This window comes from Candidatus Poribacteria bacterium, from assembly GCA_026702755.1.
Taxonomy (GTDB): Bacteria; Poribacteria; WGA-4E; order WGA-4E; family WGA-3G; genus WGA-3G.
Genome location: JAPPBX010000010.1, coordinates 1 through 57671, shown reverse-complemented (window position 1 = coordinate 57671; position 57671 = coordinate 1). Strand labels below are relative to the sequence as shown.

The following is a 57671-nucleotide window of genomic DNA, read 5'->3' as shown; positions in this document are numbered from 1 at the left end:
CCTTATTGAACGTCTCAAGTCGGGCATGATACAAGACCTGCAAGGGTATCAGGTGCTATTTGACATATTCAAGACGGTAGAGCGATACGAGGATCTTCTTGCGTTTTTTCAGGTAGCTGAGCAGCAGTATCCAGACGATAAATTCATCTTCTATAAGCTTGCCGATATTCATAGGCAGTTAGGCAATACTGAACTCGCTGAGGTGTATGAGCGCAAGTCTAATCCGAGATACGAATTGGTTGGAAAACCTGTCCCTGACTTTTCTGTGATCGACCTTGATGGGAATCCGATTTCGCTTCGGGAGTATCGTGGGAAAGTCGTCTTGCTTCACTTTTGGATGGTCTGGAGGGATTTTGGCACGGCGGAAACGTCAGATATCAAGAAAGTTTACGATACTTATAAAGATGCGGGATTCGATATTATCGGGGTCTGCCTTGATAGCGAAGCAGCGATAATGTCTGGTTTGCGTAACTACATTAAAGTAAATGGTATTCAGTGGCGACAAATTTTCGACGCGGCAGCATATTCACTTTTACAACAGTATGATGTTGCTGGTACTCCCGAACTGTGGCTCATTGATAGGGAAGGCAGGTTGATTACACACAAAGCGAAAGCGGAAAATTTAGAGATGCTCGTTGCAGAAGCAGTAAAGGCACACTCCCAAAACTAAGCCGCTTGCTTTCCTCACCACCAACCGGAGACTTTTAAATGTCCCCCATCTGGATAATTGCGAAAAGAGAATTCACAGAGAACATCCTCTCCCTCCGTCTACTCATTGGGTTAGTCGTCTGCCTCGCGCTTTTCGTCGCCAGCACGTATGTCCTGATGGAGGACTACGAGAAACGACTCAGTGTCCACAATGCCGCAGAAATCGAACACCGGAACACCCTTGAGGCGGTGAAGGTGTATTCGGACCTGAGGGTAGACATCGCAAAACCGCCTGAACCCTTAAGTGTTATCTGCTTAGGGATGGAGCGGCAGCTCGGTAGCACGGTAAAGGTTTCCTACGAAGATGTCCCCACAGAAGCGAAAATCCTCGGCGGCGGCAATCCACTCCTGAACGTCTTTTCTGCCGTTGACGCGGTACTCATGGTGCAGATAGCGTTCAGCCTGTTCGTGATTTCCATCGCTTACAATGTCATCTGCGGCGAGCGTGAAAGCGGAACACTTGCACTTATTGCATCAAACCCGGTCTCGAAATACCACATCCTGATCGGGAAATACCTCGGCGGCATGGCAAGTCTCCTTATGCCACTCGCCATCGGCTGGATAGCCGCGGCACTATTGATAAACGTCCACCCAATGATAGAATTCCATACCGCTGAATGGAGTCGGTTCGCCGGACTCTTCGCGGCTTTGGCGTTATACCTCTCCGTCTTTTTCCTGCTTTCGATGCTGGTTTCAGCCATCACCCGGCGGTCGGCGCGGGCACTCGTCTGGTTGCTATTCCTCTGGATTGTGATTGTGTTCATCGTCCCAAACGGGGCGGTGTATATCGCAAAGCAGGTGCGACCGATACCTTCCAAATCGGTGGTCAACACAGAGCGCGCGGCGATAGAGACAGCGTTTAAGGAGAAAATCAGAGATTACGGCAGAAAGCATCAAAGCAGCTCCTACTTTACATCGGGACGCAGTGTGATCAGTGGTCATTATCCATTTGCCTTCCACGTGCTAACAGGATCCAGAGAAGCGATGCTCTGGTATCTCGACGGTGCCCAATTTTACATCCCACACCGCATTGAATACGCAGAGCAGATAGGAAACCTCCATCGGGGATACTACCGTTCGCTGAAAAGACAGACCGCTTTGGCTGAAAACCTTTCCAGACTTTCGCCGGCATGGGTCTACTACAATATCTCCGCGGGTCTATCCGGCACGGATTTGCGGCGGCATGAGCGGTTCATCCAGCAAGCACAGGGTTACCGAGAGACATTGATGGCATACATGCAGGAACAGGGGGCTTTCTCAAGTATCAGCTGGTTCACGTCCGTCAATCTCAACGATATGCCCTCACAAGCCGGACTCACGGAATCAGACGAAGAAACGTTTTTTGAAAACGTCACACCGAAAAGTTGGGATGACGTGGAACGGCTTGACTTAAGCGGTATGCCTGCCTTTAGCAGTGGACCGGTGTGGGGAAACGTTGTGCTTGGCGGTGTTCTTCCGGGTTTAGTCTACCTGATGATCCTAAACATTCTGCTGTTTCTGATCACCGGCGCGATGTTCCTAAAAAGCGAGGTAAGGTGAAAAAATGCTACGTGAAATTATCTGGCGAGAACTTTTAGATCATCTACAGAGTCTCCGTTTCGCCCTGACGTTGCTGCTGGTCATCGTCTTAATGTTGACCGGAAGCGTGCTATATATCCACGACTACCGCCAACAGGTCGCGGATTACCGTGAAAATGTCAGCGAAAACTTGCGACTTCTGGAAGACAAAACGAAGAGAGGCTTACACAGTGTGGTCAGTCGCTACCAGTTGATATATCGTGCACCGAGTCCATTGGGATTCATCGCTGAAGGGCATGAAAAAGACCTGCCGAATGCCTTTTCAGTGGACGCGTTTGAACTGGTCGGTCCCCAAACGATCCTGCGCAGGAACTACACGCTCCAGCGGTTTGACGCATTGGATTGGGTGTTTACCGTCGGCGTTATCCTGAGTTTCGCAGCGTTCGCGATGACCTATGACAGCATCTCAGGCGAGGCAGAAACTGGCACGCTCCGCCTCTGTCTCTCGAATGCGCTCCCGCGCGCAACCCTGCTTTTCGGGAAATACATCGGCACAATCATCAGCCTCTCGATTCCGTTGATCATCGGGATTTGCATGAACACCCTCATCATCTCGCTTTTCGGCGTGCTGCCTTTTGAACCGACTTATTGGCTACAGATTGGCGGGGTCGTTCTGTTTTCAGTCCTCTATATCTCTGTGTTCGCGACGCTTGGGCTGTTCATCTCCTGCCTCACGAGAACCTCATCCGTCAGCCTCGTCCTACTCCTTCTGGTGTGGGTGTGTTTTGTGGTGTTTATCCCGCGGACAGGTGGATTGCTCGCAAGTCGATTGGGGGAACTCCCCGATGAGAAAACGGTCACCAGACAGGCAAACGATGCGACGCGCGATATCCTTAATCGATACGGCAGGGATAGATTTAGCGCACACTGGTCGCCGGGCGAACCGCTGACCCGTGCCGCCAAAATCGGCGATGCCCAGCAAGCGATCTACAATGAATACCGCCAACAACAACTCTATCAGGCGAAACTCGCCCAGAATATATCCCGTATCTCCCCAACGGCGATCTATCAGATCGGCTGTGAGGCGTTGGTCGGCACCGGCATCAAACACTACGAGCGGTTTTTCAAGAAGGCGATCGAATATCGGCGTAGTCTCCTGCAGTTCACTTACGAGGAATACCCGTTCAATCCCAACTTCTTTCTCGAAGATGCGGACAGGCAGCAATTACGAGAGACGCAAATAAGTTTGGATAAGATTCCCAAATTCGATGATACTCCGTCCGATTTCTCCACCACATTTACCGAAGCGAGTTTGGACATCCTACTGCTGTTCTTATTCAATATGGTCTTCTTTATGGGGGCGTTCCTCGCCTTCACCCGCTATGATGTGTGAGTAATTTGAAGACTCTTAGGAAACACTCCTATTCACTGTCCAGGTAGTTTTCGTTAATATAGCGCGTAATTATCCCAATCTCTTTTTCTTCGAGATAAAGCCCTGTTTCTATCATCCGGGCAATGACCTCGGTTGTCTCCTCTTTAGAGCGAGGGGGATAGTCTTCAACATCGGTGAGCGGATGACATTGCGAGCATTTATCCTCAAAGAGTGCTTTCGCTTCTACTTCATCATAGGTATCGGTTTCCGTTGTTGTGTCAGTTTCTACTTCTGCTTCCATTTCTGCTTCCATAACGAAAGTTACGATTTGGGCAGCCGCCTTCGCTTCATCCGCGCGCATCTGTGCTTGCCGTTGCTGCCGAACTGAGGTTTGAATGTCAGGGGTAATCGCGATGAGATACGCTGAGACGCTCCACTCTTCTTCTTGGTGGATCGGTTCACCGATCATAGGCTTTATCGCCATCCGATTGACAAGACGTACCCAGTCAGTCGGGGTGCGCGGCTTCACGAGAATGGTGCGTAAATCGTGGCAGACGACGCACTTACGCTGTAAAACGTGCTGTCCCTCTCGCAATTTTCGCTTCGACGCGAGTTGATCAAGCGGTGCTTCCTCTGGGAATCCAGCGTTTTCAAGTAACCTGCGTGTTCGGGTGATCCCCTCCTCGCTGAATGCCATTGTCTGTGTTCGCAACGCCGCTTCGCGGAATGTGAACGGCACCGACAACCCGATCAACAGGTAGGTACAAATTAGCAGTGTTGTACCAATATACGGCATTGCTTCCTCAAAATGTCGAAAAAATCGAAGGATGGCGATCTTGACAAGAATCAACACACCGATAGTAATCCCGAGCATTAGATGTGCTACGGTGCGCGGTGGCAACTCGACTTGGTAGTTCCACAGGCGCGGCACCATGTGCCACATCATGAAGACATAGAGGATCGCATACGCATAACCGATGAACCGATGGAGCAGCATCAAAGAAGGCGGTGCTTCACTCTTATGTGTTTCTTTGTCAAATGGGTATCCCCATAACTTAAACATCAAGAAAACAGAGGCGTTCGCGAGGCCCAAGAAAATTAACCCAAGAATCGCGCTCGTTGAAGTAGACATGTTAACTATTTCTTCCTACGTCTCCAATACGGGACGATTTAATCGAGAGTGATAGGGAGGCTCCATAACAGCACGCTGACGTTCATTTGCCCATTCCGGTATGTCATACGCTGGAACATACGCCATATTGCCTGCGGTATAGCGCGTTAAGATGGAACGGCGCGGATGGTCTGCTGTCCATGGGAGGGTGCCGTGCGTCACCGCCTCCGTGAAAATTATCACATCCCCCGCATTACAGACGAGCGGCCGGATGTGCTCTTGGTGTTTCTGGTAAAGTCGCATCTCTTGCGGACACGGGTAGTTGCTTTTATGGCTTCCCGGGATAACGATTAACCCACCCGCGCCTTCGGGGACATCCGTCAACTGGAAGGTGACAACAGTCAAACCGTTGTGCATGCGTCCATCACGGAAGATATAATACTGGTTCGGATCGAAGCTGGGACCAGAAGATCCATGAAAGATAAAGCCTTCCGCGCCCTTGTCCATTGAAAGCAGGAACATGTGGTGATCCATGCGGAAGCCCTTGCCGAGTATCTCGTTGAGGTATGGGACAAGTGTCGGATGCGCGAGCATGTGTCGGAAGGGATTACACCACGGTTCTTCCCAGCCAAGCATACCGCCGAGTTCGCCTCTTCCCTGTTCACCTCTCAGCTCTTCAGAACCTCCATCAAGGGACTGCTCACGCGGACGTAGACGTGCCTGATCATCATGTTTGTCAATTGCTTCGTTCGCGAGGGCTACCTCTTCAGGTGTTAGCACATTTTTGATAATAAGGTAACCGTTGAGATCGAATAGATATTTTTCGTCAGCATTCATTTTTTAACTTTCCTTACGGTTAAACACCGTGAGATTGGGCTTTCACGTGCCTTTCTCACATCCCTACGTTTCCAAGGTGGGACGATTTAATCGAGAATGATAAGGTGGTTCCATGACAGCACGCTGGCGCTCATTCGCCCATTCCGGTATTTCATAAGCTGGGACATACGCCATGTTGCCTGCGGTATAACGGGTTAGAATGGAGCGTCTCGGATGGTCTGCTGTCCACGGAAGTGTTCCGTGCGTCACCGCCTCCGTGAAGATTGCCACATCGCCAGCGTTGCAGACGACCTGTCGGATATGCTCTTGGTGTTCCTGGTAGAGCCGCATCTTCTTCGGGCACGGGTAGTTGCTCTTATGGCTTCCCGGAATAACGATTAACCCACCGACTCCGGGTGGCACATCCGTCAATTGGAATGCGACGACAGTCAAGCCGTTGTGCATGCGTCCGTCACGGAAAATATAGTATTGGTTCGGATCGAAGCCAGGACCGGAGGAGCCATGGAACGTATGCCCCTCTGCCCCCTTGTCCATTGAAAGTAGGAACATCTGATGATCCATTCGGAAGCCTTTTCCGAGTATCTCGTTGAGATATGGAACAAGCGTCGGATGGGCGAGCATGTGCCGGAACGGGTTACACCACGGTTCTTCCCAGCTGAGCATACCGCCGAGTTCCCCTCTCCCCTGGTCCCCTTTTAAGTCCGGGGAGCCGCCATCGAGTGCCTGTTCGCGTGGACGGATGCGTCCGTGATCACTATGTTTATCAATCGCTTCATTCGCTATTGCCACCTCTTCCGGTGTTAGCACGTTCTTGACAACGAGGTAACCGTTCAGATCAAATAGATACTTTTCGTCAGCATTCATGTTCGATGTCCTCCACCCCTTTATTGACTATCGGCCTTCAGAGGTCAGCGGTCAAAAAGGGTATCTCACTTCACCAAAAACCTCTTGTCTGATAGCCGACTGCTGATGGATGACTGCTGTTATACCGCGTAAGCGACGGAGCCGTCTTCACGCAGCGGTGTCGTACCAGTGTTCATCGGTTGAAAAGGGTTCTGCTCGATTAAACTATCGTCCAGTTCAATACCCAAACCCGGAGCATCGGGGATCGGGATGTATCCGCCCTCTCGTTGATACGCGACTTTGTATACGGCAAAGTCTTCGGATTCATCGCCTTTCGTATACTCTTGTGTAATGAAGTTCGGAATACTCGTGTCTAAGTGGAGCGATGCGGCAGTAATGAGCGGTCCAAGGAAGTTATGTGTGACAACCGCGCTGTGATACGCCTCAGCAAGTGCCGCGATTTTCTTGCAGTGTGTTATACCACCGGCGAGACCAACGTCCGGGCGCACGTATTGCGGTCCGCCTGCTTCAAGGATTTCACGGAATTCCCAGATGCTTACATTGCGTTCACCGATAGCGAGAGGGGTTGTCATCCGCTTCGCTAATTCCCCCTGCGTTGTGATGGTATCTATCTGGATCGGGTCTTCAATGAAATAGAGATTAAACGGTGCTAAAGCGGATTCCAGCACAATACTGTTCATGGGTGTCAGTTTACGGTGCACCTCAACAATCAGATCAAGGTCCGGCCCACCGCCTTCTCGCGCCGCTGCGACAATATCACGGGCGGTCTTGACAAGTCGATCGACTGCCATGTCTTGGAAGTTTCCGACCACCGGGTCGAACTTGAGTGCTGTGAAACCTTCTTCGACAGCGGCTTTCGCCGCTTCATACATCGTTTCTGGAGTGCTTCCGCCGCCGAGGAGGTGCAATCGGATTTTATCACGGCAGTTCCCACCTAACAGTTCCCAGATCGGTACGCCGAAATGTTTACCTTTGATGTCCCACAACGCAATGTCTATCGCACTGATTGCACCGCTCAACGCAGTCCCACGAAACGGACCCATGCGGTAGAGGTATTGCCAGTGATGCTCAATCCGCAACGGATTTTGACCAATGAGATGTTTCTTAAATGTGTTGATGATGCTATCAACGGCTTCTGGGTAGCCCCAGCAGGCGGTTTGTCCCACACCGCTGATACCTGTGTCCGTATGAATCCGAATCACGTAGCCGTTCCGAATGAAAAATGACTCGATCTTATCAATCTTCATGTAACCCCTCCTATAGAAGGTTATTTTATCTGGATGCGTTGTATTGTATCACAAGCGCGGGAATTTAACAACAAGGTGTGTAAATATTTTGACATTCAGATTAGGGTGAACGGAATAAAAAAACACCTATGAAACCAGAAAACGCATTGAAACCAATCAAAAATCAGTAAAACCCAACTTAATAACTAAATTTATTTTAACTTTACAAACGTCAATGTATAGGCTATAATATATACCATTTCTGAATAAACGCTTCTCATTAACGAAATGTCGGTTCGTAGTCGCGCAATTCATTGCGCACTTACACGCAGAAACTTTTAATCCCTTTCAAAACCACTGAAATGTAAATTTATAGTAAAACCCGAAAATAAGAGGGCACTTTGGAAAACACAAAACACCTCACCACCGCTGGCGAGGTTTGTAACCTCGCCCTTCTCCAATGTCTAATTAATTGTAGGTTTTACTATATTTCTCAGATTTGGTATAAACTTCTATAGCCGTTATGCCCAACGCTTCAAAACATCTAAAGAGATAAAAAATGAAAACGCTGAAAACTTCAAAAAACGACAAAGAAGGGTTCGCGCAACCCCGCGGCGAGACGCTCATAAAAGGCTTCACAGGCAATATCTCTATCTGCCTTGACGATCCTTTTTATCAATCAACTCGGCACAGAAACAACGATTTAGGAGCAGAAAGGAGAAGAATTTTCGATTATCTCAAAATTGACGACAAATCAGTCGCCATGAGGTCCGAGCGCGATCGTAAAGGTTTTTGCCAGAGCAGAAAATTCTTCTCCCGATCCGAGATGCTTTGATATATTTCATAAGCCCCATCAACGGACGAATCGCTGCCAAAATATTTACATACTCTATTATAATTCAATGGGTTGACACAAATTTATCGGCATGCTAATATAATGGCAAATTTCGGAAACCTGCAAGCTCCACGCTTCAACGAGGAGGCACATTATGGGGATGTATCGAACTGGGATCGTTGGCGGAAGGCGAGGTGTACACCATGCCCGACGTTATGAAGGCATCGAAAATATGAAGGTAATTGCCATCTGCGAAATCGACGAGGAACGCCTAAAAGCAGCGGTGGAAGAACTGAACATCCCGGGGTACACAGATTACGTCGAGATGTTAGAAAAGGAGAAACCTGATATTGTTCATGCTGTCACAGAACCGACAGTACCACGACATATCTGGGTAGAACCTGCCGCTGAAGCGGGTGTTAAGGCATTGGTGATAGAGAAACCACTTGCGCTCAGACCCAGCGAAGCAGAGGCACTCGCCGCTGCATACGAGAAAACTGGACTGAAAATTATCGTCAATCATCAACGGCGTTATCTGCCCTTCGCTGAGAAGCTTCTGAAGTTCTTTGCCGACGATAGTCTCGGTGATATACACTTCATTCGTGCCTGCACCGAAGGCGACATTACCGATATGGATACCCACCTGATGGATGTCGTGTTATTTGCTCTTAAAGACATTCCGATTACACACGTGTGGGGTGCCGTTCAGGGTGCTGAAATCTATGACGTTCCGCACCGACAATGCCCCGAAGATTTGATGGCGATTTATACCTTCGAGAACGGCGCACGTGTCTTTTTTGAGTCCGCTCGGACAGCGTTCGGTACCATTGATTTCCCCGGCAGTAACCCGCGATGCAACCTCGATTTTTGGGGGACGAAAGGCAGAATGTGGTGGCGAGAAAACGGTTCATGGGGCTATCAGTTTGACGGTATGGCAGAGCATTTTGTTGAGAAAACGCACTTCGGCGAAGATGATAGATTCGGACAGCGCGACTTTACGCAAGCGATTGCTACATGGTTGGATGACGAGAATCAACCACATCGGAACAGGTTAGAATACGCGCTACTCGGTTTTGATCTGATTATGGCGGCGTATCGTTCTGCGCTTATTGGCGAGCGGATTGCGTGGCCCCCGAAACTCAGCGATGAGGAGTGGGTGGAACTCAAAAATAGGATAACTGGCGGTTAAAGAGATAATTGATGTTATAGGAGGCAATAGGCATGCTCAGCCAAACACAGGTTGACACCTTTCGCGAAAAAGGCTTTCTCCTCGGAAACCGGGTTCTCAGCGATGAACAGGTTGACGAATTGCGGTCAGAATTGGCACGCGTCATTGATAATTACGAAAAACCTGAGGTTCCGCAGCCGGTGCGTATCGCCAACCTCGGTGGTAAAGAGGAAAGTCCGGTGTGGCAGATCGTTAATATTTGGGAAGCGAGTTCTGCCTACCATCGACTCGTTCACAATCCGGTCATTGTAGAAGAGATTGGACAGCTTATGTCGGCAACAGAGTTGCGGGTCTGGCACGACCAGATCCAATACAAACCACCCAAAGTCGGTGGTGTCAATCGCTGGCATCAGGATTCGCCGTTGTGGGGGATTCTCATGCCGAAAACGAGTCAGGTAAGTGCCTGGGTTGCGTTGGACGACGTTGATGAAAGCAACGGGTGTATGCGCATGGTTCGCGGCTCCTATCATTGGGGCAGCCAGATGCCGTTTCTGCGCGATATCCCGGACATCCATACAATGCCGGATCGCTTTGAAGATAACGAATTAGAGGTGGAACTCTGCCCTGTTCCGAAAGGTCATGTCCATTACCATCACGCCTTGACATGGCACGGGTCGCATGACAATACCAGTGAAGGTCCGCGTCGTGCGATTGCGGTGCATTATATGACAAGCGAAACTATCTATGATGAGAGTGGGAACCACATCATGAAACGTTTTGTTACCGTCAATGGCGGTAATAAATTGGCAGGTCACCATTTCCCGCTTGTGATGGATGAAGGGAAACCGACAAAAGCAAATATATAAATCTTTTTAGTCTACAGGAGACAGATATGCTCAACCAAACCCAGGTTGACACATTTCGTGAGAAAGGTTTTCTCCTCGGAAACCGTGTTTTAAGTGATGAACAGGTTGAGGAATTGCGTTCGGAATTGGCACGCGTTATTGATGACTACGAGAAAGCCGATGTTGCACAGCCAGTGCATATCGCCAACCTCGGTGGCAGAGAGGAGAGTCCCGTCTGGCAAGTCGTTAATATTTGGGAGGCAAGTTCTGCCTACCACCGACTCGTTTACAACCCGATTATTGTAGAAGAGATTGGACAACTGATGTCAGCGACGGAGTTGCGCGTCTGGCACGACCAGATTCAGTATAAACCGCCACAAGTGGGTGGTGTCAACATGTGGCATCAGGATTCACCCTATTGGCCCATTCTTACGCCAAAAACGAGTCAGGTAAGTGCGTGGGTTGCGTTGGATGATGTTGATGAGAGTAATGGATGTATGCGTATGGTCCGCGGTTCTCATCATTGGGGCAATCAGATCCCATTCTTGCATTCTATTAAGGACATTCATTCTATGCCGGATCGCTTTGAGGAGTATGAATTGGAGGTGGAGTTTTGTCCTGTTCCGAAAGGACATGTCCATTACCATCACTCCTTAACGTGGCATGGGTCGCATGATAACGCCAGTGAAGGTCCTCGGCGTGCGATTGCGGTGCATTACATGACAAGCAAAACCCTTTACGATGCCAGCGGAAACCATGTTATGAAACCCTTCGTCACTGTCAATGATGGCGATAAATTGGAAGGCGATAGCTTTCCGCTTGTGATGGATGCTGGGAAACCAACGAATCCCAGTGTATAAGTGTTTTTTATTAGATGCAAAAACCAAAGACATAGTCCGTAATGTAATGGAGGACGGATATACGGAGAGGCACTTGAAAATACTAACCCGCCTCACCGAACCGCAAGGAAAATTAAAAATATGAAAGTTGTTGATGCAATTGCAAAAGTCCTTAAAGCGGAAGGCGTCGAATACCTATTTGCGTATCCCGTTAACCATATAATTGAGGCAGCGGCGAAATTAGACATCCGTCCGATTATCGTCAGACAGGAGCGGATTGGACTTCACATGGCGGATGCGATGAGCCGAATTACCTCTGGAGAAAAGATCGGTGTGTTCTGTATGCAGAGCGGTCCCGGTTCCGAAAACGCCTTCGGTGGTGTCGCCCAAGCGTATGGGGATTCCGCACCGATTGTGGTTTTGCCAGGTGGCTATTCCCGAAACATAACGCAAATCCAACCGAACTTCAATTCTGCTTTGAACTATCGGCACGTAACAAAGTCGTGTGAGCAGGTTACAATGCCTGAAGCTGTCCCGGAAGCGATGCGGCGCGCCTTTACGCAAGTCCGGAACGGTAGACCGCGCCCTGCACTCGTTGAGTTCCCGTCGGATCTGTTTAATGAGGAGATTTCCGACGACTTTGATCCGACACCTGTCCCCACCGTGCGCTATGGACCTGATAGTGCATCGATTGAAGCCGCTGCAGCGGCACTACTTGATGCTGAGTGTCCTATTATCTATGCAGGACAAGGTGTACATTACGCCCAAGCGTGGGATTCTTTGAAAGAATTGGCGGAGCTGCTCGCTGCACCTGTAACAACGAGTTTGGGTGGTAAGAGTGCTTTTCCAGAAGATCATCCGTTAGCACTCGGTTCTGGTGGGCGTGCGATCCCGAAACCGGTGCATCATTATCTCCAGAAAGCTGACCTGATTTTCGGTATCGGGTGCAGCTTCACGCGAACAGGCTTCGGTGTTAAGATTCCCGACGGAAAACGCGTTATTCACGCGACGTTAGATCCTGCTGACATCAACAAGGACGTTCCGGTTGAAACTGCCCTCGTTGGCGATGCAGGTTTAATTTTAGATGGCTTGGTGGAAGCGGTCCGCGACCGTTCCGATGGTGCCTCCGAAGATCGTACAGCTGCTGTCACTGGAGAAGTTAGTGCTGTTAAATCGGAATGGCTCGAAGAATGGAAACCGAAACTCACTTCTGATGAGGTGCCGATGACACCGTATCGTGTTATCTGGGATCTGCTCCATACTGTTGATGTCAAAAATACGATTATCACGCACGATGCGGGGAGTCCACGCGACCAAATGTCCCCATTCTGGCAGTCTGTCGCACCGCTTACCTATATCGGTTGGGGCAAAACGACGCAGCTTGGTTACGGTCTCGGTCTCGCAATGGGTGCCAAACTCGCCAGACCGGATGCACTCTGTGTTAACGTTTGGGGTGATGCCGCCATCGGCTTTACCGGTATGGACTTTGAGACCGCTGTGCGTGAGAGGATACCGATTCTCTCTGTGTTATTCAATAATTTTTCTATGGCAATTGAGATTCCGATTATGCCCGTGTCTACCGAAAAATTCCGTAGTACAGACATCTCTGGACACTACGCTGACATGGCGAAGGCGTTCGGTGGTTATGGAGAGCGTGTTGAAACACCTGATCAGATTATTCCGGCTATTCAACGCGGCATCCAGAAAACGCAGGAAGGCACTCCTGCGCTTCTTGAGTTTATCACAGCGAAGGAAATTCAGATTTCTTCCTTCTAAATAGTTTACGGCTTACGCAGCTTCCTTTGCTGACGAGGGTTGAAATCTTATAAACCTAACTATTGGACCACTTTACAAATTTTGCCTACATCTCAGCAAGGATTTTAGCGAAAAAGCGAACTTTCTTCGTATAGGTTTGACTAAATAATCAGTTAAGGGCTGATTGTGGTGGACACAACTTATGTGACTGCCACACGTATGACCGACAACTGAAAGATTTGCGGAGCAAATCGTACTAACAACCGAGAACTATCGGAAAGGAGCTCACTGTTATGAAACCGATTATCACGGTTTTTTCCATCATTGCCTTAAGTTTTAGTGTGAGTGCGTGGGCGTTAAACGATGACGATGCGCTTATGTTGTACTTCACCTTTGACGAAGACGAGGGTGGCAAAGTTACAGACGTGAGCGGGAATAGCATTGAAGGCACTTTTGAAGGGGCAGTCTGGTCGAAAGATGGCAAATTCGGAGGTGCTGTCTACCTTGAAGACTCCCAAAAATTTGTAGAAGTTGACGCAGTCCCCGAACTCGACATCACCGATGAACTCACGATTCAAGCTTGGTTTTTCCCTGAAGAATCCCAAGGTGACTCTAACTTGATGGGACGTAGGAGCGGGGCGAATGTTGGCGGCTATTGTCTCCAATGGAGCGCGCAGTTTACCGGTGCCCCACAGATTGAGACATGGATTAACATCGGTGGGTGGCAAGGTTCCCGAAATAAACAGACCATTAAGCCCGATTTAGAGGAGTGGCACCATGTCTCTTCTACCTACGATGGTGATATGATTCGCCAATATATTGATGGCAAATTGGATGTAGAATTCGCACCACCAAAGGGTAAAATTAACAGCATTGAAGTTGTTTTTCGTATCGGTAAAGCGCAAACGGGACTGAACGGTATGATCGGCTTAGTTGATGAGGTAGCCATCTATGACCGTGCACTCACAGTTGAGGAAATTAACCAAGATATGGAAAACGGCGTTTACTTTGCTGTGTCTCCGAAAGACAAACTTGCCACGACGTGGGGTAAGTTAAAGAGGTAAAATAGATAACTTTTCTCTATTGTAGCAGCAGTGCCACAACGCCTGCCTGTTTCTAAGTTTTCTACCGAAGGGCGGGTTTTGCACCCGCCCTTCTTTTCATTCTATGAGGAGGAATCACAGATGAGAATCCGAATGCTTGTGATGCTATGCGTTTTTCTAAATCTATTTCTCTGCTTTGTAGGTTACGCTGCAGGCGGAAAAGGGAACGTGAAACAACTCGGTAAACAACTGTATGTCTGGCATTTCGACGAAGGTAATGGGAAACAGAGTAAAGAGGATACTGCTGGTTTAGTCGGAGAATTTACTGGGAATATTAAGTGGACCGAGGGTATCCTCGGCAAAGCCGTGCAGATGGCTGGCAAAGTTGGGAAAGCCGATTTTATAGAAGTCAAGCACTCCGATGAGATTGATATAGACGAAGCGATTACGATGATGGCGTGGGTTTATCCTGATGAACTACCAGCGGGTGATCAGGCAAACAAATTCACCATCTTTTACAAGAACACCTATTATCTGCAAATTGAACCCGGTGAAGGGAAACTTGCTTACTATTTCTACGAGACGAGTAGTCCGGGTTACCATATCTCTGATGGTAAGATAAAGGCGAAAGAGTGGAGCCATGTTGCCGTTGTGTGGGATGGAAAAGAAGCCGGTTTCTATATCAATGGCGAATCTGATGGCACTGCTATCGCACAGAAGGGACCTGGGCTAAGCAGAGTGGATAAACCTTTACGGTTCGGCGGTGAGAATAACGGATGCTGTCCGCGTTTCTTTCAGGGACGTATTGATGAATTGATGTTAGCTAACTATGCGCTTTCTGAAGTTGAACTCCAGCAGATCGTCAAGGACACCCTTGATGTTTCTGCCCGCGGTAAATTGGCGACAATCTGGGGCAATTTGAAGAGATAGTGCTGCCTGTTTGAACGGAGATGGGCGGGATTTATTCTCGCCCATTTTTGTTGCAAATAGGCAGGAATAGGCGTATAATTGATTTAAAACCTTTGCTAATAGGAAAACGTAATGCCTGATACCAAGAGTTTATCAAAGCATCCAGATGTCCAAATTGCTGTTGAAAATTTTGGACCCATAGAGAAAGCGGAGATAGATTTGCGTCCGCTAACTGTGTTTGTTGGTGAGAGTAACACCGGTAAGACCTATCTCTCCGCGCTCATTTATGCATTACACCGTACTTTTTATGGAATCTCACGCGTTCCTTGGTCGCCTCATCGTATTCTCGAATTAGCTAGTGTTCACTACTCGCGACATCCCATCGGCTCGACTCAAGCATTATCAACAGAAACGCGAGAGGTGCTTGAAAAATTAAATGTGTCTGGACAGCCATTCAAATTTTCTGATTCACCGCAGTGGTTACGAGACCGGTTGCAATCAGATTTGGTGAATTCTGAAAGGTTTAAAGATGAACTTAGACGGTGTTTCGATCTTGAGTCCGCTTCAGAACTCATAAGATTTACGGACAGTCGGCATGATGCAATGAAGATCTTATTGGAAGTTCGCGAGGAAAACCAGATCCTCTGGTCATTTGGCATCTATAACTCTGGCACCGAAGTTACTACAGATGGTTCTATAAGTGAAGATACAGTCCTGCGTCCCGACGATAGGACCGCGTTGCGAGAGGCACTTGACACTAGAGATTGGAGGCAAGAACCCGTGCGCGGTTTTAGTTGGATTGCGCCTACAAAATCTTATTACCTTCCTGCTGCCCGGAGCGGTATCATGCAAAGCCACGGTATGATTGCCAGTTCACTTGTAGACCGTGCTACCCGTGTCGGGTTGGAACAGTTCTCTGAAATTCCTGTATTTTCGGGGATGATAGCGGATTTTCTGAAGCAAATCATTAATTACGATGAACGTCGCTGGTTTTCAGATGAGATGAGTGGAATTGTCAAAGTTCTGGAAGACGAGGTCCTACGTGGAGAGATAGAAGTTAGACGACCTGCGACAGGATATCCGGAATTTCGCTATCGCCCACAAAAATCGGAACAGACGCTACGTATGAACCGATCTTCATCAATGGTATCTGAGCTCGCGCCGCTCGTGTTGTTCCTACACGGTGTTGTTCAAGTGGGTGATACGCTCATCATTGAAGAGCCTGAAGCCCATCTGCATCCCGCTGCCCAAACTAAGGTTGCTCTGACCCTCGCCCGCTTAGTGCGCGCTGGTGTTCGCGTGATTATAACAACACATAGCAACTGGCTCCTTGAGCAAATTAGCAATTTGGTTCGCGAAGGTGAAGTAATGAAAATAGAGGAAAATCAGACTGAATCGGAGACTTGGTTGACAAAAGAAGAGGTTGGCGCGTGGTGGTTCCGTACAGACAAACCAGTAGAGGAGATCTCGTTCGAGCATATCGCAGGGATAGAGCCAGAGGAGTATGGAGAAGTAGCTGAGGAACTCTACAATCGTTCGGTAGACCTCCGAGGTCAACTTGCGGAGACAGCAGGAGGCACCGAGGTTGAACAGGAGTGAAATTCTTGAAGGTATCCGAGATCGGATAGGTAAAGAAAATCTTTTTAGCGGAAACTCGTTTAGACGGGGTCGATGCAGCGTAAACTTAACTGGTGTATCAGAAAGCAATCGAGTTGTGGTGGATTTAGACAAAGTATTTCCGAGTGGACAAGAAGGGGAAAATCAATGTGAGTGTGTTCTCTTCTACTTCGACGACGTAGGAAACTTTGTAGTTATTCCGATGGAACTCAAAGGAGGCAGTAATGTTGACGCGTCACAAGCAGCAAGACAATTAAAAAGTGGTGCTGCTTTTGCTATTGATTACACACCGAGGGGTGTTAAAAACATCTGCCGCCCAATCCTATTTTGTAGGAGTATTAGTACAGCGGAAGTTGAACGACTCAAAAAGCCTCAGTCACAAGTACCTTTCGGTGGGAAATCATTTGAAATTAAGACGGCGCGCTGTGGTAGAAAGTTGGCAGATGTATTGTAAAGTACTTGGAATTCAGGGCAATTCAGGCACAATTCCTTTAAGTACCTCCTCTTGTTGTGCAAGCGTTTTGAGTTCTGGGTTGAGACTTACTGCTTGTGTGAGCGAGTCTATCGCTTTTTGAGATTTATCCTCTAACGCGTAAGCGCACGCGAGGTTATAGTGGAGTCGGGCAGTCTTTGGGAAGGTTTGCAGGGCATGTAGGCACGCCTCACGCGCTTCTGCAGCTAAGTTTTGCCGGAGATAGGCGATTGTCAGATGCACATATCCTCTTGCTACATCTGGTGCCATCTCAATCGCTTTTTTAAAGTTCTCAACGGCGGGGGCATATTCTCCAGCATATAAATATGCTTGTCCAAGATTATTGTAAACCGAGGGTTCTTTCGTAAAGAAAATTGTGCGCTTTTTATTTTTGATCGCCTTCTGATACGCGTCAATGGCTTGCTTTGCTTCGCCGCTGCCCATCAATAGAAAATTTCCCTTCCGGTAGTGGTCGTTGAACTGGGTTCGGTGATGCCAGACCCAAAGAAACAGTACCGTTACTGCAAGGCAGAAGGTCATACAGACAATTCTAAAAACCTTATTGCCAAGCGTCTGTTCCTCTTCCTCTGTAGTTGGATTTTCTGTAATTGGATTCTCGTTAGAAATCATAATTTTTTTAAACTCACAAATTTTCGTTTTCACAAAAGGAATACACGAAATATGAAAACTTACGGATTTGGTATTATTGGGTGCGGAATGATTTCCGATTTCCACTCCGCCGCAATTTCTGAATTAGAACACGGGCAATTGGTCGCAGTCAGTTCACGAAACGCTGAGAACGCCAAACGGCTCACTGATCGATACAACGTTGACAGCTACCCCGATTATATGGAGATGCTCAAACGAGACGACCTTGATATCGTGTGCGTCTGTACGCCGAGCGGTGCACACTTGGAACCCGCCGTCGCCGCAGCACAAGCCGGTAAGCACGTCATCGTTGAAAAACCGTTGGAGATTACGCTACAACGGTGCGATCAGATTATTGAAGCGTGTGATGCAGCCGCTGTTCGACTCTGTGCTATCTTCAATTCCCGTTTCACCGAAAGTACACAACTCGTTAAATCCACGATTGAGAGCGGACGATTCGGCAAACTAACTTTAGGCGATGCCTATATCAAATGGTACCGTTCTCAAGAGTATTACGACAGTGGCGGCTGGCGAGGTACATGGGATCTTGACGGCGGTGGCGCACTCATGAACCAATCTATCCATGCCATCGATCTACTGCAGTATTTTATGGGACCTGTCAAATCTGTGCAAGCGTTTACCGATACTTTAGCGCACGAGCGGATAGAGGTTGAGGATGCCGCTGTCGCCGCGCTCCGATTTGAAAACGGTGCACTGGGTGTAATTGAGGGCACAACCGCTGCTTACCCCGGCATGCTTAAGAAAACCGAAATCTCCGGTACACACGGGACTGTTGTCTTAGCCGAAGAAGACATCGTTACATGGGAATTCGATCCTGAACTTCCTGAAGATGCGGAAATCCGAGAGAAATTCGCCCAAAAGACAGATACCGGTGGCGGCGCATCTGACCCGCGTGCGATTAACCATGCAAATCACAGACGGCAGATGGAAAACCTGATCAACGGACTTGAAAAAGATGCTTCGCATCTCGTCGATGGACGTGAGGGGCGCAAAGCCGTTGAGATTATTCTTGCCATCTACCAATCAAGTCGTGAAGGTCGTCCGGTTGAATTGCCATTGTAGATGGTTATCGGTCTTCGGTTATCTGCTCTCGGTTAAGAGTCTATCTGTAACAATTCACCACTCTCTGGAATACTCCAAGTTGGGAAGGATTGTTGCAAACTGATCTTACCGACAACTGACAACTGACAACTACTCATAGTCAAAGACTATCTTAATCGCTTCATCTTTCTTGTTTAGTGCCATTTCAAATCCGAGTTGTGCCTCTGTAAAAGGCAGATGATGTGTAATAATCGGAGACACGTCAATACGTCCTTGGGAAATCATATCCATTGCCAGAGGGAAATCGTTCGGAACATCCGGTCCAACCGAGCCGATGAATTTAATATTTTTACGGAAAAAATCTGCGAAGTGGAAATCGTAAATCTGGTCGTCCGGTACGCCAAAGGCGAGGAGCGTCCCTTCGCGTTTTAGCAGTTCGAGACACTGATTGATGGTTTCTGTTTGGTGTCCAACAACCTCAATGACCAGATCTGCCATTCTGCCTTCTGTAATTTCCTCAACGATAGCGACAGGGTCTTCCTCCGCAGCGTTAATCGTATGGGTGGCATGCATCTTCTTGGAAACTGAGAGTCGGAAATCGACTAAATCGGTCGTAATCACCGTCCGCGCGCCAAGATTGCTCAATATATGCGTAAAGAGAAGTCCCATCGGTCCCTGTCCGACAACAACAGTATCGAGGTTAAGTAGGTTCGGCAGCTTCCGACACGCCCAAACGACGGTTCCAAGCGGTTGGGACATCAGGATACAGTCCTTCCGTGGATAATCCGTCAACAGCAATGTGGCGTTTTCATCCGATAAAAAGTATTCTGAAAGTCCACCGACGTGGCGTGGCAGGGCGAGAACCTCGTTCCCTACTCTGAACTTGTCTGATTTACTGTCCGTTACAACACCAATTGCCTCGTGGATCGAGAGTCCCGGTCCGAGCGGATAACTTTCGGCTGGATGTTCAAGGACGAACGATGGCATATCGGTTCCACAGATGGCACTGTGGAGCGTTTTTATCATCACCGTTCCGTCCGGATGATCGGCGAGATTTGGTTGTTCTATGTCAACAATTTCAATCTGACGGGGTGCAACAATTTGCCCAACTTTCATTTTTTATTTATGACCTCTTGCTACGATCTGACCGATGGGCAGATCATAGTTTTGTGATGAAACTTGTACTTTATCGCGTCAGAGTACAGGTTTCTTATAGTGAAGTAGAAAAATACCAGGGTACTTTTTAGCACGACGTGCGATAAATCGCAGGACTACAAACGCCCCTCAAACTCGTGGATAGGATTTCTATCCCCACGCATCCAGCGTTGGGTCCTGTCCTCACCCGTAGAAAGGTGTTAGCGAATCTACGAGCAGTACTTCGTTTAACATATCGAATAAATGAGAGGATTCTCCGTTTCTCATGTCCATCGGACGTTGAACAGTAGCGATTGTGAGATGGAGATAAACCTTCATCACAACTCCAGTGCGGCTTCGTCATCCGTCGCCATCGCAATAGCCAAACGGACGGCGCGCATCTGGACTTGACGTACATAAGACGAAAGCTTACCACGGCTGCTATGCAACATCTCTAACGCTGCGCCGATATAATTGCCTGCCGCAAGATGTTGCCACATCAACGAAAATTTGTCGATCCCGCCAAACCCCATATTGAAGATCATATTGACGATGATCTCTTGACGTAGGTCGCTGAGTTCGTTGTAATCTACACCTTTGTCTTCACAGAATTCAATTACATTGCCGATGATACGCTCTAATTCCTCATTAAATGCCGCTTCTATTTCAGCATCCGTCAAACCGTCAGGGTAGTCTGCCTTGAATGCCTCAACAGATGCATATTTTTTCCCTTTGTAGCCGACATCTCTGAGGTTGAGACCGATACCAACTGTCGGAATTCCACGGCTGTCAGGATAAGGCTCATATCTTCTACCTTCCTGGTTCTCTAAAGTTTTAAATAACCGCTGTCTATTCACTTAAAACCTCTTAAAATAATTCTAACTGTTATTGGGCGTTTAGTGACTATTCGCTTTACCTAATACTTGGTTATAAATTGCTAAACTTTGGACAATTCGTTTGTGTTTCAAGTTGTGATTTGAAGTTTCTTGGTATTTTTCTGTGAGGCCCTTGCCAAGCGCAAACTCGAAAAAAATATAACGGATAATTCACACAAAGGGTGCTTTGGTGTCAGCCGCGGTTGAGACAGCCAACCCCCGAAATCTATAAACCTTTTATGGTAGGGTGGCACAGACTAACAGTCTATGCTACCAAAGAAGGTCTCGCATCGGAACCCTTTGTCGATTTTTAAAATTGTCCAAACTTTAGTATAAATTGGATAACGCTTTCAAGACGTGTTGATGGAGTTTTCCGTTGGTTGCGACGATCCCGCGATTCTCAAGCATCCGTTTTCCAGTCAAAAAGTTGAGGGGTGTGCCGTTTGCATCTGTAACTGTGCCACCTGCTTCTTCGACTACAATAAGCCCCGCGGCGTGATCCCAAATGCATTCGCGGTAATCTGGAAATGCCGGATTCGGGAGGCGAATATAAAGGGATGCTTCCCCACGGGAAACGATACCGTACTTCGCTTGGCTGTCCATGCGGACAGGTGATTCTGTAATACCGAGTGCATTTGCAATGTTGCCGTGTGCGTCGCTGTCACCGTGTGTGGACTCGACACTCTCTGCAAAGCGATGTACTGCTCCTGATACGTGTACCTGCTCTATAAAATCTCCTGTTTTTGTGTAGAGCCGCGTGCCTTCACCACGGGTGGCAACGAAAAGGCATCCACGTTGCGCATCGCCATCGTTCAATCGGTGTGGTAAATTCGGACACCCCAAAACGCCGAGTTGAACAGTGCCATTGACAATATAAGCCAAAGCGACAGCGTACTGATCGCAGCGCAGAAAACCTTTCGTACCGTCAATTGGGTCAAGCGTCCAGAAACTCTGTCCGACCTCACCACTCCCCCGATCAATCCATTCGCAGACATTTTCTGTCGAGGCGGATGCATCTTCACAAAATCGGTTGACATAAGCTGTGACGCGTTCCAAAAGTGAGGCGTTCTCTTTCAGTGCCTGCGCGCTCTCTTCAGCGACAATAGGGTCGTCAGGGAAAGCGTCACCGACTGCCTTGCATATCAGTGCCTGTGACCCGAAATCTGCAACGGTCACAGGGCTTCGGTCTGTCTTTTGGATTGCATCTGTTGACACCATCTCAGCTTGTACCTCTTCGCAGAGTCGCATCGCTTTTAGCACAGCGTCAATGGCGGTTTGTAGTTTAGTTTTCGGCTGTCGGAGACCTTCAGCCATCAGCAAAGAAGATTTTTGATTTGACATTAGTTTCCTGTTTGGTTTGAAAGTTTACAAAAACTGATAAGGAGCCCGCTGGCAGCCGAAGGCTAACTGCTGACTGCTATTTCAGCGTCTATTGAATTGATTCATTGCCGTAAGAATATTATCTTTGACGAAAGTTTCAATGGCATCAACAGCGCGATCAATAGTATGTGCTATCTCGATTTCTTCGTCCTCGGAAAATTCGGTGAGGACATAATCGGTTAAATCACCGACAGGTTCGCCGATACCGATGCGTAAGCGCGGAAATTCTGTGGTGCCTAAGTGATGGATAATTGACTTCATTCCCTTCTGACCCCCATCGCTTCCCTTCTGCCGCATCCGAAGCACACCGACATCTAAGTGAATATCGTCGTAAACGATACAGAGGTCTGGGAGTGGAATCTCAAATCGTCTGACGAGTGGGGCGACAGCAGCACCGCTATTGTTCATGTATGTCATCGGTTTGGCGAGAATAATAGGTGTGTCGTGCCATGTCGTCTGGATAACGAGTGAATTGCAAATTGATGTGTGCGTGGGACGCGGTTCGGAGTCTCGCTGACAAAATTCTTCGTAGAGCGTGTCAACCACGCGGAAGCCGACATTGTGTTTGGTGTGTTCGTAGCGCATTCCTGGGTTGCCGAGTCCAATGATGAGTTTACTTTCTTGTCTGTGCATTATGTTGTGTTATATAGATGGAGGTGCGATTTCAAACCTCATCAGTAAAGCGAGATTCTATTGGAACAAATGTAGAGGCTGCGAGAGGTTAAGATGCCCCGCGAGCGTTTTTACTTCCTCGCCATCAATTAAAATCTGAACCTGTTTAATGTCATCAGGAAACGCGTCAAAGACGGTTTTGAGGATTGCCGTAATCGTCAAAAGTTCCGCCGTTGTACCACCAATATGCCCGTCCGAGAGATGGTTTGAAAAGTCTAAGTAAGCAGTCTGTTGGGTATCGATGTAAGATTCGTTCAGGAGTGTTCCACGCGGAATTGTGTTTCTAAAGTTAGGCGGTGTCTCTTGGATAAGTGCAGTGACGACCTGGCTTAAGCGTTTGGTGAGTTCTGTTCTATGAAGGCGTCGTTCAGTTTTAACTGGAACAAGTGTTAATGAAGTCGGGTCAAGAAGAAATAGATTGATCTCTTGTGGTGGTGGTGGTGTATCTGAGGGATTGGCGGCAGTAGGCAGCGGGGGTGGTGCAGTTGGGATTACCGATTGTTTTGACCGCTCAATCAGAAATAGCGTCACAGTGAGACCAATGGCGACAACCACCAAGGTTGTTCCCCATATCACTAAGAGTCTTGAAAACCCAGCATTCCTGTTATGTTTCACCTTTTTCTTCCTGTCTTCCATACTGAGGTTTCTATGCCTCGATTGACTACTTGAGGTGTTACTGTTCTGTTCCTGTTGCGCGGACAGATGGGTTAGTAGAAGAAATGTATCGCTGGAAAGCGCGGGCGATTGCTTGGGCAACACTTGTCATATACTCAGCGTTAGCCAGTTTCTTCAAGTCCTCTACGTTAGAGAGGTAGCCGAGTTCTAAAACGATAGCTGGCATATAGACTTCAGATAACGCTATGAGCGGTAGTTCAGCGATCTGAATTGGTGTTTCTGTGAGGAAATTCAGTTCCGTTTGCAGCGCATGTGAGAAGTCTCGGCTCTGCTTTAAAAAATTGGCTTGGGCGAGGATATTTAACCGTTGTCCTGTAGGTTCTGATTGGACATTACTTGGAAATCGAAGTTGTCCCTTCGGGTTGTTGAGGTAAATCTTGATACCTTTTTCGTGTGGTGAGAAAGAGGCGTTGCAGTGTAGACTGAGGAAGAGTTGTCCTTGGTTCCGTTTTGCCACCTGAATACGTTCAAGGTGCGTCTTTTTCGCATCTGTCTGACGTGTGAGGTAGATCTGCATGCCCTGCCGTTTACTAATCCGTTGGAGTTGTTTCGCGAGTGTGAGTACAATATCTTTCTCAAGGAGCCCCGTATTGCTTTCGCATCCGCGATCGTCCGGACCACCATGCCCAGGATCAACGATGATTGCCCAACCGGTGGAATCATCCGTTATCGTGGGTGTCCATGTGCCTTTAGGTCTCAGCTGTACTCTTTGCAAACTTGGGTTATAGATGGCTTCAAGGTTATTAAGCTCTGGCAGGACTTGCGTGAAGAAAGTGATAGGTAACACTGGTTGCTGCGCGATAATTATTGGCGGTGTCGGAAGGGTGTGTGTCTGCCCACCGGGATCGATGCTGACGACTGTGTTGCCAATTTGTACGCGGATTTGCTTGCCTTTGGTTTTCAGGGTGAGTCGTTTTCGCGGATGGTTGTATTGGTCCGTCATATCCGGATCAAAAACCTCTTTCACAGCATCAACGGGGAGGTAAATCTGTTCTCCTTGACGTTGGGCTGGGACCTCCGCAATGAGTTCTCCATCAACGTCAATAAAGCGGACAAAAGTTTCCTGCGCGATGCCATTGAGTGCGACAGTCCACGCGAGAATACCTAAGAAAAACGCGCGAACCGTAACACGTACGACAAAGTACTTGTTGGTGCGCGCTTCCTGTGGCTTTTCCGTATAGACAACGTTATTCGTCGTCTTCATCGTCATCGTCGCGCCTACGGGAAATAATTTCTGGTTCCGTAGGTTGTTCTTCAGCGTCTGTTTCGGTTTCTTCTCCTTCGCCATCTTCAGCCTCTGTTGTTTCTTCTTCAAGTTGGACGCGCGGCTGGCTCACCGTCGCAATCGTTCGTTCCAAGTCGTCTAAAATCTCAAGGTCTTCGTCCAAGCTTAAATCGCTTATATGGATGGAGTCACCGATGTCCAATTCACTGACATCAACGGAGATGTCAGTCGGCATCTGCATTGGCAGACAGTGAATCGTTATATGGCGGAGCGGGAATTCAAGAACACCGCCCTCCTGAATACCCTGTGGGGTGCCTTCCAGAACCACTGGCACCGCTGATGTTACGGGTTCGTCTAAAGAAATTCGAATGAAATCGGCGTGCATTAGTGTATGCTTTTCTACCGGATGGCGTTGAATCTCTTTGATAATCACAGTCTCGGTGTTGCCGTTGCCGATTTCCATGTTAATGATAACGTTTTCACCATACGTTCGTAGGAATCTTCTGAAGGTTCGAGCGTCAATTTGGATTGACACGGTGTCTTGTGCACGACCGTATAGAATTGCGGGAACGCCCCCTTCTTTGCGGAGATCACGCGCGCTCTGCTTCCCGAAAGTATTGCGTTGTTGAACCTCTAATTTTGCTTGTAGCATTTTAAAATTCTAACCTTTTTTCTTCGTAGATTTAAGCACTGTATCAAAAAGAAGACAGGGCGGGTAGGATTCGAACCTACGCATACAGATTCCAAAGACCTGTGCCTTACCGCTTGGCCACCGCCCTTCAATTGTCAATATACAGATACACCGACAGGACTGGTTACCGCCGTTGTGCAAAAACGAACTCTGTTTTTGAAGTGTGATTCGCTTTTATGTGCTGCGTCACTATCGCGCATCACCGCGAATAACGTGGCACCACTCCCAGACATCAGCGCGCCATAACATCCAGTCTGCATAGACAACTCGGTTTTTAGCGCGGCGATTTCAGGATATTCGGAAAAAACTGGCACTTCAAGCAGGTTGTAAAGGTTTTTCCCGATGCCGACGACATCACCCTTCTTTATGTAGGTTTTTATAATTATACCTTCTTTTTCACGTGTTGTCAAGGAAAAGTTCAATTTCTTAAAAACAGCTGCTGTCGAAATTTCAATGCCGGGATTTAGCAGGAGAAGCGGTACATCAGAGAGTGCGGAAAGACGCGTTAATTGGTCGCCGATGCCAAGCCCTAACGCTGCACCACCGTGCAGGCAAAACGGGACATCTGCCCCCAATTGTGTCCCAAAACGTATCAGGGTTTCCTGAGTGAAACCCAACCCGAAAAGTTCGTTCACACCGTGAAGAACAGCGGCAGCGTTTGCACTCCCACCTGCCAATCCAGCAGCGACTGGGATCCGCTTATGGATGTCAATCGCAATCCCACCGATACCACCTACTGTATCCCTGAGAAGCTGCGCCGCTCGGTATGCCAGATTCCGCGAATCGCACGGGACCTTTGGATGTTCGCAGTGAACTGTTATGTCCTTCGTTTGTTTTTTAGAGATGATGACATCGTCGTGCAGCCCGATTGAGTGGAAGATCGTTTTGAGGTTGTGATAGCCGTCCTCGCGTTTGCTTACGACATCCAAATAGAGGTTAATCTTCGCGTGGGCACGAACCCGTATTTTTTGCACGATTTTTATGCACTATTCCCCTAATTCCGACAACGGAACAATTTCGATATCCTCCGTTAGAAACCGTTCGGGGTCAAACTTGCTGTCTTTAATCTCGACATTCAAGTCTACTTTAGCGATCTTCACAGTGACCCGCGTCTGTTCAAGTGGACGTTCGATTTCAACTTTATGGGGTCGGAGGATACCGCTCACCGGACGGTAGTCGGAGAAAGCGGCGCGTTGTTGAAGCGTGCCGTTTTCGTCATGGATGAGCCAGTCCATAACTCGCGGTTCGTCTTCTCGGATCAAAATCGTGATCCTTTCGACGTGCCCCTTTTGGATCCCTGGGCGAGTCATGACAAATTTTGTGGGTGCCCCACTTGATGACGGGTGAAAACTTGTAATAGGTCTCAATTCGTCAGTGCGCCCATCAAGGAATGGGTTGGCGAAGATCGCACTCAAGACATCTGACACGCGTAGATCTATGCCGAAAATCTCCTGCAAAACACCATCGGACAATGGACCGGGGTACGCTTTCTGCTCATTCACAAGAAGGAGGACGAACTGGTTTTTATCTTGGTTGGCAATTGCGATACCGCGCGTCTCATTCATCGGTCCGAGTGCTTGGATGTGCAGCAATTCCCCGCCGTTCTCCGATTTTTTATACCACAGCAATTCTCGGAGTTCCTCGCTCCGGTCGCCTTCCTCAATCGTCACCACCATCCGGGTAATCTTTAACGAGCCAGTGAGTTCATATCTCACTTGCAGTGTGTTGAGGATGCCATCTACTTCCGCACGAACCTCGGGAGACAATTGAACAGTCGTGGTCGTGCTACTGATACACCCAGCGATAACTACAAAAAGGAGGCAAAACACGTAGCTTTTTGCCCACGCAGCAAAATTTGGCTTCTGAATATAACTGAGGTTCATCAACCGGAGGTGACGTTGTGAATGAGCCACACTTCTACCTGCCGAAATTGAAGGGGTTGTATATCGCATCTAAAGAACTTCCGACATCGATTTTTCAACGATGTTAACGGCTTCCTCAACATGACCTGCGTTGATATTGAGCGGTGGTAAGAATCGGAGCACATAATCGTTGGTGCAGATGGTGACCAATCCGTTCTCAATACACTGGGCAGCGATCGGTTTCGCATCGATTTCCATGACCAAGCCGCGGAGCAAACCTTTTCCACGTACCTCTTTAACCGGATACTTGTCTTTCAATTCCATCAGTCCACCGGCGAGGTAATTTCCCATTTTGACGGCGTTCACGGCGAGATCCTCTTCCAAAATGGTTCTGACGGTTGTCGATGCTGCCGCGGTGACTAAGGGATTTCCACCGAATGTCGCCGCGTGGGTGCCGGGGACAAAACTCTCCGCGACCTGTCGTTTTGCCAACATCGTCCCAATGGGTACACCGCTACCAAGTGCTTTCGCCATCGTGATTACATCTGGCACGACCCCGTAACTCTGGTAACCGAAAAAGGTGCCCAATCTTCCCATTGCGGTCTGGACTTCATCAAAGATAAGCAGTAAGTTGTGTTTATCACACATTTCTCGTAAGCCTTGGAGGTAGCCATCACTGGGCATATTAACGCCACCCTCGGACTGAATCGGCTCAACTAAAATAGCACAGGTCTTTTCACCGATGGCAGCTTCAGTTGCTTCCAGATCGTCGAACGGCACGTATTTGAAACCTTCAAGCATCGGTTCAAATCCGACGTGGTATTTCGTCTGTGCGGTGGCAGTAATGGTTGCCATCGTCCGTCCGTGGAACGAATTGTCCATTGTGATGATTTCATAAGCATCCGTATTGCCGCTGTCTTTAGCGTATTTTCGCGCCAGTTTGATTGCGGCTTCGTTTGCTTCAGCACCGCTATTACAGAAGAAGCACTGATCCATGTCAGAGTTATCGATAAGCAGTTTCGCGAGTTCTGCCTGCGGTTGGATGTAATAGAGGTTGGAGGTGTGCAGGAGTTTGCCTGCCTGCTCACGGATAGCGGCGACGACCTTCGGGTGGCAATGTCCTAAGCCGTTAACAGCGAGTCCACCGAGGAAATCGAGGTATTTTTTACCGTCGGCATCCCACAGGTAGGGACCTTCACCTTTGACGAACGCGAGACTTCTGTCCCCGTAAGTATTAATAATGTATTCAGTCGCCATCGCTTTAATTTCAGCGGTTGTCATTCAATTTTCTCCTTTTATGAGTTGTCAGTTGTCAGCAAAGAAGCCATCAGTTGTCAGCAATCAGTAATCAGGGATTTGTGCCAGAAACCGAAAACAATACTGCTACAATATCCTCTACTGACGGCCGAAGCCTGAAAGCCGATAGCCATTATACTACCTTTAAAATTACCAATTCGTGTAGGCACCGTCGTCGCGTTTGTAACCGTGAGGCGGTCCGTATTCTTGGTTTGAGACATCGGCAAGCGCGTCCTCGTTGAATTCGATGCCGAGTCCCGGACCTTCAGGCGGTAAGAGATACCCTGATTCAAACGGCATCTGCACCGGGAAAACATCAGTCAGCGAGGACATCGGTGCACGCGGAAGTTCCTGTACACCAAGGAGCGCTGATGACAAAGAGAGATGCAGGCACGCGGCAGCGGATACAGGTCCTAACGGATTGTGCGGTGCTATGTAGATATAATGCGTTTCACACCATCCCGCGATTTTACGTGCTTCCGTTAACCCGCCAGCAATACAGAGATCAACGCGGCAGTAATCCATGAGATCTTCTTCGATGACTTCTCGGAATGTCCATTTACTGTCGAATTGTTCGCCAACGGCAATAGGTACCGAGGTCTGCTGCCGAAGCCGTCTGAGACTGGCGGGGTTTTCTGCCCGAAGTGGGTCCTCGATGAAAAATGGATTGTATTGTGCGACCTTGTTACAGAAATCAAGGCTATCGGCTGGATCAAGGCGGGTATGAACGTCAATCAGTATTTCGAGATCATCGCCTAATGCGTGACGAACGGCTTCCACCTGTTTAATACAGTTTCGGACCGCGCGTCTGGGTTCAAACCGCCCCCCACTGTCAGAATGATCAACCACGCTCCATCGAACGAACTTCCAACCGGCTTCGTAGGTTTGCCGACAGCTCTCGACGATTGCATCAATTGAGCCGCCACCGTTATGCGGATAACAAACGACTTTGTCTCTTGTACGTCCGCCTAAAAGTTCATAAACAGGAACATTCAGTGCTTTCCCTTTGATGTCCCAGAGTGCGATATCTACGGCACTCACTGCTGCGGATTGAACGACTCCTCCGGGGAAAAAGCCGCCACGAAACATCACCTGCCACAAGTATTCAATTCGGAACGGATCTGCGCCGATGAGGAACGGTTCAAATGAGCGAACAACTTCGGCTAAAGCGAGCGCACGGCGGCGGAGTCCGCCCTCACCGACACCGTAGATACCAGCATCGGTTTCGACTTTCACAAAAAAATAGCCGTCCGCTGAAGCAAAAGATTTAACTTTGGTAATCTTCATTCTCTATCCTTAATTTGTAGTTTCTGATGAGCAGCACTTTTCTTTTCTGTAAAAAGGACAGGTTTGAAAAGCTGCCTCACAACTTTTTTGTTAATCACACGGGCTATTGCGCCTGTAGGCGAAAAATTACGCATAGTGGTTCGCGAAAACTACGTGAACCCTGAATTTCCCGATCTGTTTATCAGTAGGTTTAATCTTTGGTGGCGGTTCGTGCAACTATACCAAGCGTAAGGAGAAACGCCACAAACACACTCACTACGAACCATTCCATTACTATACCGCCTCTAAGGTTGGCGTATTATCCTGACAGTGGACGGGACGGAAGAGCGTTTGACGTTTGAACGGCATCTCTTCAAGGTGTTTCGGGTGTGGGTCCCACTTGTGCCACTTGTTGCCAACCGTATTGTAGCATTGGAAAATCGCAATCCGATCGACTGCTTCATCTGTCCACTTCGCCCCTGTGTGTGTGATTGCCTCTGTAAAAACCAGCATGGAGCCAGCAGGACAGGTGTAATCCTCCCACAGCGGCGAATTGCGATCCGCCGTTGACTTCGGAGCAGGAAATGCCCCTTTATGGCTACCGGTAAGGAACATCGTTCCCCCGCCACCTTCCTTGACCGGATTGAGTTCCCAGACGACGCGCGTCAAACCGCTATGTGCTTTGTCGTGGTGCAAATGGTACGTATGTGAGTTGCCGGGGAAGTTGAGCATCCCGCGCCCACCGTGCGGTTGGAAGTTGTCGTGCCCGTTTGCTCGGATGGTTAGGAACGTGCTTTCCAATCGGAAGCCGTAGCAGTTTTCGTTGGCATAGCCCGATGTCAGAAATTCGTCCATGAATCCAAGCACAACCGGATGATCGGTCAGTGTCTCAAGGGGGCCGCCAATAGAAGAGCGGTGATGTTCAGAGATTGATTCGGGTTCCTGTTTGAGTTGATAGCAGAACTCGCGCATCTCTTTAACTTCGGTTTCGCCGAGTACGCCTGGAAACAGGAGCCACCCGCGGGTATCAAAAAGAAAACGTTGTTCTTCCGTGAGTGGGATCGGTGATAGGTTGTCAGCATTTGTCGTTGGGTTCGGCATAGTTTTATCCTTAAAAGTAGTAGGCACGCTCCGACGTGCCGTAACAAGTGGACCGATAACTATTCATACAAACGTTCGTCTTCCAGTGACAGCCAATTGCCGTAATCACGAGGCATATCCTTGATTTCGCCTAAACCGGCTTCGGTACGCCACCGCAGCAACGGATGCTCGCGGTTTTTCTGAGGCAGCTCGACACGTGTACCGTAAGCAGCAGACTCGAAGATTGCCATCAAAATCTCAATGACATGGCGACCCTCTTCGCCGTTAGATTCGTGTTCTCGGTCTTCGTCGAGTGCGTTCACATATTCGTCAACGAAGCAGTAATCGTCAGCGTCTGCGCCCTTTTCCCGGTCAAAATGTTCTGGATAGATAGATGGGAGTGCTTCCCACTGGTCGTGTATTCCATCGGGAACGAAATGCGGTGTAGGTAACCACCAGGAACCTTTCAATTCCGACCAGATGAGTCTACCTTCGGTGCCGTAGAGTTCCATCATGTAAGCATCGGTATCTACCTTGGGAAATCTGTGCTGAATGAGTGTGCCGGTGACATTTCCGTCGAATTGAAGCGTAGCGGTGGCGTATTCACCTGCGACTGTGCCCATGCCAGCCGGTGAGGGGAGTACGTCGTCATGTATAAGCGCGCGTCCACCTGTCGTCGCTTGTGCTACGACGCTTCGGCACTTTCCACCGAAACGGAGCATGTTGTTGACGACGTGCGTTCCGATGTTCATTAACCCGTAACCTGCGTAGTAGCCCTTGCCACTGGCGTAGATGTAGCGTAGGTCGCCGATTTTTCCTTCATCTAAGGCTTTCGCGACTGCATGCATTGATGGACTCGTGCGGCGTTGATGATGTACGGCGACGCGAGCGTTTTTCTCTTTCGCTTTCGCCAGCACCTCGTCCGCTTGAGCGAGGTCGATACAGAGCGGTTTCTCTACCTCAATGTTCACGCCGTGTTCAAGGACACGCATGCAGAGCGGATAGTGCGCCTCTGTTGCTGTGGGAATTGCGACGATATCGGGAGTTGTCTGCCGAATCATCTCGTCTAAATCGGTGAAATGTGTTGAGACGTTGACGATGTTACCGAGCGTCTCTAACCGCTCTTGGACGAGATCGCAGAGTGCCACGATTTCGGTACGCGGATGCGCGTAATACGCTTTTGCTGCCGAGGTGCCGCGGCTCCGACACCCTAATATAGCAACGCGATAAGTCTTCATATTTTTAACAGTTGGGTTCTGCTCGACTTTTTCTGTTGTCAAAAGCTTGTTTACGATGAACCTCAACTGTCCTCGTAACAATTAAGTTTCTTTAAAATCTCGTATTGGTTCTGATAATATTAACCTGTTTGGGTTTTGCTGTCAAGGCAATTATCTTTATACCATTTCTATTTCGATGGTTTTCATAATAGGTCGTCTTTAGCAGTCTACTGGTAAGGAAGATTTAGGACATTTCTTACACCACACCGAAAACGTCTGATCGGCTTTATGAACGTAGTGGTGAAAACAACGAAACATCAGTTACCACAGAAAACCACAGAATTTTTCGGATCTGTCAAAATTGACCGAAAACCTAAGCTGCGAGAGGGTTGGAAAGCGATTTTGAAAAAATTTCATGGCCGTTAAATCGGTCAAATTTCTGTGGTGAATTCGATAGGTAACAGCGTCCTTTTAAGGTGATAGAAGTCGAAGGTGTTAGCAATTCTGAAGGCAAATAATCTGAAGATGTGAATTATAGATATACTATTTGTTAACTTCCATAATGCGTTAGGACTTACGCAATTTTGATTTTAGCAGACACTGTTAAGTGGGGTACTTGGAAAAAACGCAGATGTTCTCTTGGCACAGGAAACCAACAGCCTATGCTACAAAAGAGCAGCATGCGTAAGTCCTAATGCGTATAGTTATGAAAGTTATTCAATTAGATTCGGTTGGGAATTCGTCTTTGCATTCGGAGGGATTGTCCACCATGCTGGCGAAGATAACGGCGCGGCAGGCAGCGAACGGACGGCGTGCCCAATAGTGGGGCAGGGTTGAGGGGTGTCCATGTGTGAGTAATGCGTCTTTTGCTGACTCTACATTTTTGCAGGTTTTTGTTCAATATCTCCATTTCTTCAAACATGATGTTCTCCTGTACTGTTAGGGTGTTAATAGGCGCGGCCCCTGTTTCTAACGCCTTCCTAACTGCTATTCGTGCAGCATTTGCGCGAAGTCTTCAAGGTTTTGCATCTCGGGTACTGCGACTAGCAACTGTTGAAGACGTTCCAAATCATTAATGTTCTGAAGGGCAGGTGTCAAGGCACTTACCTGCTCTGTATGGAAGCGCTTTTTAAGCAAAGCCAGAGTATTTTCGATGGTATTTTCTCTGAGAATTCTTTCGCGTTGGCGTTGGTAACCTTCAGATTCTCGCATAAGTTCCTCCGGTATAAATTGTTCAAACAGCGTAGCATCAATGACTACACTGCCGAAGAGGTAGATTCCGTAAAGCAGATCTGCCTGGGTTTTCTGATTGACCGATGTTGCCATTGTCATGTTAACACACTCTTGGACCCAGCGTTCAAGGTCCATCCCTGCAGGCGGTTGCATCAACGGTGTAAACGGAAGCAGGCCGGGTGCCTGCCTTTCTAAAATCGCTTGTCCCTCTATTTCAATGAGCCGTATGACCTTATAGCGATTGGCGTGTTCGTAACTGTTCTGGCTATAGGCGTAACCCCCTGGATCATTCCTTCCGGCTCTCGGATGGAAATAGATAACGTTGGAATAGACAGGCATCTGGTATTTGCCGACGAGGTATCCTTGATATTGCGCGTTCCGTGCCCACATCGGTATATCGGTGCTATCTCGGAGTTGCAATTCGACGTGTAGGATTACCTTTTGATTGTTGACACGGACGCGCTTTGTAATGTCGGTCTGCCGGGCGATAACCGTCTGTTGTTCAGTCTCAAGGTCCTCAAGGACTTCAACATCGTCCTCGTCAAGTACGAATTTTGAAAGGTCGGCGGCGTGGTCTCTCCATAAACTTTTGCCCATGTTATCATAATCTTGTGCCATGGCTGTATTATACCGTAAAGCGACGGAAAATGTCAAACGGATTTGAAATGGTTTTGCCAGTGTAACACATTCGGTTTTCAGCCGTCAGCAATCAGTTTTTTATGTTTGTGTCGTGATGTGCTGTGAACCGTGTTAATTAGTGTGTTCGTTGCCGTATTTATCTGAGCAGTGGTGCCTTTTCTAAAGATGTTCACAAATGTTCATGAGATTGTTCGCGATTTTTTTCCGATGCTGCACCTTTTCAGCCTCAAAATTCGTCTTTAATTATAGAGAGCGTAAAGCGTATCGCATTGCTTAATTTTACAAGACTTGATATTAGATTCAGTCTTTTATGTGGTAAAGTCCACAATTAACTGTACATTGGAGAGGTAGCGAGGTTACCAGTTTCCTCTCTCCAGTAACGGGTGGGGATGTCCCTGCGCCAGTGAGCATGGTGCATTTGCGTCCCTATGGATGGCGAAATGTCTAAAATATTCATTGAAACTTTATCTGGTTGGTTGAATATAAGGAGGTTAAACGAAAAATGAAAAGCAGATATGTACTTTTGGCAGTATGTGCGATCGGATTTCTTCTGACGGCACAATTTGCCGCTGCCGTAGATAAGATCGAAGGTCCTTGGTATTGGATGATTACCGAAAGTCCCGCCGGTGGAGGTGGTGCCGCCGTAACGGATGTCGACGGTATCAAGGACGCAACGAAGGGTAAACTGACCGAGGAAGACGTTGCCAAAGAAGGCATTACAAAGAATGTCCTGAAGGTCAAGTTTGCCGAAAATTACAAATGGACCGAGGGAGAAATCACGCCAGTCGGGGGCAACAACATCAATGACACGCTCGTAAAGATTAAGTTGGGTCCCGGTGGCGATGTCAATGACCACTGTTCCTACGCCGTGATCAACGCTGTATCAAAGGTTACGAAGAAAGGCGTTGAAGCCAAGGTCGGTAGCGATGATTCGGTTAAGGTCTGGATGAACGGCAAAGAGGTCTGGAAAAACGCTGTCAACCGCGGTGCTGGTGATTTTCAGGACACATTTGACGTGGACTTGAAAAAAGGCGATAACGTTTTCATGGTTAAGGTCTGTGAGCGCGGCGGTGGTTGGAGCATGTTCGCCGGTATTGACGCGGATTTGGACTACAACCTGAAGTTCAAAGGACTTCCCGTTGAACCCGCTGGCAAATTGGCGACGCGGTGGGCAGAAGTTAAAAGTTCTTACTAAGTTGGTGTTTTCATCCGTATTACCCTTCCGGATGATATGCTCTACGATCTTTTAAACTGAACTAAAGTTTGGACAATTTATAGTCATGAAAACCTGTGAAAATTGTCCAAACTATAGTAAACTGAAGGGGAAATGTGCAATATAAAAAGAAACCCATTGAAGATGTAATTTATAGGTTTTACCGTAATAAATAGAACGCAACGCCATCTTTTCATCAGGAGGAATCTCGTGGAGAGAGAAGACGATGTTCAACTGATTCAGAGAACCTTATCGGGAGACGATACGGCATTTGGTATCTTGCTCCAAAGACACCAGAAAAGCGTTCACGCGCTCGTATGGCGAAAGATCGGGGATTTTCACACTGCTGAAGATATTACCCAAGATACCTTCCTTCAAGCATACAAAAAACTCTCAACGCTCAAGAATCACAATCAGTTTGCTGGATGGCTGTATGTCATCGCAGATCGGCTTTGCATTGATTGGAGCCGGAAGAGAAGGCTCATAACGCAATCGCTGGAGGACACACCTGTGGAAGAAATCGAGAGAACCTCTTATACACATCACGTATCAGAAGCGCGAGAAACAGAATGCACCGAGCGTCGCCGTGAACTCGTCAAAAAACTGCTTGCAAAACTCCCAGAGAGTGAACGCACGGTGGTTACCCTCTACTATCTCGGTGAAATGACGACCAGAGAGATTGGGAAATTTTTAGGGGTATCGGTGGATACAATTAAAAGTAGACTTCGTCGCGGACGCAAGCGTTTGCAAGAGGACGAGGAACTGATGATCCAAGAAGTTTTCGGTGGTGTGCAAATACCGGCGAGTTTAGGCGAGAACGTCATGCGACAAGTCGCTGACATGGTCCCCACACCGTCTCCTGCTGCTAAACCGTTTCTCCCATGGGTGGCTTTGGGGACAGTTGCGGTTTTGGTTGCCTTGATGCTCGGCGCGAGCAACCAATACCTTGTCCGTTTCCAGAAGCCGTATAGTTTTGAGGCACAATCTGAACCGACAATTGAAATTGTCGATTCCCCTATTCTCCTTGATATAGCAGCGGAACCCGCTATGCGAAATCAGGTCGGACGGGATACCAGTCCGAGTGAAACCAGCCGTGCTGGCACCCAAGTTTCTAATGTAACCTCGGTATCTGTCACACAGGAAAATGCTGCCAAACAGTGGATGCCGAGAACAAACATGCCAACAGCCCGATTTCAATTTGGGACGTGTGTTGTGGACGGAAAAGTATTCGCAATAGGCGGCGAAGTTGACAAGTTTGGCGACACATCCATTGCAACAGTGGAAATGTACGACCCTAAAACCGATACATGGGAACGAAAGGCTGATATGCCGACAGCCCGGGCTGGCATGTCTACCTTGGTTGTGGATGGGAAAATCTATGCCATTGGTGGAGGACAGGGGAAGAAACATCGGCTTCGTCGCGGTTGGGGGCACAGTGGCAAACTTCTCCCAACTATAGAAATGTATGATCCAGTTACCGACACATGGACCCAGAAAGCGGATATGCCCGTGCCGAGGAGTAGTAACAGTACCTGTATCATGGATGGAAAGATCTATATCATTGGTGGCGTGGCAGCCAACAGAAAACAGTGGCGCTTAGATAACGTGGACATCTATGATCCAGCCACTGATACGTGGACAGAAGCGAAAAGTATGAATCATGCTCGTGGTGGCGCGTCAGTGAGTGTTGTGAATGGAAAGATTTATGTGATGGGTGGAGTGGGATGGCCTCAGATTCCAAATCATCCAGGTCCCTTTCTTTCCAGTGTTGAAGTTTTCAATCCAGAAACAAATCATTGGAAGGAAGTAGCAGAGATGCCTACCCCAAAAGGATTTCACACGGCAAGTGTCATTGACGGAAAAATTTACGTAATAGGGGGTGGTTTTCGAGGCGATGATCAGTTCAAGTATCTCTCAACAGTTGAAGTTTACGACCCTAAAACTGACCGTTGGACACAAGAACCAGATATGCCGATTGGCAAATGGGGGCATAGGGCTGAGGTAATAAACGAGAATATCTATATCTTTGGAGGCAGTAGTGCTGTTTTTAGACCACTTACAATGATTGAGGTATACGGCATAGGCGAGGTTTCTCAGAGCGTCGACCCAACGGGGAAACTTGTGCAAACGTGGAAAACGACTAAAAACAGTAATCATTGAATTCAGATTTACTTAACTTTCTGACATAACACGCGGATCCCCAAAAGCTGCTTTCGCGTTTTTCATTGTCCATAAGGAGGCAAATTTTAATGAAAAGGTTTTACCAACTGACACTTACGATAGTCGTTGTTTTTACGTTGGTTATTGGAACTTCACGCTTGGTATTTGCGCAGGGAGAAGTTAACATTGACGATGGTCCTTTAAAAGAAGCAGATTGGCTCAAAAATCCCGACGAAGTCGCATTGAACGAATCCCACGCTGATAACAAAAACTGGATTACCAAGTGGTACGGACCCGACGGAAATTATGAAAACAATGGAGGTTTCCAAATTTCAGGGAGCAGAGACCTTATTGAGGAAGGAACCAAAGGTAAACTCACACAATTGTCACTCTCAACCCTTGAAGGCTTAAAGAAAACCCAAACTACTAAGATGGCATGGGACGGCGACCACGGTGGCACGCGAGATTGGACAGTTTTTGAACTTGATCCGGCGAGCCAAGACAATATGAACCGAGGGGGACCTGCTAATCACATTGATACCTACGCTATATGTGTCGTTGCTGCGCCTAAGGATATGAAGGCAGTGATGTCACCAGCACACGATGACCATGCCCAAATTTGGATTAATGGGGAGAAGTGGTATAACAATACAACTTGGACAGGCGGTGCGCAGGTCGTTAATTATAACATTGAAGTCAAACTGGAAAAAGGTACGAATGTCGTTCTTTACCGGTGTGGCGAAACCGGTGGTGCTGCCTATCTCAATTTACACTTTGACGATAACACGCACAAGGTTTGCAAAATCTATCCTGATAAATCGAAGGACCAGAAAGGTTTCTTTAGAGAGATTGCTGGTGGCCTTCCAGTTGATCCTACCGGAAAGGCGACAACAACTTGGGCAGATATTAAGCGGAATCGCTAAACAAAGATCCATTCAGGGAGAAAGAGAGTTTTGGCTATTAACGTGGGAAAATGCCCAACCTAAGAAAAAGGATTTTTGATGTATATTAACTTTAAGTTCCTACTAAGTTCGGTGTTATTGCTGAGTTTAGTTATGCCTGTTTTTTGTTTCGAGCCTTCCGGTGGTGTTTTGGTGCTGGATGGTGAGGATGACTATGCGATCCTTCCGCTTGCGGAACACGGCTATATTTTCCCAAGGAATACCAATGCTTTTACGGCTGAGGTGTGGTTCTATCCGAAATCTCGACCAAAGTTATTAGAGGCAGATATCATTCTGAGTCAGCAAGTTGCCTTCGGATTGAAGACAGATGATAAGTGTGGGGGTAGGATCAGTAAAAAAAATGAAGTTTGTTCCTATGGCTTAGCATATCTTGAGGCAGGAGGCGCGAGAGGTGTCACAGGGATTAATGCTGTCATCAAGACGGATCAATGGAACTATATGGCGGTCATTTTCAAAGATACTACGTTTCATTTGGTGTACAACGATCAAATCGTTCGAGGAGAGCGCGGATTTATGCACTCAGTGGTTGCCGATCTGCCACTCCCTGCAGCGGTTAAAGATTTCTTCGTCGGAGGCTATGCTGAAGATTGGTTAATAATCAAGAATGATCAATTATTAGTGCGAAAGACCTACTTTCATGGCGAAATTGATGCGATAAGGTTTTCAAATATCGCTCGATATGATTTACCTGGCAAGCCGGGGTTCTCGCCGTTTGATCCGCCGCATCGTTTCTTTACGGATGCGCACACGTTGGCACTCTGGGATTTTAATGAGAAGGAAGGTGCAGATCGCTTTGAGGATACATCTGGGAATGGGAACACGTTAGTCGGTATGAATGGTGCTACTACGATTGGCGGGACGGGTGTCAATCTGAATCGTAATCCTGAAGGTGAAGTTGAAGTGCGTCAAGGAGAGGATGGACTTGAAATTCGTCCGGACACTTCTTTAGCGACGACATGGGGGCAAATCAAGTCAGAATCGTTTTGAATTTGAGGTTCATTGAGAAATTCGTGAATATGCGTCTTTGGCTTTCTGGATGTCCCAACGATATATAGGAGTAGGAGCGAGCTGCGCTCGCGACGCTTACAGATTACTGATAATTGACGACTGATAACCCAGACGCTAACTTGCGCTGATTTATGAACCACCCTTATCTTTACGGAATCTACTATAAAATCAAGGAAACTTATGAAGATGAAAAATCTACGAAATCAGTCAATTTTTGCTTTTCTTTTTCTGCTGGTTTTCATTCCGCTGGGTGCTGAGGCGGTTCCGCCGCCATCACCAGCAGGTGGTAACTATTTAGTGCTTGATGGTGTAGACGACCACGCTATCTTGGACTTTGAAACGTTCGGTCTTCTCTTGCCAAAAGGTACAGATGAATGGACCTTTGAAGCATGGATATATCCAACCACGCCGCCTGACCAGCATATACACGCGGTGGTTCTCAGCCAACAGGTGAAGATGAACATCGTGAACCATCCTCATGATAGATTTTTAAAACTATCAGGTGAAGCGTACTTTGATGTTGGCGGAGAGGACGCTCCAAACGCTATAATAGTGTTACCTATAAGGGCACTTGGCATGATAGTAGAGTTTCCGCCGAATCAATGGCATCACATTGTCTTTCAGACAGAAGAGAAACAGACGACACTCATCGTTAACGAGTTAGTGCGTGTCTTACGGCAGGGGATAACTATCGCACCTGATATCTCACCCGCCAGGCATCCACAGGCTTTTACAATCGGGGGGTTTGGAGAAGAAATTGAGTTTTGGAACGGTAATTTTTGGGGTCATTTTTCGGGCTATATTGATGAGGTCCGCGTCTCAAAGGTTGCGCGTTACGATACCGCCAAACGCGATTTCACGCCGCGCACAAAGTTCAAGAATGACGCAAAGACGGTTGCATTGTGGCATTTTGATGAAGCGAGGGGAGCACGCGAGTTCTCAGATACATCAGGCAACGCCTACCATCTAATAGGTAGAAATGGCGCAAAGACCGATGGCGAATTTGCAGCAGTTGAGGCAGAAGGAAAACTTGCAACGATATGGGGACGACTGAAGCAATGAAAGAATGGCGTTTCTCTGGAATTGTTAAAAGAGGAGGAGAAAGTTATGCTCGCAAAATATAGATGTTTGCAATGGGTCTTTACTTTTTTATTTCTTGTTGCTTCCAGCAGTTTTGCGGGGGGTTGGGAACAGATAACTACATTACCGACATGGAGACTTGCTGGTCCTGCCGCTGCTGTGGATGGTAAAATTTATCTCTTCGGTGGTTTCGACCACAAGAAACATGTAGGCGGACGTGGTGCCGCACTCTCAACAGTAGATGTCTACGACACACAGACGAACACATGGCACGCAGCCGCAGAGATGCCGACCCCGCGGATTGCGCCGCGAACCGCAGTCTTTTCCAACCAAATCTATGTCTTTGGGGGGTATGACTACAAAGGTCGCTGGGGTGCAAAAAGATACCACACAACTGTCGAGGTATATGACACACAAACCGATACATGGGTCAAGAAGCCAGATATGCCAACACTCCGGAGGCCTTTTGCCACGGCGGTTGTTGATGGAAAGATATACCTCATTGGTGGAACACGTATTGAAGTTAATAAAAATGGAGTATTTGCTGGGAAGGCTATTACAGGTCTGGTTGAGGTCTACGATCCGTTGACCGATAGATGGGAAAAACGCGCAGACATGCCGACAGCACGAAGTGTGAATGAGGCTGTCGTTGTAGACGGTAAGATTTATGTTCTCGGTGGTCTGGTGCGATTTGGCGGCGACCTTGCCGGACGTTTTGGCACACGTATTGAAGAGTATAATCCGAAAACCGACGAGTGGCATCAGCTTTCTGACATGCCAATGTTCAAATTTGGTTTTCTAACCGTTGCCGTTGATAATGAGATTTATACATTGGGTGGTACGAATAATGAGATTAGAGACATTAACGCTGTAGACGTTTATAATCCAACAACCGGCAAATGGCGTCAAATAGAACCTCTAACGATCCCAAATGTGATAATGGCAGCAGTTGCTAATGGTAAAATCTATACCTTAGGGAGTATTGTAGGTGATTTTAGATTTTCGCCAATCGTTGAGGTGTTTGACACCGGATTTCGTGCCGTCACAGCGAAGGGTAAACTTCTGACATACTGGGGTGAACTCAAAGCAGAACATAAGAAATAACCTTTAAAATCAAGGAGACCTACGAAGATGAAAAATCTACGAAATATGCCAATTTTTGCTTTCCTTTTTCTGTTCGTTTTAATTCTGCTGAATGCTGCAGCGGTTCCACCGCCATCGCCCGCGGGTGGGAATTATTTAGCCCTTGATGGAGTGGACGACCAGGCCATTTTGGACTTTGAAACGTTCGGTTTCCTCATACCAAAAGGCACAGATGAATTCACCTTTGAGGCGTGGGTATATCCAATCAAGCTGCCTGGCGAGAATATACCAATAATTCTCAGCCAACAGGTGCGGATGTATGCCTGGACCCCTCGTCAGCAGGGAGATTTCAGACTAATGGGTGCAGTGCACCTTGATCATGCCGTAGGGCATACAGTAGCGTTCAGCATGCTAACTAAAGTTCCCCCGAATCAATGGTATCATATCGCCCTTCAAGCAGAAGGGAGACAGAGGGCACTCATCGTTAACGATTTCGTGCGCATCTTAGGGGGAGGAACGCCTCTTACAGACGATATCTCACACACCGGGCATCCACAGGATTTTACAATCGGAGGGTTTGGAGAGAAAATTAAGACTGATATGCACGGCGATCATTTTTGGGGTCATTTTGCTGGCTATATTGATGAGGTCCGCATCTCAAAGGTTGCGCGTTACAATATTGCCAGACGCGATTTCACGCCGCGCAAAAAGTTTAAGAATGACGCAAAAACGGTTGCATTGTGGCATTTTGATGAGGCGAGGGGAGCACGCGAGTTCTCAGATACATCAGGCAACGCCTATCATCTGGTCGGTAAAAATGGCGCGCAAACCGATGGCGAATTTGCAGCAGTTGAGGCAGAAGGAAAACTTGCGACGGTATGGGGACGACTGAAGCGATGAAAAAGAAACTTCAGTCTTGTGTTTTGAGTTTTCCCCATATTGTCGTCAAGAGGGATGACTGAGGCGAGACCGGCAAAGCAAACGCTGGATCGAACCAATCCGGCTTGAAGTTATCTCCCTGCCGGTGTGTGAGTCGCTCTGGAGCACCGCCGTCCACAGCGACTTTGAAGAGGTCTCTGACACCGCCGATCCCCTTGTTGTAAACGAGTTCATTCCCGTCCGGAGACCAGGAAAGGTTAAACGCTGCCATGCCCTCTCCAGCATCAATAATCTTCCTGAGTCCGCTACCATCTCGGTTCGCGACATGGATACCCATACTCCCCCCTACCGCTCTACCTCTCCAAGAAAAGGCTATCTGAGCACTATCGGGTGCCCAAGCAGGGTCAAACATTGAGGTCTCCCCCGGAAGAAGTTCCTCTTCTACACGGGTTTGTAGATTGACAATCTGGACCCTGACCTTCGGAAGTTGGAGATTTCCGTTTTCACCCCAAACGAACTTACTTGCCATAAAGGCTATCTCAGAACCGTTGGAAGACCACGCAGGCCATAAGCCATCCGCAACTTCTGTCTCATCTTTTCCATCACTTGAAGCGGTATAGATAGAGAATGTGTGAAACCGGTGATAAGCAAGTGCTTTTCCATCAGGGGACCACGTTGGGAACTCTCTGCCTATTAATTTTTTGAAGACCTGACGCACATTCGTTCCATCTGGATCCATAAGGTAGAGATCCTCTATTCCACCTCGATCCGAGGTAAAAAGAATCTGTTCACCTGTCGGCGACCAGATAGGTGAGGTATCCTTGGCACGGTGCTGGGTTAAGTTTTTCTGATCAGAACCATCCAGATTCATGATATAAATCTCAAAATTGCCATCACGCCTTGATGTAAATACGATTTTGGCAGTTTCCGGGGCTTTTGCTGGAACAGAAACCGATAGGGAAGCAAAGATAAGGAATATGCTAAGCACATAACATAAGCGTTTCATGGTGTTTTCCTCCATGGGGGTCTTCTGAAACCTGAAATCGGCTATTCCGTCTCGATATTCCATTGCTCGGTGCGTTTCATGAATACCAACGGATCCTGTAACCATTCTCCATAACCAATGCTTTTGTTGTTTGTCAGATAATTAAGTTTTTTATCAATACAGGCGGCAAGAGCAGCATCTTCAAGAGCGAGCGTAAATCCTCCATATTCTACCTGCTCATCAAACGCGGTGATAACAAACGCTCCATTTGAAGCATGCACAGTGTTCTGGTTCCCGATCTCACCTCTCGCGATCGCGTCAATACTGCCCGCAGCAAGTGCATCAAGCAACTCCGACTCCCCCAATTCGTTGCCAAGATAGATGATTTGCGGCATGTTTGCCGTAGGTGGATAGAGATGTCGCCTCCCTTTCAGATTTGGAGATGACCTCGCGGCTGTAATCGTATAAGCTGCTGTGCCGTCGGAAATCACCAGAGTGCCGTCATCCATTTCTATCCGGGTTCCGGACATAAGGATGCCGTCTTCATCCACAAGTTTTGTGAGTTGAAGTAAACGCTCTTCTCCTGTTGTGCCAGAAAGTGCCCCAACACGGACTCCGCTATTGAGAGCAGCATGCGAAGAGAGACGTTCCGCATCCGCAGCGCGAACCAGAAGTGTTTGCCGAAACTTGATATGTCCGGACGTAAAAGTGATAAGCGGTGTCCCTGTCACGTCCTGCGTCCGAGATTCCAGAATCGTGATGCCGCCGCCGATAATATCATACGTCGGTTCAGCAGACTTCAGCCAGATGCCATCCCATTCAGCGATAGCCCTGCGAGAAAACGTCAAACCTGTTCCTTTCATCGCTTCAAGGGCACTCAATAAATCTGCTTCGTATCCAAGATGCGTATTGAACGCAGTCGAAGCGGGGTCTTCTTCGGCACTGTAACTAATAGGCGCGAAATAGGCATAAAAGCCGACCTTCAGGACGCGGGTTCCGTCTGTGCAAGTTTCAATCGCAGATACCTTTTGTGGTGCGACAATTTGTTGAACTCGCTCACACCCTGAAAGCATCGCTGTTATAAACATGAGTAAGGCAAAGATTTGAAATTGTATTGAAATTCTCCTATTATAACGTGAGTTTGGCATATCCATAACTTTATAGTAAAGCCCATAATTATTTGGATGCGGAGAGGCGAGGATACAATCCTCGCCAGCAGTAGTGAGGGTTGGTTCGCTCACTAACTGTCTACATATTTTCGGGCTTTACTATAATGCCGTTTGTGGAAACGTCTCTACTGGGTGTCTTCCTCAATGCGAATCTGTTGGTTCGGTTTGATGTTCTTGCGTGTGCTGACAGCACCGCTGGGCCACTTCACCTTGATGGTTTCGATTATAGTATCATCGTTTATGCCGAAGATGGCTGTGAGTTCACTCTGTGAGCAGTAGCTGGAACCGCTCTTGACTGTGTGTGTCTGTGTCCCCGCCGCGGAGGTAATGCGAATCTGCGCGCCAATTCCGTCGCGATTGCTTGCTTGTCCGACAAGTTGTACCTTAATCCACGCGTTACGATTCCCACCGTCGTTTCGGAAGAGATGTGCGGGTCCGTTGGAGGTAGTAACGAGTAGGTCCCAGTCGCCGTCGTTGTCGATATCGCCATAAGCTGCACCTCTCCCGACCATCGGCTTTGCCAAATCCGCACCAACTTTGTGGACTGCCTCGGTGAATTTGCCGTGAGAGTCGTTATGAAATAGATGCGGCGGTTGCGCATAGGTGACTTGGCTCTGGATGGCGTTGATGTCGTTTTCGACATGTCCGTTAGCAGTGAAGATGTCGAGATTGCCATCAAGATCAAAGTCGAAGAAGAAGCATGCGAAGGTGAGCGTCAATAAGGTTGCATTTCCGATATGTGCGGCGGGGGCATCATCAATGAAAAAATCGCCTTCGTTGTGATAGAGGTTGAGCATTTCGTTGGAGAAGTTGCCGATGACGAGGCTCTCTTTGCCGGTGCGATCATAGTCTGCGGCATCAATGCCCATTGCCCCGGTTGCGACACCGCTTTCGTTATAAGCGATGCCGGTGAGCATTCCGGCTTCAATAAAGGTGCCGTCGCCATTGTTCTGATAGAGTTTATTGGGTTGTGTGTCGTTTGCCTCAAAGATATCCAGTAAGCCATCGGCATTGTAATCGAAGATGCAGACACCGAGTGATTTACTCGTATTGTCCTCGATACGTGCGATACGAGAGACATCGGTGAATGTGCCGTTGCCTCGATTTCTAAAGAGTTTACTGGACTGTCCTGTGTAGGATTCAGGGGTGCAGTAGGATTTATTGATGCCGTCGAGGGTACAGAACAGGTCGTTCTCTATGCTCCATTCAACGTAGTTCGCGACGTAGAGGTCAAGATGTCCATCGTTATTATAGTCGAACCATGCGCAACTTGTACCGAAGCCCGGATTATGGATACCGGCGGCTTCTGTGACATCAACAAAAGTGCCATCGCCGCGGTTTTGGAAGAGTCTATCGGTTTCAAGGGTGCTGATATAGATATCCGAATCGCCATCGTTATCATAATCGGCGACAGCGACACCCATGCCGTAGAGGGGTGTCGCGAGACCTGCGGTTTCGGTGACATCGGTGAAGGTGCTGTCTCGGTTGTTGCGGTAGAGTGCCATCGTTTGCCGCTTCTGAGTTGGCTTGCCCTCCCAATCCTTTCCATTGACGAGTAGGATGTCCTGCCATCCGTCGTTGTCGTAATCTATGAAGGCGCATCCTGAACCCATTGTTTCGGGGAGGTATTTCTTGCCGAAGGCACCGGTGTTATGGATGAAGTCGATGCCTGCTGCTTGCGTGATGTTGGTAAATTTTATATTACCAGGGGGCGGCAAGTTTTGTGCAGCAGCATTGAGAGGAATGAGTAGGCAGCAAAATATTATATTGGCTATTAGTTTGGGAATGGAAGGTAGGAAGAAGGGTAGGATGAGACCCCGAGTCTCCAAATCGAAGAACCTTCCAATCTTCTCTTCCATCCTTCTATCCACATTTCCTCTGATCGCTGATGGCTGAAAGCCGATGACTGATTGCTTTATACCGAAATCCACTGATCCTCCTCCCATGAGGTTTGGATAGCAGTCTGTACATCGGCGACAGCGGCGGCTTCTCGGAAACTGGGATTTCCCTGTTTTCCTGTGTGGATGGCTTGTAAAAACTGGTACGCTTCAATCGTCTTCAGGTCATCGTAGCCTAATCCAACACCGGGACCGGGATTGAAATAACTGTGGAATGGATGATCGGGACCGCTTAAGACACGTGTGTACCCATCAGGAAAACCGTCCTCGGTGGGTAGGTAGACCTCAAGTTCGTTCATCTGTTCAAAGTTCCAACGCAAGGCTCCGTCTGTACCGTGCACTTCAAACGCCATTTCACACTTCGGTCCAGTAATGACTCTGCAAGCCTCCAAGGTGCCGCGGACCCCGTTTTCAAACCGGACTAATGCCCCGACGTAATCTTCGTTCGTGACCGCTTCCGTTTTGCCATCACCGCCGAGGCTGAAGTGTGTGCCGGTCCCCGCTGTCGCTATTGGGCGTTCCGAAATAAATGTTTCCTGTTGTGAGACGACACTGTCGATACCGCCGACGATAAAGTGCGCCATGTCAATGACGTGGGAGAGCAGATCACCCAGCGTTCCTAATCCTGCTATCTCTTTCTGAAACCGCCACGAAAGGACGGCTTGCGGATGGCTGGCGTAACCAGCGAAAAACCTACCGCGGTAGTGGGTGAGTTTGCCGAGTTTCCCTTCTGAAATCAGTTGATGCGCATATTGAACGACGGGTGCCCATCTATAGTTATAACCGACATAGGTTAGGACACCTGCGCGCTGTGCAGCGGCATAGATAGCCTTCGTTTCAGCTGGATTCCGCCCGACAGGCTTCTCACAGAAGATGTGTTTTCCTGCGGCAGCTGCTGCCTCGACGATCTCAAGGTGCATGCTATTCGGCGCGGCGATGTTGACGACATGTACGTCTTCGTCATCTATGACGTGTCGGAAATCGGTGGTTGTGCGTTCAAATCCAAAACGTGCTTTCGCCTCGGTTGTACGCTCGACAACGTCATCAGCACAAATGACAAGCCTGGGGTGGAGGGGACTGTCGTGGAACCGATCACTAATTTGGCGGTATGCGCGGGCGTGCGTCATGCCCATCCATCCCATCCCGATAATGCCGATGCCAACTGTCTGTTTGGTCTCCATTTCTCGTATGTGTACCTTTCGTCAATTATTTTTCAGGTGTCCCCATGTAGTTGCAAGTTTAGCTTGTGGCTCGACGGGGAGTGTGTTTTCCGGACCCCCATCGCCAATGTTCTGACCTGTGATTTCAACGTCATCGAAGCGGACTTCTGCATTTGAGACACCCAACCCAGCTTGCCCTGCTTCCAGAGGGTTGGCATCGAACACGGTGAACAACTTCTTATCAATATGGAATTCAATTTCACCGTTTCTATGAATAGTAGCAGTGAGTTGGTACCATCTGTCCGTTTTTACTTCGAAATCGAATTCTCCGAGTGTGACCGGTCCGGCTGGAAATGGACGGAATTTCCTAATACTGATAAAGTCAAAGTCCCCAATGATACGGAAATAATAATGTGCATCAAGTAGTCCATCAAGTAGTTCATTAGTGTTAGCATGCATTACGATCCCAAAAGTCGCGGGTTCCTTTTTACTTTTCACTAATTTTGCTCGACAGGATACAGCATAGTATTCCCATGTGGATTCACCTGTCAGCCACATAGCAAAACCTGATTCGTCCAATGATTCGGCTACAGCTTCACCTTTATCGGACCACCACTTTCCTGCGCCATTTTCCCAATCATCAACGATTTTCCATTCGGACATGTCGTTGTCTTCAAAACTATCTTTCCAAGTGCCTGCAAAAGCAAATTGGTTCAAAGCAACGCTGCAAATAACGAGTCCGAAAATGAGACATTTTTTAAGCATAGTTTTCTCCTTTGTGCGCGAGACGAGTCTCTCGCTGTTACTGTTGACTTAATCGTTTTTGAGTTGTCCCCATATAGTTGCGAGTTTGGTTTGTGGCTCGACGGGACGCCCTTTTCCAGGTCCGCCATCGCGGATATTCACTCCCGTGATTTCGACATCATCAAATCGTGCTTGTGCGCTATCAACGACAAGCCCTGCTTTTCCGCTCTCCAGCATCGGGTTGTGGTCAACAACCTTGAGTAGTTTTTTACCAATTTGGAATTCAAGAGTGCCATTTTTGTAAACAGCAGCAGTCAATCGGTACCACTTATCAACTTGCACATTCATATCCAAACTTCCCAATTGAACAGGTCGTTGTGGAGGTGGAAGTATTTTTACGATATTGGCGAAACCAGAGTCGTAATGAATCCTGAACAAATATAGGGAAAGTCTGTCTCTCTTGAGGTAGAGTAAAAGCCCGAAACTCGCAGAATCCTTCTTGACTTTAGTAAGTTGTGCGCGGCAAGACACAGCATAATTCTGCCATTTAGCATCACCCGTTATCCAGAAACTCAGAAAATCAGGATGGTTAATAGTTTCTCCAATGGCTTCGCCTTCATGAACCCGCCACTTTTCTTTCTTATGATTCCCACTAAAGAGTGTCCATTCTGAGGTGATGTCATCTTCAAAACTATCTTTCCAAGTGCCTGCAAGCGCGAGTTGGTTCAAAGCAACGCTGCAAATAATAAGTCCGAAAATGAGACATTTTTTCAGCATGGTTTCACCTTAACACGAGGAAATCTCTCTTACTTCTATTGTTAATCTAATTCTTCTTAAGTTTTCCCCATGTGGTTGCGAGTTTGGTTCGTGGCTCGACAGGAAATGCTTTTCCCGGTCCCCCATTATCAATGTTCGGACCCGTAATTTCAACATTGTCAAAGCGAGCCTGTCCATCTGCGACAACAAGTCCAGCTTGCCCACCTTTCAAAGGGTCGTCATCAATGACAGTGAAGACCTCATCATCAACCTTGAATTCAAGGGTGCCGTCTTCATGAATCGTGGCAGTCAGTTCATACCACGTATCGATTTCAGCATCAAATGGAAAAATGACAGGAAACCAGCTGTCTTGGAGTGCTTTGACAATTCGGACGGTGTTGAAAACGTAGTCGATAAAAAAGAGGTAACGGGTGTCTTCTTCGCCTCTGTCGTGGAGTGTTAGCTCGATGCTTGGCGGTTCATTCTTGTCTTCCACTAATTTCGCGCGACACGAGAGCGAGTAGTTCTTCCATGTGAGTTCACCCGTAATCCAGAGACTCATGAAGCCGGGTAAAAAGATTTCGCCAACGGCTTCGCCGTCACTAATCCACCACTTTTCAACCTTGCGGTCGAGATTAAAAATTTTCCATTCACGGGTGTCTTTGTCTTCAAAATCGTCGCGCCATGTGCCAGCGAAACTGGATTGCCATGCCCATAATGAAAAGCAGACGAGCATAATGATTGCGGTTATTGATGTAAGCTTTTTCATCGTTTTCTCCTTAAGGTTCGGTGATTATACACGCGCCATCTGGATCTGCATACGGGCAGGAACAGCAATGCTCAAGGTTTTTCTGGTAAACCCCGCGCTGCAGTGCGGATATTCTTTTCTGCCACTGTTCCTGAACGTCCTGCAATTGTGTCATGTCGAAGTGTATCTGTTCACACCGATTTTCTTCGGTAAAGAAGAGATTAATTATCACAGTTGATTGATTTGGATAACGCCGATGTGCAAGTAAACTGTAAAGTTCCATTTCTGGACGATATGTATCTAAGTTCTGAACCTCGTCGGTTTTATAATTGATTATCTGCCAATTTCCTGTTTCATCTTTAAAAATCCTGTCCAATCTGCCATCAATGATGTGTCCGTTGATAGCTGCGTGGATTTGCTGATTGACATGGGTTTCGGAGGCAACGCGTGCTGTTTCTCCGAGTTCGGAATTGAGAAAATTGCTAACATAAGTGCGAAGTCTCGCTTTTGATTCGGTCGTTGCTTCAGGGTAATTCTCAAATGCTTGATCAGTCAGCCTATCAAGATTTTCTGCGTCTGATAGTTGTCTTATTCGAGCGAGGGTGTAGCGGATCGCAGCGGACATATCGATTTCGTCTGAACCCGATTCTCTTTGTTCGTTTGTCGGAATTCGTAGGACATTTTCCAACTGATACCGCAGCGGACAGCGCGCATAGTTAGCGAGCTCGGCTACAGAGAAGGACGCGGAGATCTCGGTTGGCTCCAGAGTCGGTAACGGATGCTCCGGAAAATCGACGGGTGTTGTTTCATCATCAGAATCCTTGTCCGTAGTCAAAGTATCTTCAGATTGTTGACTGCTATCGGGAAAGACCTTTAGTCTAAAGGGTAAGTTCAGTAAATTGTCTTCTTCACCGATGCCGAGATGCTTATAAAGCCATTCAAGTATGTTCCGCGGTTTACCGGTGCCAGAGAGGCTTCCCGCTAAAATAAGCCGGTCCTGGGCGCGTGTCGTACCGACATAGAACAACCGCTTCTTTTCGGCATACTCTTTTTGGCTCGCCCGATTTTTCATATAGTCAACAATGCGCGGTTCAGTTTTTTTGTAATTGTTGTCCGGATTAAGTGGGCTGAAACCGATCCCAAGTGTTTCATCAATAAAAGGCTCTCTCGCCATCTCCGCGCCTCGGTCAAGGCATGGGAGTATCACAACCGGGAATTGAAGTCCCTTGGCGGCATGGATCGTCATGATTTGGATTGCGCCTCTGCTTGCCTCAACTGGTGCCTGCCCTTCGCGTCGCTCTTCCTCAATTAAAATATCCAGAAATTCGATAAAATCTGTAAGGGTTTGCTTGGTTTCGTCACTGTCAAAACTTCTGGCGTGTTCCAAGAGTTTTTGGTAGTTTGCCCACCGCTGCTGCCCCTGTTTTCCTGTTTTTAGCGTTCCAATCATTCCTGTTTCATTAACGATGGTTACGATGAGTTGGTTTACAGACATGCGATGTGCAATCTGGATGTGCCTTTTTAAGGTGTCTATCGCGCGTCCGAGGTTATGAGAACCTGCTTGGTAATTCTGCGCTTTGTTCCAGAAACTTGTTCCATCTTGCTGTGAAATTTCATAGAGTTCAGTGTCAGAGATACCGAAAGCGGGACCGCGAAGAACGCCAGCAAGGGAAGCGTGATGTTCTGTCGGTGTATTGAGGAAATGGAGATAGTTCCAGATATCGTAGATTTCTTGGCGTTGATAGAAACCGATGCCACCGGTGGTGAGGTAGGGGATGCCTGCTTCAAGTAAAGCATGCTCAATATCTGGAAGATGTGTTCTGCTACGGATGAGTATGGCGATGTCGCCGTATTCAATTGGATGTTCTGATTCTCCGCTGTTCTCGCGGCGCACCCATACCGTTTCGCCGTTCCTGCTCATATTTTTGATGTGCTGTGCGATCAGCGTGTATTCGTTTGCTGTCGCGTCGCCCTTCTCTCCGAGGATGATATCAATCGCACCGTTTGCTTCAACAGGTCGCGCTTTAATAAGGGATTCAAACGGCACCTCAAATTCGGTTTCAGTTCCATCACCCATCAAACAATCGAAAAGGTGATTGACAAACCCGACGGTGTCTCGTAGAGAGCGGAAATTCTCTTTGAGAGGGATGTCTTCACCTCCCGTGTCTTTGATTTTTTGATTTGTCTTTTTAAACACACGGACATCTGCGCCGCGAAACGCGTAAATGCTCTGTTTTGGATCACCTACGATAAAGAGATTTGCTTCTTTGAGTTCGTTTGTGAGCAGCATCACTAATTCGTACTGTAGTTCATTTGTATCCTGATATTCGTCCACCATGTAGTATGTGTGGCGTTCAACCAATGCTTGCTGGATTTCTTTGTTGTCGCGAAGCAGATCGCGGGTTTTCAGTTGCAGGTCATTGAAATCGAGTGTGCCTTGGGAGAGTTTGGCAGTTTGGTAATTGTTAAGGATTCGGGTATATAGGGTGAGCAGATCATAGGTTGTGCTGAGTAGAAAATCGTCATCAGTTTCGCCATCCGCCTCAATGATAGGAGCGTTTTGAATCTTTTCCGCGGCCGATACCAGAAAGTTGATTTCGGTTTCAATGTCCGATGTTTTGACCCCTCTGCCCAGAAAAGCGGTTTTCGCGATGCCGCCACTTTTTATTGTAATTAGATCTGCGATTTCTTTCAGTAGACGCATCACTTCAGGTGAGTCCGGGTTTTTCTCAGGCAACGCTTCCAATTTTTGGACTAAAGGTATAATCAATGTAACATTTTTGCCCTTCGCAAGATGCAAAGCGGCGTTTAGACACCGGATGAATTCGATAACATCATTTTCCGACATCGATTCTGCACGAATGGCGTGTTCCCAAACATCTGGCAGCTGTTCAACATTTTGACTGCCGTAAACCTCTTTAATGAGATGATCAATGACATCGCGCTGGTTTACCATGCTCGAAAACAGTTCTTCCAAGTTTTGTCGTCGTCCGTAGCGTTGTAGCAGGCGTGTCAGTTCGCCCCGGTGTTTATCTTCCTTGTTTGTGGCAATCTCCTTGAGGGTTTCTCGAAGGATTTGCTGTAGCAGGAGTTTCTGATCGATACCTTGCAAGATGCTAAAATTGGCTGGTACACCGGCTTGAAAGGGGAATTCTCTCAGGATACGTGAACAGAATGCATGGATGGTCGAGATGGGGGCCGTGTTCATCTGTTCAAGGATTGTTCCGCGATCAACAATGCTTTCTTCGGCATTAAGTTTTTCAATAACGCGTTCCTTCATCTCAGCGGCGGCTTTATCTGTGAAGGTGATAGCGACGATTTCTCGCGGGTTTGCCTTCTCGCTTCGCAAGATTTCAAGGTAACGTTCGACCAATACAGTCGTCTTTCCTGAACCCGCACCGGCGGTTACACAGATATGTTTTTCTATATTAAGGGCTGCTTGTTGGCTCGGTGTCAATCGCATTTTTTAACTATGTCCGTTGTGATTGACGGCACGGCGGAGCGTGCCTACTACTTTTAATCTGGCAGTGGAAGAACTGCCGCTGCTGATATTGCGAGTTGAACGGTATCTCCCGGCTTTTTCGTTTCTGTGCCGGGGTTGTAATGCACAGCTTTGAGCGGGATGTCTGCGGCTACCAGTTGGTATTCTTCTATCCGTCCCAAATAGTTGACTGCTGTCACTTTCGCAGTTATAAGGTTTTCAGATTGGCTACTGCTATCCTGAGTGCTATCAATAATGAGTGCTTCTGGTCGAATTGAACACTGCACGGGTGTTCCCTGCGTTAGGTCGTGGTAGACGGTTTCCGAGTGAAGTGTCCCAATCGGAGTGTCAATTGTAGCACTGCCGTTCGATGCCTGCTCGACCTTGCCCGAAATGAAGTTGGTTTCCCCAACAAAACTCGCGACAAAAGCGTTCTTTGGAAACTGATAGATTTCACGCGGTGTGCCGACTTGGATGATAACGCCATCCTGCATAATCGCCATCCGATCTGCCATAGAGAGTGCATCGACCTGATCGTGTGTGACATAGAACATTGTAATATTAGTCCGGTCATGAATCTGCTTTATTTCGTCGCGCATCTGTTGTCGGAGTGCAGCGTCGAGGTTACTGATCGGTTCGTCGAGGAGTAGGACACTCGGCTCAATAACGAGCGCACGCGCAAGTGCGATGCGTTGTTGCTGTCCACCGGAGAGCGTGTTGACTGCGCGATCGTGATAGTCTTCCATCTGTACCATCTCTAACGCTCGTATAATTTTTTCGTTGCGTTCTGCCTTGTCGAATTTCCGAAGCGTCAGTCCATATTCAATGTTTTCGGCGACGGACATGTGGGGCCATAGGGCATAATTTTGGAACACCATTCCTGTATTGCGTTGATGCGGCGGCACGTTGTTCATCACGGTATCGTCGAACCGCAATTCGCCGATATCGGGTTTGTAGAATCCTGCTACAATACGGAGGAAAGTTGATTTGCCGCATCCGGACGGACCCAGGAGGAAGAAGAACTCTCCCGTCTCAATTTTCAGACTCACGTCATTGACAGCGAGCGTTGTATCGAAGGCTTTTGTGACATGGGTTAATTCAACAGAAACTGCCATAATGGTTATTAGTTGTCGGTTGTCAGTTGTCGGTTAAAAGAGGTTTTGATACACATCAAGAATTTCTGATGTCTCTCCACTGATAACCGATGACTATTCTTCTAAATTTTTTACGCAGCGGAAGCCGATTGTGCTGCCGGATGAGAGGTGATACCACCGGTCTGCAACGCGAAGGTCTTCAGGACTCCCGCCCCATCCACCACCGCGTAAGATACGAAAGTTTTCGTCATCTGGTGCAATTTCTCTGCCGAAGCGCGGGTTGTTCTGTGGACTCAGGCTATAGAATTCAGCGTTGTATTCATCAAAACACCATTCCCACACGTTTCCTGCCATATCATATAGGTTATAGCCGTTCGGTGGGAAGCTGCCGACGGGTGCGCTCCATTTCCATCTGTCCGTTCCACCCGTACCCCCAAAATTGGCATCTCTGTATGTTATTATATCACTGTTCGGGTATCGTTTACCAGTAAGATTTCCACGTGCGGCGTATTCCCATTCTGCTTCGGTCGGTAAACGTTTGTTTGCCCACGCCGCGTACGCAGCGGCATCGCGCCAGGTCACATGGACGACAGGGGCATCAGGGGCATTGAATTTCGGGTCGTGCGATAGGGGTGGCTGCGGGTAGCCTGTGCTTTGAACGAACTTCTGATAGCGGGCATTGGTTACCTCATACATATCCACATAAAATGCGTTAAGGGTAACGGTATGCACGGGTTGTTCGTCGCTATCCCCGATGGTGGAACCCATCTGAAACGTCCCCGCAGGAATCAGCACCATTGTCGCACCATCAACTTCGGAGACAATTTCTGTGGCTGATTCAATGCCGGTGGTGGAACCGTCCTCGCTTTGTCCGCACGCGTAAACACTAAGAGTGACGATGGTAATGAGGATTTTTAAACTTACCTTGCGGAGAAACGACGTGGACTGGGCATTAAGCTGTTTTTGCCCAAGAGTCGCCTTCCACTTCGTTTCAGGCTTAGGTTTCGTTGCTAATTTAATTCGGTCACTGGGAAGCCAAAACAATCGTGTTCTCCGTGAACTCCGCGTAATCCGTGATCCCATTTCATTTCTTAAAAGTTTTCTGCGACTTGTGTAGCGGTTTCGACGATCCACGTGTGTTCTCTCTCATAAACCGTCCGCAGATCCAGCCAAAAAAGACCGTCCTTGATTCTCCCAATGACGGGGATTGTGGCGTTTCGGAACTGTGCAGCGAGCATTTCAGCGGAAATCCCGGAAGGTTCAAGGACGAGAGCGACGCTCGGCAATGTCTCAACCGGGAGAGCACCGCTTCCGATTTGTCCGTAGGTTTCCGAAACCTGAATGTCAATCTTTTCCCCGAAGAGCGTTTCCAGTTGCATCTTGAGTTCTTTGGCAAGGGCGTGGAGATCCTCTATCGGTCGCGTATAGCGATTGAGCATTGGAAACTGTTCAACCATGGTGGTACTATCGGTGAGGTAAAGTCGGAGCGTCGCTGACAAACCGGCGATGATGAGTTTATCGACCCGAAGTGCGCGCATCATCGGATTTTTACGCATCTTTTCGATCCATTCCGCTTTACCGACGATGATCCCTGCCTGTGGTCCACCGAGCAGTTTGTCACCGCTGAAAGTGACAACATCTACGCCACTGGCGATACGTTCTCCGACGAGGGGTTCGTGTGGAAGTCCATATAGTGTCATATCAACAAGTGCACCGCTGCCAAGATCTTCCATTGTAGGGACACCGTGCTGTGCGCCGAGTTCCGTCAATTCATCCATCGAGGGCGTTGACGTGAAACCGAGGATTTTGTAATTGCTCGGATGCACCTTGAGCAGTAGTCCTGTGTTTTCATTGATAGCCTCGGCATAATCTCGGAGATGGGTCCGGTTGGTTGTGCCTACCTCTCGAAGGACTGCACCGCTTGCTGCCATTACGTCAGGAACTCGGAATGCGCCCCCGATTTCGATGAGTTCTCCTCGTGATACGATCACCTCTTTACCGCGTGCCATGGTTTGCAGCGCGAGCAAAACCGCTGCGGCATTATTGTTAACGACCGTAGATGCCTCACAACCTGTTAGCTGCTGTAGGAGCGGTTCGGTTATTCTATCCCGATGTCCGCGCTCACCTGTTGTAATGTCGTATTCAAGGTTGACATAGTTCTGCGCGGCTTGCTGGATCGCTTCACACGCAACGTCGCTTAGCAACGATCTGCCTAAGTTGGTATGTGTAACCGTGCCTGTCGCATTGACGACGGGACGCATGCCTGCCCCTATCTTTGCTTCAATTTTCTGACGCGTTCGTTCGGCGTATTCTGTGTATTCTGGCAGTTGTGTCTGGTTTCCACTCAGAATATCGGCTCGGATGTCAGCGACAACAGCGCGCAGTGCCTCTATCACGAGATCGCGAGCGTAGGACGCTTGCAAGTCAAGCATCTCCTGGGTGTTCAGAAGTTTTTCGACGGCAGGCAATTGCTGTAGGAGGTTTTTTGTGTTATTGGTTGTCAAGATGGTTTCCAAGGGTAGCGTTTTGTTTTACAGTATTGAATATATTAATTGAGTGCCATTGATTTATAACACAATAGAAACCCTCTTACCGCGGGTATGATCGGATTGTTTGGGCCAAAGCGAATTCTAAAAAAGCAATTGCTTGCTCGCGGGAAACCGAAGGAAATCCTTCAAGAAAATAGTCAAGACTTTCTCCGGCTTTTAGATGATCGATGAGTGCTTTTACCGGAACACGGGTGCCCGTAAATACGGGTGTCCCGCCGTGAATCTCGGGGTCTTGGTTTATCACTTGCTCGGGTTTCATCAATCTTCGGGCAGGAGACCCCACCCTTTAGGTTGAGGAGGAATGCCCGCTCCTTTTTGTAAAATAAACTTTTTGTCTTACACAATGCCTAATATAGCGTAGTGTAAGGTTGCGAGTTAGGCTGCTGTTTCGCTCTTCCCGGATCCGTATTCGCCACTTTGAACCTGTCTGTCCTGTTAGTTTAACAACGCCTTGAGGTCGGGGTTCATGGATCAATCTCTCAAGGGCAGCATTAATACGTTGGACAACGTCTCTGGGCAATTTCCGTAATTCTCGTTCTGCTTGACGTTCTAAACGGATGGTGTAAAGCGTCGGTGAGTTCAAAGTTTGCCTTCTTTTTTCAACTCGGCTTGAATCTCCCGATAGTCC

At 48.0% G+C, this 57671-nt stretch carries 53 protein-coding genes, 1 tRNA gene and 1 pseudogene (1 of these 55 running past the window's edge); 20 read left to right on the top strand and 35 right to left on the bottom strand.

From position 1 onward, the window contains the following. The 3 genes in view from OXH39_01815 to OXH39_01805 are tightly spaced (at most 38 nt apart) and all read left to right on the top strand, a layout consistent with a single transcriptional unit that may run on beyond the window. A protein-coding gene (locus OXH39_01815; GenBank protein ID MCY3549167.1) for a sigma-70 family RNA polymerase sigma factor crosses the window boundary here: on the top strand, positions 1 to 670 show its 3' end. 1232 nt of this gene lie to the left of the window's left edge; 670 of the gene's 1902 nt are visible here — the last part of the coding sequence; its start codon lies beyond the left edge, outside the window; its stop codon occupies positions 668 to 670. Between the two features lie 38 nt (positions 671 to 708). Continuing rightward, positions 709 to 2247: an ABC transporter permease subunit gene (locus tag OXH39_01810; GenBank protein ID MCY3549166.1), complete on the top strand. Its 1539-nt coding sequence runs from the start codon at positions 709 to 711 to the stop codon at positions 2245 to 2247. Between the two features lie 4 nt (positions 2248 to 2251). Further along, positions 2252 to 3619 (top strand): ABC transporter permease subunit, encoded by a 1368-nt coding sequence (locus tag OXH39_01805; protein MCY3549165.1) that lies wholly within the window; start codon positions 2252 to 2254, stop codon positions 3617 to 3619. Between the two features lie 28 nt (positions 3620 to 3647). Here OXH39_01805 and OXH39_01800 read toward each other — a convergent pair whose 3' ends face one another. From OXH39_01800 to OXH39_01785, 4 genes are all read right to left on the bottom strand, one after another. Continuing rightward, on the bottom strand, positions 3648 to 4730 hold the full coding sequence (locus tag OXH39_01800; GenBank protein ID MCY3549164.1) for a hypothetical protein: 1083 nt from the start codon (positions 4728 to 4730) through the stop codon (positions 3648 to 3650). Between the two features lie 15 nt (positions 4731 to 4745). After that, complete coding sequence (locus OXH39_01795) at positions 4746 to 5546, bottom strand: phytanoyl-CoA dioxygenase family protein (GenBank protein ID MCY3549163.1); 801 nt, start codon at positions 5544 to 5546, stop codon at positions 4746 to 4748. 63 nt (positions 5547 to 5609) lie between these two features. Next, positions 5610 to 6410 (bottom strand): phytanoyl-CoA dioxygenase family protein, encoded by an 801-nt coding sequence (locus OXH39_01790; GenBank protein ID MCY3549162.1) that lies wholly within the window; start codon positions 6408 to 6410, stop codon positions 5610 to 5612. Between the two features lie 119 nt (positions 6411 to 6529). Next, positions 6530 to 7657, bottom strand: a complete 1128-nt coding sequence (locus tag OXH39_01785; protein MCY3549161.1) for a mandelate racemase/muconate lactonizing enzyme family protein — start codon at positions 7655 to 7657, stop codon at positions 6530 to 6532. A gap of 538 nt (positions 7658 to 8195) precedes the next feature. Here OXH39_01785 and OXH39_01780 point away from each other — a divergent pair. The 9 genes from OXH39_01780 (at position 8196) to OXH39_01740 (ending at position 17101) form a co-directional block, all read left to right on the top strand. Next, positions 8196 to 8471 (top strand): hypothetical protein, encoded by a 276-nt coding sequence (locus tag OXH39_01780; protein ID MCY3549160.1) that lies wholly within the window; start codon positions 8196 to 8198, stop codon positions 8469 to 8471. Positions 8472 to 8625: 154 nt separating this feature from the next. Further along, a complete protein-coding gene (locus OXH39_01775) occupies positions 8626 to 9660 on the top strand; it encodes a Gfo/Idh/MocA family oxidoreductase (protein MCY3549159.1) in 1035 nt (344 codons plus the stop codon). Positions 9661 to 9692: 32 nt separating this feature from the next. Beyond that, a complete protein-coding gene (locus tag OXH39_01770) occupies positions 9693 to 10505 on the top strand; it encodes a phytanoyl-CoA dioxygenase family protein (protein MCY3549158.1) in 813 nt (270 codons plus the stop codon). Positions 10506 to 10531: 26 nt separating this feature from the next. After that, positions 10532 to 11344, top strand: a complete 813-nt coding sequence (locus tag OXH39_01765; GenBank protein MCY3549157.1) for a phytanoyl-CoA dioxygenase family protein — start codon at positions 10532 to 10534, stop codon at positions 11342 to 11344. A 57-nt stretch (positions 11345 to 11401) separates the two neighbouring features. Beyond that, positions 11402 to 13099, top strand: a complete 1698-nt coding sequence (locus tag OXH39_01760) for a thiamine pyrophosphate-requiring protein (protein ID MCY3549156.1) — start codon at positions 11402 to 11404, stop codon at positions 13097 to 13099. Between the two features lie 272 nt (positions 13100 to 13371). Beyond that, entirely contained in the window at positions 13372 to 14142 is a 771-nt protein-coding gene (locus OXH39_01755) for a LamG domain-containing protein (protein MCY3549155.1), read from the top strand. A gap of 120 nt (positions 14143 to 14262) precedes the next feature. Further along, on the top strand, positions 14263 to 15051 hold the full coding sequence (locus OXH39_01750; GenBank protein ID MCY3549154.1) for a LamG domain-containing protein: 789 nt from the start codon (positions 14263 to 14265) through the stop codon (positions 15049 to 15051). A 111-nt stretch (positions 15052 to 15162) separates the two neighbouring features. Then, positions 15163 to 16629 (top strand): AAA family ATPase, encoded by a 1467-nt coding sequence (locus OXH39_01745; GenBank protein MCY3549153.1) that lies wholly within the window; start codon positions 15163 to 15165, stop codon positions 16627 to 16629. Beyond that, on the top strand, positions 16616 to 17101 hold the full coding sequence (locus OXH39_01740; GenBank protein MCY3549152.1) for a hypothetical protein: 486 nt from the start codon (positions 16616 to 16618) through the stop codon (positions 17099 to 17101). The genes OXH39_01745 and OXH39_01740 overlap by 14 nt, the downstream gene beginning before the upstream one ends. A gap of 12 nt (positions 17102 to 17113) precedes the next feature. Here the strand turns inward: OXH39_01740 and OXH39_01735 are convergent, their stop codons facing one another. Continuing rightward, the gene (locus OXH39_01735; GenBank protein MCY3549151.1) at positions 17114 to 17749 is read right to left on the bottom strand and encodes a tetratricopeptide repeat protein; all 636 of its coding nucleotides are present in this window, start codon (positions 17747 to 17749) and stop codon (positions 17114 to 17116) included. A gap of 51 nt (positions 17750 to 17800) precedes the next feature. Between OXH39_01735 and OXH39_01730 the strand changes: the two genes are divergently transcribed. Continuing rightward, on the top strand, positions 17801 to 18850 hold the full coding sequence (locus OXH39_01730) for a Gfo/Idh/MocA family oxidoreductase (GenBank protein ID MCY3549150.1): 1050 nt from the start codon (positions 17801 to 17803) through the stop codon (positions 18848 to 18850). 129 nt (positions 18851 to 18979) lie between these two features. Here OXH39_01730 and OXH39_01725 read toward each other — a convergent pair whose 3' ends face one another. The 17 genes and pseudogenes from OXH39_01725 to OXH39_01645 form a co-directional block, all read right to left on the bottom strand. Beyond that, a complete protein-coding gene (locus OXH39_01725) occupies positions 18980 to 19945 on the bottom strand; it encodes a zinc-binding dehydrogenase (GenBank protein ID MCY3549149.1) in 966 nt (321 codons plus the stop codon). A 222-nt stretch (positions 19946 to 20167) separates the two neighbouring features. Then, positions 20168 to 20302 (bottom strand): hypothetical protein, encoded by a 135-nt coding sequence (locus OXH39_01720; protein MCY3549148.1) that lies wholly within the window; start codon positions 20300 to 20302, stop codon positions 20168 to 20170. Beyond that, a complete protein-coding gene (locus OXH39_01715; GenBank protein MCY3549147.1) occupies positions 20302 to 20820 on the bottom strand; it encodes a glycoside hydrolase family protein in 519 nt (172 codons plus the stop codon). The genes OXH39_01720 and OXH39_01715 overlap by 1 nt, the downstream gene beginning before the upstream one ends. Positions 20821 to 21165: 345 nt before the next feature. Next, positions 21166 to 22179 carry a 3'(2'),5'-bisphosphate nucleotidase gene (locus tag OXH39_01710; GenBank protein MCY3549146.1) on the bottom strand — a complete coding sequence of 338 codons (1014 nt, stop codon included), beginning with the start codon at positions 22177 to 22179 and terminating at the stop codon, positions 21166 to 21168. A gap of 81 nt (positions 22180 to 22260) precedes the next feature. After that, positions 22261 to 22851, bottom strand: coding sequence for an aminoacyl-tRNA hydrolase (pth, locus tag OXH39_01705; protein MCY3549145.1), 591 nt, complete (start codon positions 22849 to 22851; stop codon positions 22261 to 22263). A 57-nt stretch (positions 22852 to 22908) separates the two neighbouring features. Further along, a complete protein-coding gene (locus tag OXH39_01700; protein MCY3549144.1) occupies positions 22909 to 23505 on the bottom strand; it encodes a GerMN domain-containing protein in 597 nt (198 codons plus the stop codon). A 58-nt stretch (positions 23506 to 23563) separates the two neighbouring features. Beyond that, a complete protein-coding gene (locus OXH39_01695; protein ID MCY3549143.1) occupies positions 23564 to 24853 on the bottom strand; it encodes an N-acetylmuramoyl-L-alanine amidase in 1290 nt (429 codons plus the stop codon). Next, complete coding sequence (locus tag OXH39_01690; protein ID MCY3549142.1) at positions 24753 to 25442, bottom strand: 50S ribosomal protein L25/general stress protein Ctc; 690 nt, start codon at positions 25440 to 25442, stop codon at positions 24753 to 24755. Before OXH39_01690 ends, OXH39_01695 begins: the two co-directional genes overlap by 101 nt. A 55-nt stretch (positions 25443 to 25497) precedes the next feature. Continuing rightward, a tRNA-Gln gene (locus OXH39_01685) sits at positions 25498 to 25569 on the bottom strand. A 7-nt stretch (positions 25570 to 25576) separates the two neighbouring features. Next, on the bottom strand, positions 25577 to 26455 hold the full coding sequence (gene ispE, locus OXH39_01680) for a 4-(cytidine 5'-diphospho)-2-C-methyl-D-erythritol kinase (GenBank protein ID MCY3549141.1): 879 nt from the start codon (positions 26453 to 26455) through the stop codon (positions 25577 to 25579). Between the two features lie 12 nt (positions 26456 to 26467). Beyond that, complete coding sequence (locus OXH39_01675; protein ID MCY3549140.1) at positions 26468 to 27433, bottom strand: hypothetical protein; 966 nt, start codon at positions 27431 to 27433, stop codon at positions 26468 to 26470. Further along, entirely contained in the window at positions 27434 to 28624 is a 1191-nt protein-coding gene (locus OXH39_01670; protein ID MCY3549139.1) for an aspartate aminotransferase family protein, read from the bottom strand. It lies immediately after the preceding gene. Between the two features lie 165 nt (positions 28625 to 28789). Continuing rightward, positions 28790 to 29926: a galactonate dehydratase gene (gene dgoD, locus OXH39_01665; protein MCY3549138.1), complete on the bottom strand. Its 1137-nt coding sequence runs from the start codon at positions 29924 to 29926 to the stop codon at positions 28790 to 28792. Between the two features lie 273 nt (positions 29927 to 30199). Beyond that, a complete protein-coding gene (locus OXH39_01660; GenBank protein MCY3549137.1) occupies positions 30200 to 31006 on the bottom strand; it encodes a hypothetical protein in 807 nt (268 codons plus the stop codon). A gap of 59 nt (positions 31007 to 31065) precedes the next feature. Then, positions 31066 to 32265: a Gfo/Idh/MocA family oxidoreductase gene (locus OXH39_01655; GenBank protein MCY3549136.1), complete on the bottom strand. Its 1200-nt coding sequence runs from the start codon at positions 32263 to 32265 to the stop codon at positions 31066 to 31068. A gap of 663 nt (positions 32266 to 32928) precedes the next feature. Further along, a pseudogene (locus OXH39_01650) lies at positions 32929 to 33084 on the bottom strand (DUF1156 domain-containing protein). 105 nt (positions 33085 to 33189) lie between these two features. Then, positions 33190 to 34053, bottom strand: coding sequence for a hypothetical protein (locus tag OXH39_01645; protein ID MCY3549135.1), 864 nt, complete (start codon positions 34051 to 34053; stop codon positions 33190 to 33192). 523 nt (positions 34054 to 34576) lie between these two features. Between OXH39_01645 and OXH39_01640 the strand changes: the two genes are divergently transcribed. From OXH39_01640 to OXH39_01610, 7 genes are all read left to right on the top strand, one after another. After that, positions 34577 to 35269: a hypothetical protein gene (locus OXH39_01640; protein MCY3549134.1), complete on the top strand. Its 693-nt coding sequence runs from the start codon at positions 34577 to 34579 to the stop codon at positions 35267 to 35269. A 228-nt stretch (positions 35270 to 35497) separates the two neighbouring features. Continuing rightward, positions 35498 to 37447: a sigma-70 family RNA polymerase sigma factor gene (locus OXH39_01635; protein ID MCY3549133.1), complete on the top strand. Its 1950-nt coding sequence runs from the start codon at positions 35498 to 35500 to the stop codon at positions 37445 to 37447. A gap of 89 nt (positions 37448 to 37536) precedes the next feature. After that, a complete protein-coding gene (locus OXH39_01630) occupies positions 37537 to 38370 on the top strand; it encodes a hypothetical protein (GenBank protein MCY3549132.1) in 834 nt (277 codons plus the stop codon). A 132-nt stretch (positions 38371 to 38502) separates the two neighbouring features. After that, a complete protein-coding gene (locus tag OXH39_01625) occupies positions 38503 to 39396 on the top strand; it encodes a hypothetical protein (GenBank protein ID MCY3549131.1) in 894 nt (297 codons plus the stop codon). A 207-nt stretch (positions 39397 to 39603) separates the two neighbouring features. Then, entirely contained in the window at positions 39604 to 40479 is an 876-nt protein-coding gene (locus OXH39_01620; protein ID MCY3549130.1) for a hypothetical protein, read from the top strand. A gap of 45 nt (positions 40480 to 40524) precedes the next feature. After that, positions 40525 to 41601, top strand: a complete 1077-nt coding sequence (locus OXH39_01615; protein MCY3549129.1) for a hypothetical protein — start codon at positions 40525 to 40527, stop codon at positions 41599 to 41601. Between the two features lie 27 nt (positions 41602 to 41628). Then, positions 41629 to 42480, top strand: a complete 852-nt coding sequence (locus tag OXH39_01610) for a LamG domain-containing protein (GenBank protein MCY3549128.1) — start codon at positions 41629 to 41631, stop codon at positions 42478 to 42480. 10 nt (positions 42481 to 42490) lie between these two features. Here the strand turns inward: OXH39_01610 and OXH39_01605 are convergent, their stop codons facing one another. From OXH39_01605 to OXH39_01545, 13 genes are all read right to left on the bottom strand, one after another. Beyond that, positions 42491 to 43465: a hypothetical protein gene (locus OXH39_01605; protein MCY3549127.1), complete on the bottom strand. Its 975-nt coding sequence runs from the start codon at positions 43463 to 43465 to the stop codon at positions 42491 to 42493. 41 nt (positions 43466 to 43506) lie between these two features. Further along, positions 43507 to 44685 carry a transporter substrate-binding domain-containing protein gene (locus OXH39_01600; protein ID MCY3549126.1) on the bottom strand — a complete coding sequence of 393 codons (1179 nt, stop codon included), beginning with the start codon at positions 44683 to 44685 and terminating at the stop codon, positions 43507 to 43509. A gap of 53 nt (positions 44686 to 44738) precedes the next feature. Next, the gene (locus tag OXH39_01595; GenBank protein ID MCY3549125.1) at positions 44739 to 46544 is read right to left on the bottom strand and encodes a CRTAC1 family protein; all 1806 of its coding nucleotides are present in this window, start codon (positions 46542 to 46544) and stop codon (positions 44739 to 44741) included. Next, positions 46529 to 47692, bottom strand: a complete 1164-nt coding sequence (locus OXH39_01590; protein ID MCY3549124.1) for a Gfo/Idh/MocA family oxidoreductase — start codon at positions 47690 to 47692, stop codon at positions 46529 to 46531. The genes OXH39_01595 and OXH39_01590 overlap by 16 nt, the downstream gene beginning before the upstream one ends. A 21-nt stretch (positions 47693 to 47713) precedes the next feature. Beyond that, entirely contained in the window at positions 47714 to 48436 is a 723-nt protein-coding gene (locus OXH39_01585; protein MCY3549123.1) for a hypothetical protein, read from the bottom strand. Between the two features lie 48 nt (positions 48437 to 48484). Then, positions 48485 to 49192 (bottom strand): hypothetical protein, encoded by a 708-nt coding sequence (locus OXH39_01580; protein MCY3549122.1) that lies wholly within the window; start codon positions 49190 to 49192, stop codon positions 48485 to 48487. A 46-nt stretch (positions 49193 to 49238) separates the two neighbouring features. Continuing rightward, positions 49239 to 49940 carry a hypothetical protein gene (locus OXH39_01575; GenBank protein MCY3549121.1) on the bottom strand — a complete coding sequence of 234 codons (702 nt, stop codon included), beginning with the start codon at positions 49938 to 49940 and terminating at the stop codon, positions 49239 to 49241. Positions 49941 to 49950: 10 nt separating this feature from the next. Then, positions 49951 to 53382, bottom strand: coding sequence for a UvrD-helicase domain-containing protein (locus OXH39_01570; protein ID MCY3549120.1), 3432 nt, complete (start codon positions 53380 to 53382; stop codon positions 49951 to 49953). Between the two features lie 53 nt (positions 53383 to 53435). Further along, the gene (locus tag OXH39_01565) at positions 53436 to 54515 is read right to left on the bottom strand and encodes an ABC transporter ATP-binding protein (protein ID MCY3549119.1); all 1080 of its coding nucleotides are present in this window, start codon (positions 54513 to 54515) and stop codon (positions 53436 to 53438) included. Positions 54516 to 54608: 93 nt separating this feature from the next. After that, positions 54609 to 55538, bottom strand: coding sequence for a formylglycine-generating enzyme family protein (locus tag OXH39_01560; protein MCY3549118.1), 930 nt, complete (start codon positions 55536 to 55538; stop codon positions 54609 to 54611). A 47-nt stretch (positions 55539 to 55585) separates the two neighbouring features. After that, complete coding sequence (gene selA / locus OXH39_01555; GenBank protein ID MCY3549117.1) at positions 55586 to 56998, bottom strand: L-seryl-tRNA(Sec) selenium transferase; 1413 nt, start codon at positions 56996 to 56998, stop codon at positions 55586 to 55588. Positions 56999 to 57083: 85 nt separating this feature from the next. Continuing rightward, positions 57084 to 57305 (bottom strand): DUF433 domain-containing protein, encoded by a 222-nt coding sequence (locus OXH39_01550; GenBank protein ID MCY3549116.1) that lies wholly within the window; start codon positions 57303 to 57305, stop codon positions 57084 to 57086. A gap of 24 nt (positions 57306 to 57329) precedes the next feature. Continuing rightward, positions 57330 to 57671 (bottom strand): hypothetical protein (locus OXH39_01545; GenBank protein MCY3549115.1); only part of this gene is annotated, 342 nt, incomplete at its 5' end.

Bases quoted from the DNA above. Each gene is read 5' to 3' on its own strand.
- OXH39_01730 (MCY3549150.1), top strand. From the start codon at position 17,801: ATGAAAACTTACGGATTTGGTATTATTGGGTGCGGAATGATTTCCGAT.
- OXH39_01735 (MCY3549151.1), bottom strand. From the start codon at position 17,749: ATGATTTCTAACGAGAATCCAATTACAGAAAATCCAACTACAGAGGAA.
- OXH39_01765 (MCY3549157.1), top strand. From the start codon at position 10,532: ATGCTCAACCAAACCCAGGTTGACACATTTCGTGAGAAAGGTTTTCTC.
- dgoD (MCY3549138.1), bottom strand. From the start codon at position 29,926: ATGAAGATTACCAAAGTTAAATCTTTTGCTTCAGCGGACGGCTATTTT.
- OXH39_01810 (MCY3549166.1), top strand. From the start codon at position 709: ATGTCCCCCATCTGGATAATTGCGAAAAGAGAATTCACAGAGAACATC.
- OXH39_01710 (MCY3549146.1), bottom strand. From the start codon at position 22,179: ATGTCAAATCAAAAATCTTCTTTGCTGATGGCTGAAGGTCTCCGACAG.
- pth (MCY3549145.1), bottom strand. From the start codon at position 22,851: ATGCACAGACAAGAAAGTAAACTCATCATTGGACTCGGCAACCCAGGA.
- OXH39_01805 (MCY3549165.1), top strand. From the start codon at position 2,252: ATGCTACGTGAAATTATCTGGCGAGAACTTTTAGATCATCTACAGAGT.
- OXH39_01690 (MCY3549142.1), bottom strand. From the start codon at position 25,442: ATGCTACAAGCAAAATTAGAGGTTCAACAACGCAATACTTTCGGGAAG.
- OXH39_01620 (MCY3549130.1), top strand. From the start codon at position 39,604: ATGAAAAATCTACGAAATCAGTCAATTTTTGCTTTTCTTTTTCTGCTG.
- OXH39_01745 (MCY3549153.1), top strand. From the start codon at position 15,163: ATGCCTGATACCAAGAGTTTATCAAAGCATCCAGATGTCCAAATTGCT.
- OXH39_01695 (MCY3549143.1), bottom strand. From the start codon at position 24,853: ATGGCGAAGGAGAAGAAACCGAAACAGACGCTGAAGAACAACCTACGG.
- OXH39_01575 (MCY3549121.1), bottom strand. From the start codon at position 49,940: ATGAAAAAGCTTACATCAATAACCGCAATCATTATGCTCGTCTGCTTT.
- OXH39_01785 (MCY3549161.1), bottom strand. From the start codon at position 7,657: ATGAAGATTGATAAGATCGAGTCATTTTTCATTCGGAACGGCTACGTG.
- OXH39_01565 (MCY3549119.1), bottom strand. From the start codon at position 54,515: ATGGCAGTTTCTGTTGAATTAACCCATGTCACAAAAGCCTTCGATACA.
- OXH39_01615 (MCY3549129.1), top strand. From the start codon at position 40,525: ATGCTCGCAAAATATAGATGTTTGCAATGGGTCTTTACTTTTTTATTT.
- OXH39_01790 (MCY3549162.1), bottom strand. From the start codon at position 6,410: ATGAATGCTGACGAAAAGTATCTATTTGATCTGAACGGTTACCTCGTT.
- OXH39_01725 (MCY3549149.1), bottom strand. From the start codon at position 19,945: ATGAAAGTTGGGCAAATTGTTGCACCCCGTCAGATTGAAATTGTTGAC.
- OXH39_01645 (MCY3549135.1), bottom strand. From the start codon at position 34,053: ATGGCACAAGATTATGATAACATGGGCAAAAGTTTATGGAGAGACCAC.
- OXH39_01775 (MCY3549159.1), top strand. From the start codon at position 8,626: ATGGGGATGTATCGAACTGGGATCGTTGGCGGAAGGCGAGGTGTACAC.
- OXH39_01570 (MCY3549120.1), bottom strand. From the start codon at position 53,382: ATGCGATTGACACCGAGCCAACAAGCAGCCCTTAATATAGAAAAACAT.
- OXH39_01630 (MCY3549132.1), top strand. From the start codon at position 37,537: ATGAAAAGGTTTTACCAACTGACACTTACGATAGTCGTTGTTTTTACG.
- OXH39_01660 (MCY3549137.1), bottom strand. From the start codon at position 31,006: ATGCCGAACCCAACGACAAATGCTGACAACCTATCACCGATCCCACTC.
- OXH39_01590 (MCY3549124.1), bottom strand. From the start codon at position 47,692: ATGGAGACCAAACAGACAGTTGGCATCGGCATTATCGGGATGGGATGG.
- OXH39_01640 (MCY3549134.1), top strand. From the start codon at position 34,577: ATGAAAAGCAGATATGTACTTTTGGCAGTATGTGCGATCGGATTTCTT.
- OXH39_01625 (MCY3549131.1), top strand. From the start codon at position 38,503: ATGCCTGTTTTTTGTTTCGAGCCTTCCGGTGGTGTTTTGGTGCTGGAT.
- OXH39_01720 (MCY3549148.1), bottom strand. From the start codon at position 20,302: ATGAAGGTTTATCTCCATCTCACAATCGCTACTGTTCAACGTCCGATG.
- OXH39_01755 (MCY3549155.1), top strand. From the start codon at position 13,372: ATGAAACCGATTATCACGGTTTTTTCCATCATTGCCTTAAGTTTTAGT.
- OXH39_01605 (MCY3549127.1), bottom strand. From the start codon at position 43,465: ATGAAACGCTTATGTTATGTGCTTAGCATATTCCTTATCTTTGCTTCC.
- OXH39_01585 (MCY3549123.1), bottom strand. From the start codon at position 48,436: ATGCTTAAAAAATGTCTCATTTTCGGACTCGTTATTTGCAGCGTTGCT.
- OXH39_01670 (MCY3549139.1), bottom strand. From the start codon at position 28,624: ATGACAACCGCTGAAATTAAAGCGATGGCGACTGAATACATTATTAAT.
- OXH39_01800 (MCY3549164.1), bottom strand. From the start codon at position 4,730: ATGTCTACTTCAACGAGCGCGATTCTTGGGTTAATTTTCTTGGGCCTC.
- OXH39_01795 (MCY3549163.1), bottom strand. From the start codon at position 5,546: ATGAATGCTGACGAAAAATATCTATTCGATCTCAACGGTTACCTTATT.
- OXH39_01610 (MCY3549128.1), top strand. From the start codon at position 41,629: ATGAAAAATCTACGAAATATGCCAATTTTTGCTTTCCTTTTTCTGTTC.
- OXH39_01750 (MCY3549154.1), top strand. From the start codon at position 14,263: ATGAGAATCCGAATGCTTGTGATGCTATGCGTTTTTCTAAATCTATTT.
- OXH39_01780 (MCY3549160.1), top strand. From the start codon at position 8,196: ATGAAAACGCTGAAAACTTCAAAAAACGACAAAGAAGGGTTCGCGCAA.
- OXH39_01675 (MCY3549140.1), bottom strand. From the start codon at position 27,433: ATGCGATATACAACCCCTTCAATTTCGGCAGGTAGAAGTGTGGCTCAT.
- OXH39_01770 (MCY3549158.1), top strand. From the start codon at position 9,693: ATGCTCAGCCAAACACAGGTTGACACCTTTCGCGAAAAAGGCTTTCTC.
- OXH39_01580 (MCY3549122.1), bottom strand. From the start codon at position 49,192: ATGCTGAAAAAATGTCTCATTTTCGGACTTATTATTTGCAGCGTTGCT.